General features: G+C 45.9%; 48 protein-coding genes (2 of these 48 running past the window's edge). 26 read left to right on the top strand and 22 right to left on the bottom strand.

Annotated features, from left to right (window positions below):
* The 10 genes from wecB to nagB form a co-directional block, all read right to left on the bottom strand.
* Positions 1–354 carry the start of a non-hydrolyzing UDP-N-acetylglucosamine 2-epimerase gene (wecB, locus tag LRP50_RS07475; RefSeq protein WP_274163836.1) on the bottom strand. 783 nt of this gene lie to the left of the window's left edge, so the window shows 354 of its 1,137 coding nt (coding positions 1–354); the start codon lies at positions 352–354; the stop codon falls past the left edge of the window.
* 9 nt (positions 355–363) lie between these two features.
* A complete protein-coding gene (locus LRP50_RS07470; RefSeq protein ID WP_274163835.1) occupies positions 364–2,592 on the bottom strand; it encodes a GumC family protein in 2,229 nt (742 codons plus the stop codon).
* A gap of 156 nt (positions 2,593–2,748) precedes the next feature.
* Positions 2,749–3,282: a polysaccharide biosynthesis/export family protein gene (locus LRP50_RS07465; protein ID WP_274163834.1), complete on the bottom strand. Its 534-nt coding sequence runs from the start codon at positions 3,280–3,282 to the stop codon at positions 2,749–2,751.
* Positions 3,283–3,305: 23 nt separating this feature from the next.
* Positions 3,306–4,538: an outer membrane beta-barrel protein gene (locus LRP50_RS07460; RefSeq protein WP_274163833.1), complete on the bottom strand. Its 1,233-nt coding sequence runs from the start codon at positions 4,536–4,538 to the stop codon at positions 3,306–3,308.
* A 10-nt stretch (positions 4,539–4,548) separates the two neighbouring features.
* Positions 4,549–5,952: an undecaprenyl-phosphate glucose phosphotransferase gene (locus LRP50_RS07455; RefSeq protein WP_274163832.1), complete on the bottom strand. Its 1,404-nt coding sequence runs from the start codon at positions 5,950–5,952 to the stop codon at positions 4,549–4,551.
* Between the two features lie 691 nt (positions 5,953–6,643).
* Positions 6,644–8,320, bottom strand: coding sequence for an asparagine synthase B (gene asnB, locus LRP50_RS07450; RefSeq protein WP_274163831.1), 1,677 nt, complete (start codon positions 8,318–8,320; stop codon positions 6,644–6,646).
* A gap of 230 nt (positions 8,321–8,550) precedes the next feature.
* Entirely contained in the window at positions 8,551–10,119 is a 1,569-nt protein-coding gene (locus LRP50_RS07445) for a cation:proton antiporter family protein (protein ID WP_274163830.1), read from the bottom strand.
* A gap of 178 nt (positions 10,120–10,297) precedes the next feature.
* Positions 10,298–11,512 carry a DNA-binding transcriptional regulator NagC gene (nagC, locus tag LRP50_RS07440; protein WP_274163829.1) on the bottom strand — a complete coding sequence of 405 codons (1,215 nt, stop codon included), beginning with the start codon at positions 11,510–11,512 and terminating at the stop codon, positions 10,298–10,300.
* 7 nt (positions 11,513–11,519) lie between these two features.
* Complete coding sequence (gene nagA, locus LRP50_RS07435) at positions 11,520–12,656, bottom strand: N-acetylglucosamine-6-phosphate deacetylase (RefSeq protein ID WP_274163828.1); 1,137 nt, start codon at positions 12,654–12,656, stop codon at positions 11,520–11,522.
* Positions 12,657–12,671: 15 nt separating this feature from the next.
* A complete protein-coding gene (gene nagB, locus LRP50_RS07430; RefSeq protein WP_274163827.1) occupies positions 12,672–13,472 on the bottom strand; it encodes a glucosamine-6-phosphate deaminase in 801 nt (266 codons plus the stop codon).
* A 265-nt stretch (positions 13,473–13,737) separates the two neighbouring features.
* Between nagB and nagE the strand changes: the two genes are divergently transcribed.
* The 3 genes from nagE (at position 13,738) to glnS (ending at position 19,806) form a co-directional block, all read left to right on the top strand.
* A complete protein-coding gene (gene nagE / locus LRP50_RS07425) occupies positions 13,738–15,234 on the top strand; it encodes an N-acetylglucosamine-specific PTS transporter subunit IIBC (RefSeq protein WP_274163826.1) in 1,497 nt (498 codons plus the stop codon).
* Between the two features lie 95 nt (positions 15,235–15,329).
* Positions 15,330–18,005 carry a beta-N-acetylhexosaminidase gene (locus LRP50_RS07420; protein ID WP_274163825.1) on the top strand — a complete coding sequence of 892 codons (2,676 nt, stop codon included), beginning with the start codon at positions 15,330–15,332 and terminating at the stop codon, positions 18,003–18,005.
* A gap of 136 nt (positions 18,006–18,141) precedes the next feature.
* Complete coding sequence (glnS, locus tag LRP50_RS07415) at positions 18,142–19,806, top strand: glutamine--tRNA ligase (RefSeq protein WP_274163824.1); 1,665 nt, start codon at positions 18,142–18,144, stop codon at positions 19,804–19,806.
* Between the two features lie 90 nt (positions 19,807–19,896).
* On the opposite strand, the gene fur is transcribed toward glnS, so the two are convergent.
* Positions 19,897–20,343 carry a ferric iron uptake transcriptional regulator gene (gene fur, locus LRP50_RS07410; RefSeq protein ID WP_274163823.1) on the bottom strand — a complete coding sequence of 149 codons (447 nt, stop codon included), beginning with the start codon at positions 20,341–20,343 and terminating at the stop codon, positions 19,897–19,899.
* A gap of 194 nt (positions 20,344–20,537) precedes the next feature.
* On the opposite strand from fur, the gene LRP50_RS07405 reads away from it, so the two are divergent.
* Entirely contained in the window at positions 20,538–21,023 is a 486-nt protein-coding gene (locus LRP50_RS07405; protein WP_274163822.1) for a DUF4442 domain-containing protein, read from the top strand.
* Positions 21,024–21,065: 42 nt separating this feature from the next.
* On the opposite strand, the gene fldA is transcribed toward LRP50_RS07405, so the two are convergent.
* The 3 genes from fldA to LRP50_RS07390 all read right to left on the bottom strand — a co-directional run bounded on the left by fldA (position 21,066) and on the right by LRP50_RS07390 (position 22,757).
* The gene (gene fldA, locus LRP50_RS07400; protein WP_274163821.1) at positions 21,066–21,593 is read right to left on the bottom strand and encodes a flavodoxin FldA; all 528 of its coding nucleotides are present in this window, start codon (positions 21,591–21,593) and stop codon (positions 21,066–21,068) included.
* A gap of 109 nt (positions 21,594–21,702) precedes the next feature.
* Positions 21,703–21,924, bottom strand: a complete 222-nt coding sequence (locus LRP50_RS07395; RefSeq protein ID WP_274163820.1) for a DUF2788 domain-containing protein — start codon at positions 21,922–21,924, stop codon at positions 21,703–21,705.
* Positions 21,925–21,983: 59 nt separating this feature from the next.
* Positions 21,984–22,757 carry an alpha/beta fold hydrolase gene (locus LRP50_RS07390; protein WP_274163819.1) on the bottom strand — a complete coding sequence of 258 codons (774 nt, stop codon included), beginning with the start codon at positions 22,755–22,757 and terminating at the stop codon, positions 21,984–21,986.
* A 100-nt stretch (positions 22,758–22,857) separates the two neighbouring features.
* On the opposite strand from LRP50_RS07390, the gene seqA reads away from it, so the two are divergent.
* Positions 22,858–23,403 carry a replication initiation negative regulator SeqA gene (gene seqA, locus LRP50_RS07385; protein ID WP_274163818.1) on the top strand — a complete coding sequence of 182 codons (546 nt, stop codon included), beginning with the start codon at positions 22,858–22,860 and terminating at the stop codon, positions 23,401–23,403.
* Positions 23,404–23,523: 120 nt separating this feature from the next.
* The gene (gene pgm, locus LRP50_RS07380; protein WP_274163817.1) at positions 23,524–25,170 is read left to right on the top strand and encodes a phosphoglucomutase (alpha-D-glucose-1,6-bisphosphate-dependent); all 1,647 of its coding nucleotides are present in this window, start codon (positions 23,524–23,526) and stop codon (positions 25,168–25,170) included.
* Between the two features lie 60 nt (positions 25,171–25,230).
* On the opposite strand, the gene LRP50_RS07375 is transcribed toward pgm, so the two are convergent.
* Positions 25,231–25,992: a DUF1853 family protein gene (locus LRP50_RS07375; protein ID WP_274163816.1), complete on the bottom strand. Its 762-nt coding sequence runs from the start codon at positions 25,990–25,992 to the stop codon at positions 25,231–25,233.
* 119 nt (positions 25,993–26,111) lie between these two features.
* On the opposite strand from LRP50_RS07375, the gene LRP50_RS07370 reads away from it, so the two are divergent.
* Positions 26,112–26,870: a Nif3-like dinuclear metal center hexameric protein gene (locus LRP50_RS07370; protein WP_274163815.1), complete on the top strand. Its 759-nt coding sequence runs from the start codon at positions 26,112–26,114 to the stop codon at positions 26,868–26,870.
* A gap of 100 nt (positions 26,871–26,970) precedes the next feature.
* Here the strand turns inward: LRP50_RS07370 and LRP50_RS07365 are convergent, their stop codons facing one another.
* The gene (locus LRP50_RS07365) at positions 26,971–28,260 is read right to left on the bottom strand and encodes a citrate synthase (protein WP_274163814.1); all 1,290 of its coding nucleotides are present in this window, start codon (positions 28,258–28,260) and stop codon (positions 26,971–26,973) included.
* 405 nt (positions 28,261–28,665) lie between these two features.
* Here LRP50_RS07365 and sdhC point away from each other — a divergent pair, with 405 nt between their 5' ends.
* The 8 genes from sdhC (at position 28,666) to sucD (ending at position 38,202) form a co-directional block, all read left to right on the top strand.
* Positions 28,666–29,058 (top strand): succinate dehydrogenase cytochrome b556 subunit, encoded by a 393-nt coding sequence (gene sdhC, locus LRP50_RS07360; protein ID WP_274163813.1) that lies wholly within the window; start codon positions 28,666–28,668, stop codon positions 29,056–29,058.
* Positions 29,052–29,399 carry a succinate dehydrogenase, hydrophobic membrane anchor protein gene (gene sdhD / locus LRP50_RS07355; protein ID WP_274163812.1) on the top strand — a complete coding sequence of 116 codons (348 nt, stop codon included), beginning with the start codon at positions 29,052–29,054 and terminating at the stop codon, positions 29,397–29,399. Before sdhC ends, sdhD begins: the two co-directional genes overlap by 7 nt.
* Complete coding sequence (sdhA, locus tag LRP50_RS07350) at positions 29,400–31,166, top strand: succinate dehydrogenase flavoprotein subunit (protein ID WP_274163811.1); 1,767 nt, start codon at positions 29,400–29,402, stop codon at positions 31,164–31,166. It begins immediately after the preceding gene.
* Positions 31,167–31,181: 15 nt separating this feature from the next.
* The gene (locus tag LRP50_RS07345; RefSeq protein WP_274163810.1) at positions 31,182–31,892 is read left to right on the top strand and encodes a succinate dehydrogenase iron-sulfur subunit; all 711 of its coding nucleotides are present in this window, start codon (positions 31,182–31,184) and stop codon (positions 31,890–31,892) included.
* 118 nt (positions 31,893–32,010) lie between these two features.
* Positions 32,011–34,821, top strand: a complete 2,811-nt coding sequence (gene sucA, locus LRP50_RS07340) for a 2-oxoglutarate dehydrogenase E1 component (RefSeq protein ID WP_274163809.1) — start codon at positions 32,011–32,013, stop codon at positions 34,819–34,821.
* A 28-nt stretch (positions 34,822–34,849) separates the two neighbouring features.
* Positions 34,850–36,067: a 2-oxoglutarate dehydrogenase complex dihydrolipoyllysine-residue succinyltransferase gene (gene odhB, locus LRP50_RS07335; protein ID WP_274163808.1), complete on the top strand. Its 1,218-nt coding sequence runs from the start codon at positions 34,850–34,852 to the stop codon at positions 36,065–36,067.
* A 96-nt stretch (positions 36,068–36,163) separates the two neighbouring features.
* The gene (gene sucC / locus LRP50_RS07330) at positions 36,164–37,330 is read left to right on the top strand and encodes an ADP-forming succinate--CoA ligase subunit beta (protein ID WP_274163807.1); all 1,167 of its coding nucleotides are present in this window, start codon (positions 36,164–36,166) and stop codon (positions 37,328–37,330) included.
* The gene (gene sucD, locus LRP50_RS07325) at positions 37,330–38,202 is read left to right on the top strand and encodes a succinate--CoA ligase subunit alpha (RefSeq protein WP_274163806.1); all 873 of its coding nucleotides are present in this window, start codon (positions 37,330–37,332) and stop codon (positions 38,200–38,202) included. The genes sucC and sucD overlap by 1 nt, the downstream gene beginning before the upstream one ends.
* 122 nt (positions 38,203–38,324) lie before the next feature.
* Here the strand turns inward: sucD and znuB are convergent, their stop codons facing one another.
* Together znuB and znuC are read right to left on the bottom strand one after the other, a co-directional pair.
* Complete coding sequence (gene znuB / locus LRP50_RS07320) at positions 38,325–39,110, bottom strand: zinc ABC transporter permease subunit ZnuB (RefSeq protein ID WP_274163805.1); 786 nt, start codon at positions 39,108–39,110, stop codon at positions 38,325–38,327.
* A gap of 1 nt (position 39,111) precedes the next feature.
* On the bottom strand, positions 39,112–39,870 hold the full coding sequence (znuC, locus tag LRP50_RS07315; RefSeq protein WP_274163804.1) for a zinc ABC transporter ATP-binding protein ZnuC: 759 nt from the start codon (positions 39,868–39,870) through the stop codon (positions 39,112–39,114).
* Positions 39,871–39,979: 109 nt separating this feature from the next.
* On the opposite strand from znuC, the gene znuA reads away from it, so the two are divergent.
* The 5 genes from znuA (at position 39,980) to LRP50_RS07290 (ending at position 47,099) form a co-directional block, all read left to right on the top strand.
* Complete coding sequence (gene znuA, locus LRP50_RS07310) at positions 39,980–40,849, top strand: zinc ABC transporter substrate-binding protein ZnuA (protein WP_274163803.1); 870 nt, start codon at positions 39,980–39,982, stop codon at positions 40,847–40,849.
* A gap of 193 nt (positions 40,850–41,042) precedes the next feature.
* Entirely contained in the window at positions 41,043–43,853 is a 2,811-nt protein-coding gene (locus tag LRP50_RS07305; RefSeq protein WP_274163802.1) for a helix-turn-helix domain-containing protein, read from the top strand.
* 519 nt (positions 43,854–44,372) lie between these two features.
* Positions 44,373–44,606 carry a FeoA family protein gene (locus LRP50_RS07300; protein WP_274163801.1) on the top strand — a complete coding sequence of 78 codons (234 nt, stop codon included), beginning with the start codon at positions 44,373–44,375 and terminating at the stop codon, positions 44,604–44,606.
* Entirely contained in the window at positions 44,596–46,878 is a 2,283-nt protein-coding gene (gene feoB / locus LRP50_RS07295) for a Fe(2+) transporter permease subunit FeoB (RefSeq protein ID WP_274163800.1), read from the top strand. The genes LRP50_RS07300 and feoB overlap by 11 nt, the downstream gene beginning before the upstream one ends.
* Positions 46,875–47,099, top strand: coding sequence for a FeoC-like transcriptional regulator (locus LRP50_RS07290; protein ID WP_274163799.1), 225 nt, complete (start codon positions 46,875–46,877; stop codon positions 47,097–47,099). The genes feoB and LRP50_RS07290 overlap by 4 nt, the downstream gene beginning before the upstream one ends.
* Positions 47,100–47,269: 170 nt before the next feature.
* Here the strand turns inward: LRP50_RS07290 and LRP50_RS07285 are convergent, their stop codons facing one another.
* The gene (locus LRP50_RS07285) at positions 47,270–47,704 is read right to left on the bottom strand and encodes an HIT domain-containing protein (protein ID WP_274163798.1); all 435 of its coding nucleotides are present in this window, start codon (positions 47,702–47,704) and stop codon (positions 47,270–47,272) included.
* Between the two features lie 242 nt (positions 47,705–47,946).
* Here LRP50_RS07285 and LRP50_RS07280 point away from each other — a divergent pair, with 242 nt between their 5' ends.
* Positions 47,947–48,546 carry a DUF924 family protein gene (locus LRP50_RS07280; RefSeq protein WP_274163797.1) on the top strand — a complete coding sequence of 200 codons (600 nt, stop codon included), beginning with the start codon at positions 47,947–47,949 and terminating at the stop codon, positions 48,544–48,546.
* A 128-nt stretch (positions 48,547–48,674) separates the two neighbouring features.
* On the opposite strand, the gene LRP50_RS07275 is transcribed toward LRP50_RS07280, so the two are convergent.
* Together LRP50_RS07275 and argS are read right to left on the bottom strand one after the other, a co-directional pair.
* Complete coding sequence (locus LRP50_RS07275; RefSeq protein ID WP_274163796.1) at positions 48,675–49,697, bottom strand: GGDEF domain-containing protein; 1,023 nt, start codon at positions 49,695–49,697, stop codon at positions 48,675–48,677.
* 135 nt (positions 49,698–49,832) lie between these two features.
* Positions 49,833–51,563: an arginine--tRNA ligase gene (argS, locus tag LRP50_RS07270; RefSeq protein ID WP_274163795.1), complete on the bottom strand. Its 1,731-nt coding sequence runs from the start codon at positions 51,561–51,563 to the stop codon at positions 49,833–49,835.
* Between the two features lie 380 nt (positions 51,564–51,943).
* Between argS and LRP50_RS07265 the strand changes: the two genes are divergently transcribed.
* Complete coding sequence (locus tag LRP50_RS07265) at positions 51,944–52,516, top strand: VOC family protein (protein WP_274163794.1); 573 nt, start codon at positions 51,944–51,946, stop codon at positions 52,514–52,516.
* A gap of 74 nt (positions 52,517–52,590) precedes the next feature.
* Here the strand turns inward: LRP50_RS07265 and purU are convergent, their stop codons facing one another.
* The gene (gene purU, locus LRP50_RS07260; protein WP_274163793.1) at positions 52,591–53,427 is read right to left on the bottom strand and encodes a formyltetrahydrofolate deformylase; all 837 of its coding nucleotides are present in this window, start codon (positions 53,425–53,427) and stop codon (positions 52,591–52,593) included.
* A 239-nt stretch (positions 53,428–53,666) separates the two neighbouring features.
* Here purU and LRP50_RS07255 point away from each other — a divergent pair, with 239 nt between their 5' ends.
* The 4 genes from LRP50_RS07255 to LRP50_RS07240 all read left to right on the top strand — a co-directional run.
* The gene (locus LRP50_RS07255; RefSeq protein WP_274163792.1) at positions 53,667–55,619 is read left to right on the top strand and encodes a DNA repair helicase YoaA; all 1,953 of its coding nucleotides are present in this window, start codon (positions 53,667–53,669) and stop codon (positions 55,617–55,619) included.
* 91 nt (positions 55,620–55,710) lie between these two features.
* A complete protein-coding gene (gene tsaB / locus LRP50_RS07250; protein ID WP_274163791.1) occupies positions 55,711–56,406 on the top strand; it encodes a tRNA (adenosine(37)-N6)-threonylcarbamoyltransferase complex dimerization subunit type 1 TsaB in 696 nt (231 codons plus the stop codon).
* Between the two features lie 50 nt (positions 56,407–56,456).
* Positions 56,457–56,747, top strand: coding sequence for a chromosome segregation ATPase (locus LRP50_RS07245; protein ID WP_274163790.1), 291 nt, complete (start codon positions 56,457–56,459; stop codon positions 56,745–56,747).
* Positions 56,748–56,854: 107 nt separating this feature from the next.
* Positions 56,855–57,671, top strand: the 5' portion of a protein-coding gene (locus tag LRP50_RS07240; RefSeq protein WP_274163789.1) for an alpha/beta fold hydrolase. It continues 62 nt past the right edge of the window; 817 of the gene's 879 nt are visible here — the first part of the coding sequence; its start codon is at positions 56,855–56,857; the stop codon falls past the right edge of the window.

Here is a 57,671-nt window from a genome sequence, read left to right as displayed (position 1 = left end):
CCCTACGGCAATTTGTTGGAAGTAAGCAGCTAAGCTCGCCGACAGTGTTGTCGCCGTATCACCATGCACTAGGACAATATTGGGCTGGAAGGACTCCAGCACAGGTTTTAGGCCGGAAAGAATATTGCCAGTCACCTCATATAGTGACTGTCCTGGCTTCATTACATTCAAGTCAAAGTCAGGTGTGATTTCAAATAAATCAAGAACCTGATCGAGCATCTCGCGATGTTGTGCCGTCACACACACTTTTGCCTCAATACCCTCTGCTTCACTGAGTTTGTGAACCAGTGGTGCCATTTTTATCGCCTCAGGGCGTGTGCCAAAGACAGTGAGTACCTTGATTTTAGCCGTCATATGCTTTCCTTAGCTTTCCATATTTCCGTACGCATAGCGAGAATACTCAGAGTAAGTATGCGTACCTTTCTTTGTCTGAGGAACTTGGTTTATTACGACGCCATCAATAGATATTTGGTGCCTAGTGAACAGTGACATGGTGTGCTTATATACTGATTTGCTTGTGCTATTGGCTTTTAGAATGAGCACAATACCCTTGGTAAACCTACCGACGATAAATGCATCTTTAACCGGCAGAATCGGCGGCGTATCGAATATGACGCGATCGTACTTTTCGGCAAGTTCTTCGATGAGCTTTTGAAATGAAACGCTGCTTAGAAGTTCTTGTGGATTGGCAACAATTAACCCAGCTGACAGAACGTCTAGATTGGTTCCCTCAATGTTCGTAATGCAATCATTGGGTGATGCATTCATAACTAAAATATTGGTCAGACCCGGATGGCTATTTGAGAGTCCAAAGCGCATTCCCACTGAAGGTTTCCTTAGATCACAATCAACTATTAAAACCTTTTCGATACTTGCAAAAGATTGTGCGAGATTGACAGCTGTTGTTGTTTTACCTTCACCAGGTACGGAAGAAGATAGTGCGATAAATTTCCTTTCAGTCTTCGGCATACTCAGGTAAAGCGATGTTCGGATTGAGTCAATGGATTCTTGAAATGCAGCAAACTTAGAGTTGTTAAAAACGGAAGCATCGATATGATTACGTTTATATTCCCTTGCTTTAACCAAAGGGAGTGTACCAGTGGGTAATAATCCAAGTTTGTTCTCAAAATCTCTTGCAGAAGAGATTGTGTTGTTGAATGCATCCAAACAAATAATCAGTACGCAAGCAAAACCCATACTAGCGACTAATGCGATTACTACGATGAGCTTTCGATTCGGTTTAAATGGGTTTTGTGGGATAAGTGCGTGGTCGCTGAAACGTGCGTTTGCCGAACTGAAATCACTGGTTGCAGAGGTCTCTTTTTGGCGAGTCAAGAATAAGTCATATAATTTGGCGTTGCTCTCGACTTCTCGTTTAAGTGCATCGTATTCACTTTTAACAACACTCAAGGATTGAAACTCTTCTTTTTTACTTAACAGCTCTCGTTTAAGGAGTGTTTCTAGCTCCAGCGCACTGGTAAGATCTTTTTCAACACCGTTGATGAGTTTATAGACGAGGTTTTCCGCTCGGCGTTGAACCGACTTTAGCCTGGCGTTGGCTTGAATCAGTTTGTCGTGTTTTGGGCCATAGCGCTTTGATAATTGACTGACTTCTTTTTCAGCTTCTGACTCTGACTTCCTGATGTCACGAACTTGTGGATGATTCGATATCAGAGCGTTAGCGCTTAGAGTTGCGATATCTGCGTTCGGATTGTTTTTTAGTGCGTTATATAGTGCTTGGGTTTTTGTTCTTCGGTCGGTAGCCTCTGAGATTCTATCAGTCAGATTTTCAAGCTCGTTACTTGCTAAGGCTGCAATACCGCTATCATCAATAAGCTCTTGACGCTGGAGAAATTGAACCAATGCTTGTTCAGATGAATTTAGATTTCGTTTGAGCTCTGCCAGACGCTCGTTCAGCCATCCATTTGCTTTATCGGTGGCAAGAAGCTTGGATTCCAAGTTATTTTCAATAAACGCATATCCCACAGCATTCGCGATTTCGGCGGCAAGTTTTGGATCTTTCGAATCAAAAGAGATATTAACCAGCTGTGTTTTTCGAATCGGTGATATTGTTAGTCTAGATTTAAATGTTTTCAATACTTTTAGGGTTGTTGTTTCTTTCTCAATGTTAGGGTCAATTGCCTTATCGGTATTAGATGTAAAGAAAGAGTCAATGACTGGGTGAGTGCGCAACCAGTCTTTGATTTGTTCTCTGAAGCCAGGCTCATTGTTTATAGCGATTGATGGGTTAAACTCCTCAATCTGATTCAGGTGCAACTTGTCGATAACGCGCTGCGCGACTTGATTCGACTTTAGTATCTCAAATTGTGTGAGATAGTATTCATTTGCTCGGCTATCAATTCCCACTACTTCTTCAATAGAAATAGCTTTAGCTTGATGTGACTCAATAAGTAGCGTCGCAGTTGCACGATATGTAGGAGTGATCGATAAAGCAATAAGAGCTGCAATCGCTGTACAAAGAAATGTAAATAATGATATGGACAGCCAGCGTTTTCTGACCAAGTGAATATAATATCCAATATCAATCAATTGTTCTGGTTTTGTTGAGTTTTCATTGGAGTGGGATGACATTATTTAATCCATTATAAATGCACTACATATACTCTCTCAATGGTGAGATTTCTAAATCTGTGTTTTACGTGTTTGGGTGAGATTTTCGTGATTTACTTTTTAAAATTACATTTCTTATATGTGAATAATTAATCATTTTAATAAAGATTCTTACTTCTAGAAGAAGCTTTGTTCTATCACAATAATGTCTCCTGGAGAGATCATGTGAGAAAGGCTCACCTTATTTTTAGGAATGTTTTTATCTTCTCGTGTAATATAGATGCTTTTTCTGGCGGCTCTCTCCGTAAAACCTCCGGCAAGAGCAATCGCCTTATCTACGGTGAGACCAGGTTGGTACTCATAGCCACCAGGTTTTTTAATTTCACCGTTTACAAAGATACTCCTGAATCCAACGATACCGACACGAATTTTGGGAGAGACTAAATAATCTCCTTTAAGGCCTTTGATGATTTCTGCCTTGAGTTGCTCAGTCGTTTTTCCAATTGCTATTAATTGGCCGAGATAGGGGTAGTCAAATTCTCCACTGCTATCGATATATAACTCATCAATGGTTAATTCCTCTTCGCCATATACTACGATTTGTATCTTGTCACCTGCGCCAATGGTGTAGTCGTTACTACTTGCGAAGGCACTGAAAGGAAAAGTGAGGATAAATATGAACGTGATAAGTAAGCGATAGATATGTGTCATATGAACAGTAGCCCTTTCAATAATCAGAAGATCAAGTTAGTACCGAGATACCAAACATTTTGGCTGTATCGGTTTGTTTCAATCGACGAGTCGTTGTCTTCATAACGCCAACCTACTCTTATTTCAGTGTCTTCTCTGAACTCATAACCGAGGTTGAAAGAGGCCGCAATCAGGTCGTCTTCTCTCGTGCTTTGTGAATAATCATCGTCGACGCTGTTCAACGCCAAATCGCTGTATACGTTTGTTAGCCAGAAGTGCTTCCAACTCGCGCCAAAACTCGTCTGATTAATAAAGTTGTTGCCTTGATCGGGGTCGATAGCACTTTGTGCAGCGGAAATGGAGATCATTGAATAGGTTAGTGGTTCCCAGGTTAAATCTAAGTCCCAACTGAAACCGTTAAAGTCTTCTCTGGTTTCATCTTCGTAGTTCTTGTCTTGTATACCTAATCTGAGCTTTCCGGTTGTCTTTCCGGTAATGTCCCATTTCGCACCGACTAAATAGTAGGCATCCAGATTATTCTGTGATTGACCATTGTTAGGGTCGCCGAGTTTATATTGACGGTCAGCCAAGTCCACTTCGACCAGTAGGTCGGTGGCCGGAAATACTTTGTAGTAGAAGGCAAGTGAGCCCGCCACTTCATCGTAATCTTTGAATCTTGTGCTGAGTGCGACAAATCCAGGAGCCGTGAGGTCTCGGTAGTTCTCGTAAACCTTGTTTTCGTATCTAAGGTTTGATTCAATGCGACCCGTTGAATCTTCGGCACCATATACGTGGGTTACGTTTGCATTGTGTAGGGCGTATCTTACTGGCTCTGTTGCGATTGTGGTTAGCTCATCACCAGCCAAGATCCCTGTCCCTCTGGCTTCGTGAGATTTTTCATAGGTGTAATTTATGCCAAACCCACTTCGTTGGCTTACTTGTATGAAGTTATTAGTGGTTAGTGTGTGGTCAAGGAAATCATCTTCGTCGCTGTCAAAATAAGTCCCGGAAGCCAATAGGTAGGCAATTTGATACTCGTTGCCATTTCGGTCTGATTCAAACATGATTCCAGGACTGACAATCAAAGCGTTAGACGATTCTGGGCTTTCCGAAGATGAATATCGACCAACGTTGTCGTTGTGCTCTAGATAGGCATTAAAAAGAGGAGTGACCTTGATACCCGATTCAGTCGAAAATCCATTATCTTCGTTTGCAATTGCTAAACTGCTGTAACTCAGCAACGCCACAGTGATCAGTGTTTTCTTAGGGCAATTCATTACTATTCCTTTAGTAGGCAGTCTTTCCGGTAAAGCCTTTAAATATGGTTTTAAATATAATTTTTAGGTCGAGCCATGTTGACCATGACTGAATGTATTTGAGGTCAAACTCGACACGCTTCTGCATTTTTTCTAGCGTATCCGTTTCACCTCGATAGCCGTTGACTTGGGCAAGCCCTGTAATACCGGGCTTTACTTTGTGTCTGAGCATGTAGCGGTCGACAATGGTGCGATATTCTTCGTTGTGTGCGACTGCATGAGGGCGGGGCCCAACGATAGACATACGACCCTGTAGTACATTGAAAAACTGAGGAAGCTCATCCAAAGATGTTTTACGGATAAATGCACCAAAAGGGGTAATTCTCGGGTCTCCTTTCGTTGCTTGTTTAACGACGCTTCCATTATCCATGGTGCTCATTGAGCGAAACTTCCAAACTTTGATAGGGCGTCCATCCAGCCCGTATCTTAGTTGCTTAAAAATAACTGGACCAGGTGATGAAAGTTTCACGCCAAGCGCAACAGTTAAAAGTACAGGGCTGATTAGTAAAATAATCAAAAACGCTAATACAATATCTTGTGTTCTTTTAAACCAACCGTCAGTTCCATAGAAAGGGGTGTCATGAATACTGATAGTCGGTATGTTTCCGATCGCACTTATACGAGACTGAATTAAGTTATAAACAAAGAAATCGGGGATCAGGTAGGTGTTTGCTGTCGTGTCTGAAAAAGCATTAAGATATTTTGTAATTCGCTCATTTGCTTTTAATGGCATTGAAATGTAGATGTGTTGAATGACACCTTTTTTTGCCATTTCGAGTGCAGAGACCACACTTCCTTTAAAAGGGGCTGGTAAGTCGTCGATGTCTAACCGGCTCAATTCTCTATCATCATAAAACCCGACAACTTTAATGCCTATCTCTGGATGGTTTCGTATTTCGTTAGCAAGCTTAATCCCATTATCAGTCACTCCCACTATTATTGCTTCTTTTCGGTTGTAACCGTAATCACGAAGCTTTCTAAGAGTCTGTTTTGCAATGTATCGCCAGGTTATCAATAGTACTGGCGTAACAATTAGCCATGACCCTATTACTACCCTTGAATAACTCGTGCTAGTTTTGGTGAAAAATGTGATTGCAGTAAGTAAGGTGATTGTGAGTAACCAAGCTTTGCCAATGCTTAGTGCTTCATCTTTGAAATTATAAACACGCCAAGAACGATAAAGGTCATTTTTTTCTGCTATTAGTAAATAGGCCAATATTGAGTAGATTGTTAATAGTAGGCTGTTTTTTTCGAAGTGACCAATATATCCATATGAGATTATATAAAGAGAGATGGAAATAATGATGCAGTCAATGGCTCTGTAGAAAACGTGTAATCCACCATAGTTACTGTGCAACTTTAGAGCTGTATCCATTTTCTTCTATCCTTAGATAAAGTAACGATGGTAATTTGCACGATTATCTACGCTACCGCCCTTGAGTGTCGTCCCCAAAATACGATTCATGCAACAGTTTATATTGATAGTTTTGATATTAATGCGGAGTTGCAGTTTATAAATTCTCTGCAATTCACGAGCGTCAGGATATTAGCACTTGGAGGCGTGGGCTTTGTATTGGAATTAACTTTCAGAATCAACAATAGATAAATCCTACGTGACACCACACATTGGGATGTAAATAAGATGTCTGTTAATAAGTAATGTGCGGTGTGGGTTTACTTAGGGGGTGATTATTTGGAATGTAAAACTTAAGCGTGTGAACAAGCCCTCATTGAGAATTGAGAATATCGCAACTTACATCTTTTATTGCGTTATGCCAAAACAGCCTGATGATTTTAGATTTCAGAGCCCCTCATAACGTCCCTTTAGCTGACTTTACGACAATATGCATAGTCTTGTTCTACGTTGATGAACTGAACGAGTTAGGTAAAGGGAAGCTTTAATCAATGCGTCTTTTAAGTTCCCGCATCCTGTATCTTGAAGCACTTGAGGTTTTACAAAGTAGTTGATGTGTAAAAGATGGGGGGCGGAAGGGTAGGATGTGATAGATAACAAAAAAAGAGCCGTCTGAGTTGTCTCAGCGGCTCTATTTCAATGAAAGCAAATTCTACTTACTTTGGGCATAAGCTTCGTTGTGTACTGCCGCTACTGCGCGACCTGAAGGGTCTGCTGCATTTTTGAAGCTCTCATCCCACTCGATGGCTTTCGCGCTTGAACAAGCGATTGACGGGCCACCAGGTACACATTCCGCAGCACTTGGAAGTGGGAACAACTCTTCAAAGATTTCACGGTATGCGTAACCTTCTTTCGTAGTTGGTGTGTTGTAAGGGAAACGGAACTGTGCAGTTTCCATCTGTTGATCAGTCACTTTTTCTTCTGCGACGGCTTTCAACGTATCAATCCAGTTGTAGCCAACGCCGTCTGAGAACTGCTCTTTTTGGCGCCATGCGATAGAAGCAGGCAGGTAGTGTTCGAAACACTCGCGCAAAATGTGTTTTTCCATTTTGCCGTTACCACACATCTTATCTTCTGGGTTCAAGCGCATTGCAACATCGATAAACTCTTTATCGAGGAAAGGTACGCGACCTTCTACACCCCATGCCGCCAGCGATTTGTTTGCACGTGCACAGTCAAACATGTTCAATGCGAGTAGTTTACGAACGGTTTCTTCGTGGAACTCCTTCGCGTTTGGCGCTTTGTGGAAGTACAAGTAGCCGCCAAAGATTTCATCAGCACCTTCGCCAGACAGTACCATCTTGATGCCCATCGCTTTGATCTTACGGCCCATCAAGTACATTGGCGTTGATGCGCGAATGGTGGTGACGTCGTAAGTTTCGATGTGGTAAATCACATCACGAATAGCATCCAAACCTTCTTGGATGGTGTAGGTCATCTCGTGGTGAACTGTGCCAATTTGGTCTGCCACTTCACGCGCAGCTTTCAAATCAGGCGCACCTTCAAGGCCAACGGCAAATGAGTGCAGTTGAGGCCACCAAGCTTCTGACTGACCATCGTCTTCGACGCGCATTGCAGCATAACGTTTTGCAACTGCTGAAGTGATTGATGAGTCCAAACCACCCGATAGCAAAACACCATAAGGCACGTCAGTCATTAACTGGCGCTTCACCGCGTCTTCTAATGCTTTCGTGAGATCTTCTTTACTGGTGGAGTTGCCTTGAACTGCCGCGTATTCGTTCCAGTCGCGAACGTAGTAACGGTATGGTTCAGCATCGCCAGAGCATAGGTAAGAACCTGGAGGAAACTCACTGATGGTTTTGCACACTGGCACGAGTGCTTTCATTTCTGATGCTACATAAAAGTTTCCGTGCTCATCGTGACCTTGGTACAGCGGAATAATACCAATGTGGTCGCGACCAACGAGGTAGGTGTCTTTCTCTTCATCGTAAAGAACGAAAGCGAAAATACCGTTTAGTTCTTCTAGAAGGTCTGCACCCATATCTTGGTATAGCGCGAGAATAACTTCACAATCGGAATCGGTTTGAAAGTCGTACTTGCCTTCGTAGCGAGCACGAATTTCTTTGTGGTTGTAGATTTCGCCGTTAACCGCGAGGATGTGTTTTTTATCTGGGCTGTAAAGCGGTTGAGCACCACTGTTCAAGCCAACAATCGCAAGACGCTCATGCGCAAGAATTGCGTTGTCTGAAGAGTAAATACCTGACCAGTCAGGGCCACGATGGCGCAGTTTTTTAGACATTTCTAGCGCTGACTGACGAAGCGCGGTTGCATCTGACTTAATATCCAGAATGCCAAATACAGAACACATAAATCCCTCTCTTACTTCCCTTTACGACGGTGTGTGCGTCATTAAAATTTCTGTTGCCTCCAATTTGCCAATTTGAAGGAAAAAAGCAACCAGTTATGGAGAAAAAAATAACAAACTCGACATGTGTTTTAATCTCATTCACCAAATTGGAGGTTTTGGTGAATGAAATGTAGTTGCTGGTTGTTTATTGACCAGCTTTCGAGGGCGAATTATTAAAACCCTTTGGATAACTAAAGCAATTGATCTTTCACGTGACGAGCAAAACCGGACCCTGCTTCGTTATAGATGTTGTAGGCTTCATTTACGCCTAGTGCCTTAAGCTGTTCGAGTTCATCGACATACTTGGCAATGGCGGCCACTTTACCTTCAAAGCCCATTTGGTTGATTTGTTCCATTGCAATCGTATTCGCTTGGCTGTTTGGCATCGCAAGTAAGATGAGCTCAATGTGGCGTGAAGATGTCACACGAGACCAAAAATCAGGATCCGTTGCATCGCCGTGAATGACATTCCGATTGTTGGCACAATGACTTGCAACAGACTCTTCACGCGTTTCTATCCCAAGCACTTTCGATGGGATGTCCTTGGCGATCTCGTCATACGCGCCGCTTCCGATCCGTCCCATGCCGAGAATCAGCACCGACGCGTCACCTAGGTCGATTAACTGATCGTTACGGTGGATTCGTTCAGGTGAAGGGTCGCTAAAACGTGAAGACATTGTCGAATAAATTTTGTGGCTGAACGTATTTAGTGGCGCAGAAAGCACAAAAGAAAGGGATACGGCAATGGCGATCGCCACCAAAATGTTCCCAGGCATGATGCCCATTTGATAAGCAATGCCCCCGACAATTAAACCAAATTCACTGTAATTAAAAAGGGTTAAGGACGCGAATAGCGAGGTGCGAACACGAAACTTGAAGCCATTGAAGATAACGTAGTAGAGCAGACCTTTCAGGGGCAACAATACTAGCAGTAATAGGGCTATCATTAATCCTTGCAACGTTGGCTGCTCAGATAAACCGATATTGAGGAAGAAACAAACCAGAAAGAGTTCTTTTAAGTTAAACAGCGATTTGGCCATTTCAGATGCACGGGAGTGTCCCGCCATCATCATCCCAAGAATCAAGGCGCCGAGATCTGCTTTCATTCCTACTGCATCAAAGAAACCTGCCCCTACTACCAGTGCGAGGAATATGGCGTAGAGCACCAACACTTCTCCGTGGTCGACGCGATCTAGCAGTTTGAAAAGGAGAGGGCGTAGTAATGGAAGCGCAAACAAAAGAAGGGCTTCGATGCCCGGTATTTTACCGGATGCTACCGTCATAAAGATAACAGCGAAGATATCTTGCATGATGAGAATGCCGATAGCGAGTGTGCCGTAGGTAGCATTCATTTCACCTTTTTCTTGCAGTGCTTTAATCGCAAAAACCGTACTGGAGAAAGAGAGTGCAAAGGCGATAAGTACGATGTCATTGGTGGCAAGATCGGAAAATGCGGAAAGACCAAGCGCCTTAAAGCCTAATAAGCAGACAGAAAATAGGGCGGTTGTCAGCACATTATGCAGTGAAGCGCCAAGCCAGATCTCTTTATTAAGCAGAGATTTAACATCAAGTTTTAAGCCAATACAAAAGAGAAGCAGTGTGACGCCCAAATCGGCCAGTGATTGGATTAATGGTGTGGATGTGAATCCCACAGCATGCAAGACAAAGCCCGCAATCAAAAAACCGACGAGCGGAGGCATATGACAGCGAAGCATGAGTAAACCGCTGACAAATGCGACGGCTATGATGACGAGATCCATAAGTTTGGTAGTTTCCTTGCGTATAAATGCCGCTTTAAAGCAGTTGCTGAGTGAGAGCAACGGTTTTATTAAAAGAAATAGAGGAAATTCTTAAGATTATGATAAAACAAAGGCAACACAGTTAACCAGTGTTGCCTTTGCAATTAGACACTAAGCGGACACAAATTGTGTAACAGGCTTAGTCTTCTAGAAGTTTTTGAAGCAAAAGACCATTTAGCATTGCGCGTTTAACAAGGGCAAAAGCGCCGAGCGTTGGCGTCGATGATAAACCAGCAGCGACTATTGGAAGCTGTTGATGGAATGCACGCAATGACTGGTTCTCTACGCAGCGCTGAATCGCGGGGAATACCACGCTCTTCGCTTCAGTTATCTCACCTGAAATGACCACTTGTTGTGGATTGAACAGGTTGATGGTCATCGCAATGGCTTTACCTAGGTGATTGCCTACCTTGACCAAGACTTGGCGTGCTAGTTCATCACCAGCGACTGCAGCACGACAGATATCAGACACATCAAGGTCTTTTTTGCCTTGCAGCATACTTTCGTGGCCCTGAGCCAGTAGTTGCTGTGCGTGTTCAATGATAGCGGGGTTGGAGGCCACGGTTTCTAAGCAGCCAAAGTTACCGCATTGGCATTTTTTACCGAGTGGATCAATCTGAATGTGACCGATTTCGCCCACGTTGCGGTTATAACCGAGAAACACCTGACCATTGACGATAATACCAGCGCCAGCACCGTTATGAACGCTCACGAGTAGCGTGTCATAGTAATTTTTACTAACCCCGAAATAATGTTCAGCTAATGCTTGGCCTCGGGTGTCATTCCCGATGTAACACTGCACACCAAACTCATCGCGAATTAAGTCGCTGAGAGGCAATTTGTCGATAGCAATATGTGGCATGTATTCAACAATGCCGCTTTCTGCATCGACAAGGCCAGGAAGGGAAATAGCGACAGCAATCAGTTCTTTGACAAAGTCTTGCTGTGTTGCGAGGAAGGTGTGAAGGTGGTAGAGAAGACCTTCAATCAGCGTTTCTTGATTTGGGTACAGGAATGGTTCTTCATGTTCGGCAAGCACTTTTCCTGACAAGTCGAACAGCGTGATCTCGATGCGTTCACGTCCAAGACGGACTGCTAAAGAGTGGAAAGGGGCGCATTCGGTGGTCAACGAAATAGCTCGTCGACCTCCGGTGGACGCTTGTTGCGCGACCTCTTTGATTAAGCCGCGCTCAAGCAACTGGCGGGTGATTTTGGTAACACTTGCTGGGGCAAGACTACTTACGTCAGCAATTTGGATTCGAGAAATCGGACCTTGTTGGTCGATGAGTCGATAAACGGCGGCACCGTTTAACTGTTTAACCAGATCTACGTTACCAATTTGTCCGCCTGTCATAAATGTCCTAATTCAATGTGTATTCGCCGTTAACTACAGTCGCTTTGACATTGAAATCGCGATCAAACACGGTCAGATTAGCGACATATCCATTCTTGATAGCCCCTAGCTTGTCATCCATACCGATTGCACGTGCTGGATACAAGGTTGCCATGCGGACCACTTCATCCAAAGCGATGCCTACATGTTCGACAGAGTTCTGTACTGCTTCAATCATGGTCAATGCCGAACCGCCAAGTGTGCCATTCTCATCAACACACTTACCATCACGGTAATATACTTTCTTGCCTACAAAAATAAAGTGATCCATGTCTGCTCCTGCTGGCGCTGCTGCGTCAGTTACAAGAATCAGTTTCTCACCTTTCAATTTTTGAGCAATTCGCACGTTTGCATAGTCAACATGAAAACCGTCAACAATAACGCCTGTGTATACTTCAGGGGTGTCGTAAATCGCACCAACCATACCTGGCTCGCGACCTGCAATGGGTGTCATTGCGTTAAACAGATGTGTTGCGAACGTAATACCGGCCTTGAAGCCTGCACGTGCTTCAACATAGCTCGCGTTCGTGTGACCAGCGGAAACAACGATACCTGCATCTGCCAATTGGCGAATGTGTGCAGCCGGCGTTAGCTCGGGCGCTAGGGTCACTTTGGTCACAACATCAGCATTTTCGGTGATGAAATCGATCATCGCATCGTCTGAACGACGGATGAAATCAACACTGTGAATGCCTTTCTTAGCGACGTTGAGGTATGGACCTTCTAGGTGCAGACCCAACGCTTGATGTTGGTATTGTTCTTGATAATCGCGAATTGCACTGACAGATGCCTTCATGTCTTCATCAGAAGACGTGATCAATGTAGGCAGAAAACTGGTGCAGCCAGATTTTAGATTCGCTAAATGCATAGTGCGGATCGTATCTGCAGTCACTTCATCGTTGAACATAACACCGCCACAACCATTAAGCTGTAGGTCGATGAAGCCAGGGCTTAGGTAAGCGCCGTCTAAAGAACGGGTTTCAATGCCTTCTGGCAATTCCTTTTCTGGACAAACGTTCTGGATCAAGCCGTCATTCACGATGACAGCATGATTATCCAGCACTTCGCTACCAGTAAAAATTCGGCAGTTAGTCAGTGCGTACATGAATGTTTCCTTACCTTAAAGGTTTTTGATGTTTTCAGCTTCTAGCTCTTGGAAGTACTTAACCGTCTTCACTTTCAGCTCAGCAGTCGAAGGTTCGTCACAAACCATCAGTGCTTTAGGGTGCAATTGAAGCGCAGACACTGTCCATAGGTGATTCACCGAACCTTCAACCGCAGCTTGCAGAGCCAAAGCTTTGTTGTGGCCAGTGATCAGAATCATCACTTCTTGAGCGTCAAGCAATGTACCAACACCAATCGTCAATGCATGTTTTGGCACTTGATTGATATCGTTATCAAAGAAACGAGAGTTAGCAATTCGAGTGTCTTCAGTCAAGGTTTTGATACGAGTACGTGAAGAAAGTGACGATGCTGGTTCATTGAATGCAATGTGACCATCGTTGCCAATACCACCCATGAACAGGTTGATCTTGCCGTACGATTTAATTTTATCTTCGTAACGCTGGCATTCAGCTTCGTGATTATCAGTGTTGCCGTTCAGCAAGTTGATATTTTCTTCTTTAATATCAATGTGATTGAAGAAGTTGTTGTACATGAAGCTACGGTAAGATTCTGGGTGGTCAGCAGGGATGCCACAGTACTCATCCATGTTGAACGTCACAACGTTTTTGAAGCTTACTTCGCCTTGCTTATGAAGGTTAATCAGTTGTTTATACGTGTTCAGTGGGGTGCCACCAGTCGGCAAACCCAGAACAAACGGACGATCTTCGGTTGGAGCGAATTTGTTAATAGTATCAACAATATGGCGTGCTGACCAAAAGCCTACTTCATGTGCGGTTTGTAATGGGATAAGTCTCACGGTACACCTCTTAATTAATTCAAATTCAGACTATACAGCATAGTGGTTCTGTATCTTAGTTTTCATCATAAAATAAGTTTTATGAGGGCGCTAGCAAAAAACAGGATTACGTATCGTTTTGAGTGACAAAAATCACAATTGCACCTGTTTTAATTTGCGGGGCGAAATTAATGGAATAAACTCCACCTGACTCACATTGGATAGTAAAAAAAGTCCCATGTTGTCATTACAACTCTGAGAAAGAACCACTATAGGGGGAACACAGGTGAATATTCTCGGTTATTTCCAAAAAGTAGGTAAGGCGTTGATGGTACCAGTTGCCACTCTTCCTGCCGCTGCAATTCTAATGGGTGTTGGTTACTTCATTGACCCGAATGGTTGGGGCGCAAACAGCGTTCTAGCTGCATTCTTGATCAAAGCGGGTGCCGCAATCATTGATAACATGTCTTGGCTGTTTGCTGTAGGTGTTGCCTACGGTATGTCTAAAGACAAAGATGGCGCTGCTGCTCTTGCAGGTCTAGTGGGTATGTACGTTGTTACAACGCTACTGTCTCCAGGTGCTGTTGCTCAAATCCAAAACATTGATCCAAGTGCTGTTCCAGCGGCTTTCGGTAAGATCCAGAACCAATTCGTTGGTATCTTGGTCGGTATCATGTCTGCAGAACTGTACAACCGTTTCTCTCACGTAGAACTGCACAAAGCATTGGCGTTCTTCTCGGGTAAACGTCTGGTTCCAATCGTTACCTCATTTGCTGCAATCATTGTATCTTTCATCCTGATGTACGTATGGCCAACTGTTTACGGTGGTCTAGTTAACTTCGGTGAAGGCATCCAAGGTATGGGCGAATTGGGTGCAGGTATCTACGCATTCTTTAACCGTCTTCTTATCCCTGTTGGTCTGCACCACGCTCTGAACTCAGTATTCTGGTTCGACGTTGCAGGCATTAACGATATTCCTAACTTCCTGGGTGGCGCTAAGTCTCTAGCTGAAGGTACTGCAACTGTTGGTGTAACAGGTATGTACCAAGCGGGCTTCTTCCCAATCATGATGTTCGGTCTACCAGGTGCAGCGCTAGCTATCTACCACACTGCTAAGCCTGAGAACAAAGAGAAAGTAGCATCTATTATGATCGCTGCTGGTTTCGCATCGTTCTTCACTGGTGTAACTGAACCACTAGAATTCTCGTTCATGTTCCTAGCACCAGGTCTGTACGTATTGCACGCATTGTTGACGGGTATCTCTGTATACATCGCAGCATCTATGCAGTGGATTGCAGGCTTCGGCTTCTCAGCAGGTCTTGTTGACATGTTCTTGTCAACGCGTAACCCACTTGCTGTTAACTGGTACATGCTTATTGTTCAAGGTTTCGTGTTTGCAGGTATCTACTACGCTGTGTTCCGTACCGCGATCGTTAAGTTCAACCTGAAAACTCCTGGCCGTGAAGATCTTGATGAAGACGCACCGTCAAACGGCGTTGAAGGTTCTAAAGAGACCGGTATTCTGGCTCGCCAATACTTGAAAGCGCTAGGTGGTCATGACAACCTAACGACTATCGATGCATGTATTACTCGTCTTCGCTTGACTGTTAAAGACGGCGCTCAGATTGATGAGAAAACACTGAAAGCACTAGGTGCGATGGGTGTTGTTAAATTGGGTACAAATAACCTGCAGGTTATTCTGGGTCCATTGGCAGAAATCGTAGCTGGCGAAATGAAAAAAGTTGGCACGACTGAAGATTTGTCTGAAATCAAACTGCCATAATTAAGAAATACTGACTAAATAGTCAATATAGCCGGCCCTTAGCGGGGTCGGCTTTTTTTGGGCCAAATTTGGCCAAATTCGTAGGGTAAATAGAAATGAAAAAGACATTTAAGATGGGAATCTTATCTGTAGCGGTTGCTGCAGGTCTTGCAGGTTGTGGTGCTTTGCCTTCAGGTGCAGCACAACAGGCTACTGTGGATGCATTAGCGGCTCAATTGGACATCAGCTACGCAGTTGAAACCAATCATGGTGCTCAAGAAGGCTTAACCTGTCAGGATATGGGTGCAGAGTGGGCATCTTGTAACAAGGTTACAATGACCATTGTTAACGACGGCGACGCTGTTACTGCTAATGATTGGAAAATCTATCTGCACAGCATCCGTGTGTTTTTGGATGTAGCAAACGAAGACTTCACCATCGAACATTTGACCGGTGATCTTTATGTTCTAACTCCAACGCAATCTTTTGATGGTTTCGCAGCAGGCGAGACGGTTGAAATTCCCCTGATTGCAGAATACTGGCAGTTGTTTGAAACTGACTTTATGCCGCGTGCTTATGTAGTTGCTGGTGACGCAACACCAAAGACGATTGCATCGCTAGATACTGAAAACGTTGATGCATTTGTGGCTGAAATTGATGGCAACAAATGGAAGCGTACCCCTGAAGACAATAACATCCTAGCGACAGCAGCCTCCCGCTTTGCGAAAAACAGCGACGTTGCTCAGCTGTCTGATGGCGCTATTGAAGCTTCTATCATTCCAACGCCTCTAAAAACTAAACAAATGCGTGGCGCTTTACATGTTGCTGCGGGTTTTGCATTGAACAACACGGCATTGAATGATGAGCAGTTAGCAGCATTTGAAGATCGTGCAGCGCTGCTGGGTGTGAACGTGGAAGGCGACATCGACCTTAACGTGAACCTAGATGCGAATGCATTTAGCGGCGAAGAAGCAGTGTCTGGCGCTTACAAGCTTGTTGTAAATGCTGCTGGCGTTGAGATTGTTGGTTATGACAGCGTGGGTGCGTTCTACGGCCTGCAATCTTTGCTTGCACTGATGGATAAAGACGACAGCGGTATGCTGCCGTGGGTTGCTATTGAAGATGCCCCTCGTTTTGAATACCGCGGTGTGATGGTTGATGTGGCGCGTAACTTCCATTCGAAAGAAGCCATGCTGCGCACTATCGATCAAATGGCGGCATACAAGCTGAATAAACTTCACCTTCACCTTACCGATGATGAGGGTTGGCGCTTAGAGATCCCTGGTCTTCCGGAACTGACTGACGTGGGTGCAAACCGTTGTCACGATCTGTCTGAAACCTCTTGTTTGTTGCCGCAACTGGGTTCTGGCCCGACAACAGATAATTTTGGTTCGGGTTTCTTCTCGAAAGCGGATTACTTAGAAATTCTGCATCATGCAAAAGCGCGTGGTATCGAAGTGATCCCTGAAATCGATATGCCAGCCCACTCACGAGCTGCTGTTGTTTCGATGGAAGCGCGTTACACCAAATATGCCGCTCAAGGCGATCTGACGAAAGCAGAAGAGTTCCGTTTGATGGATCCATTGGATACATCGAACGTGACGACTGTTCAGTTCTACGATAAGCGCAGCTTCATCAACCCATGCATGGATTCGTCTCTGAACTTTGTGGACAAAGTGATTACAGAAGTGAAAGCCATGCACGCGGAAGCAGGTATGCCGCTATCAACGTGGCACTTTGGCGGTGATGAAGCGAAAAACATTAAGCTGAATGCCGGCTTCCAAGATCTTAATGCAGCAGAGCCTGTTTCATGGAAAGGTAACATTGACCTTAGCCAGCAACATAAGCCATTTGCGAAATCACCTGTTTGTCAAAAAGCGATTGCTGACGGTGTAGCTGCTGATTTCGGTCATCTACCAAGCTACTTTGCAGAGCAAGTGAGTGAAGTAGTCGCTAAGCATGGCATTGAAAACTTCCAAGCTTGGCAAGATGGTCTGAAATACTCTAAAGATGCATCAGCATTTGAAACAGACAACGTGCGTGTGAATTTCTGGGACGTTCTTTACTGGGGCGGTGACGCATCAGCGTATGAGTGGGCAAATAAAGGGTATGACGTGATTGTGTCTAACCCAGACTACGTCTACATGGACATGCCATATGAAGTGGATCCAAAAGAGCGCGGCTACTACTGGGCAACGCGTGCAACGGATACACGCAAGATGTTTGGCTTTGCACCTGAGAACTTGCCTCAGAACGCGGAAACCTCTGTAGACCGTGATGGTAACGGCTTCAATGGTAAAGGCACTGTTGAGTCTAAAGGTATCCACGGTCTGTCAGCACAGCTTTGGAGTGAAACCGTTCGTACCGATGAACAGTATGAGTTCATGGTATTCCCTCGTGTGATTGCCGCAGCAGAGCGAGCATGGCACAAGGCGGATTGGGAACTTGATTATCAAGTCGGTAAAGCGTTTAACCTTGAAACTAGCTACGTGAACAAAGACGCTCAGCTACAAGACTGGACGCGTTTTGCGAATGTGATGGGTCAACGTGAGATGGTGAAACTGGACGCAGCGGGTATTCAATACCGTATTCCTGTTCCTGGTGCGGTGATTGAAGCAGGTAAACTGCACATGAACATCAGCATGCCAGGTCTGCCACTTCAGTACTCTGTTGATGGCGGTCAATCATGGACTGACTACTCTTCGCCGGTGGAACTGTCTGACTCGAAGAATGTGAAAGTACGTGCATTGAGTGCTGACAAGCAACGTGAAGGTCGTTCAGTGTCTCTATAACGACACTCAAAGACTCAGAAGCCCGCTATATGCGGGCTTTTTTTTCGTCTCGACGTTCTGTTGTGGTTGAGTAAATAGCCGTGATCGTGGATCATTGGCGTAATTTCAGGTAGTTCTTCCTACGAGGTATTTTTTGATGAGTGAGTCTGAGGCTCGTCCAACCAACTTTATCCGTCAAATCATTGATAAAGATTTGGCTGGTGGTGTTCACACAACAGTTCATACGCGTTTCCCACCGGAGCCGAATGGTTACCTTCACATTGGTCACGCAAAGTCGATCTGTTTGAATTTTGGTATTGCTAAAGACTACCAGGGTCAATGTAACCTGCGTTTCGACGATACTAACCCAGAAAAAGAAGACATCGAATTTGTTGAATCTATCAAAAGCGATGTGAACTGGTTGGGTTTTGATTGGAGCGGCGAAGTTTGTTATTCGTCTGGTTACTTCGATCGTCTGCACGGTTACGCGGTTGAATTGATCGAGAAAGGTTTGGCTTATGTTGAAGAGCTAAGCCCAGATGAGATCCGTGAATACCGCGGTACGCTAACAGCGCCAGGTAAGCATAGCCCTTACCGTGACCGTACTGTGGAAGAGAACTTAGCACTGTTCGACAAGATGAAGAACGGTGAGTTCGCAGAAGGTAAAGCGTGTCTGCGTGCGAAAATTGATATGGCTTCGCCATTCATGGTGATGCGTGATCCGGTATTGTATCGTGTACGTTTCGCACACCATCACCAAACGGGTGATAAATGGTGTATTTACCCAATGTACGACTTCACGCACTGTATCTCTGATGCGATAGAAGGCATTACACATAGCCTGTGTACGTTGGAGTTCCAAGATAACCGTCGTCTTTACGATTGGGTATTGGATAACATCACCATTGAGTGCCAACCACGTCAGTACGAGTTCAGTCGCCTGAATCTTGAATACACAGTGATGTCTAAGCGTAAGTTGAGTCAGCTTGTGAGCGAGAACTTGGTAAACGGTTGGGATGACCCACGTATGCCTACGATTTCTGGCTTGCGTCGCCGCGGTTATACGCCTGCTGCGATTCGTGAATTCTGTAAGCGCATTGGTGTGACTAAGCAAGAAAACACGATTGAAATGAGCTCACTAGAGTCATGTATTCGTGATGACTTGAATGAAAATGCCCCGCGCGCGATGGCAGTTCTAGATCCAATCAAATTGGTGATTGAGAACTTTGACGGTGACATTGAGCATTTGTCTGCACCGAATCATCCAAACAAACCAGAGATGGGTGAGCGTAGTATTCCGTTTAGCCGTGAGATCTGGATTGAAGCGGAAGATTTCCGTGAAGAAGCAAACAAGAAGTACAAGCGCCTAGTGCTAGGTAAAGAAGTACGCCTGCGTAATGCTTACTTCGTGAAAGCTGAGCGTTGTGACAAAGATGCCGATGGTAAAGTAACAACGGTTTACTGCACTTACGATCCTGAAACCTTGGGTAAAGACCCAGCAGACGGCCGTAAAGCGAAAGGCGTTATTCACTGGGTATCTGCGGATGCGGGTGTACCTGCTGAGATTCGTTTGTACGATCGTTTGTTCACATTGCCGAACCCTGGCGCTGCAGATGATTTCGCGGCAACTATTAACCCTGAATCACTGACAGTAGTTCAAGGTTATGTTGAGCCAAGCCTAAAAGCAGCAGTTGCCGAGCAAGGTTACCAGTTTGAGCGTATGGGGTATTTCTGTGTTGATCGTAAAGATAGCACTGACGATGCGCTGGTATTTAACCGTACCGTAGGTCTTCGTGACACGTGGGCAAAAATTGACGGGTAATTAAGTCCCGTAAACAAAAACCGGAGCAGATGCTCCGGTTTTTTTATGTTTATCGTTCAGTGACAAACGACTGAAACGGTATTGTTGAGACTATCTAGCGTCATGAAGGCTATCGTCTGTCTTGCAATCACCTTCGATACAGTGTCCGTAGAGATACAAACTGTGGTTGGTGAGGCGAACGTTATATCGAGTCGCGATTTCTTTCTGACGTGTTTCAATCACATCATCAGTAAATTCAATTACTTTGCCACAATCTAGACAAACCAAGTGGTCGTGGTGATGCTGTGTCGCAAGTTCAAAGACTGACTTACCACCTTCAAAGTGGTGGCGCGTGACAATGCCTGCATCATCGAATTGGTTTAAGACACGGTAAACGGTCGCAAGGCCAATTTCCTCACCAATATCGATGAGTTTCTTATACAAGTCTTCGGCGCTGATGTGCTGACAGTCCGGTTGTTGCAGGACTTCTAGGATTTTTAGTCGAGGCAACGTGACTTTCAGTCCTGCGTCTTTCAGTGCCTTGTTATTATCTGACATCCGGTTCTTCCTACGTAATTGCTTTTCCCTGTGTATTTATGAGAACGGGAAAAATTGTTTGTTAGCGTAACAAATGTGGTACGGCCTCGCTAGTGCATGTCGATAAATAACTGACCTAATTGGTTGGTTTTGCGGCTTGTTGTTCGGAAACAAAAATGGCACGATAAACTGGTTAGACCAGAAAGGGAATTACTGTGTACAAATACTATAAACCAGGGATCGTTAAATTTGCTCTCAACTGCTGGCCGCCGTTTTGGGGCGCAGGGATTAAGATTATCGAAATCAGTGATGACTTTCGTTTTGTTCGTATCCGATTGAAACTACGCTGGTGGAATAAGAACGCAAACCGTACCCAGTATGGCGGCAGCATTTTTTCCATGACAGATCCTACTTATGCTTTGATGTTGATGGGGATACTCGGTGAGAGGTACTTTGTTTGGGACAAAGAAGCCGATATCAATTTCATTAAGCCTGGCGCTTCTGATTTGTTTGCTGAGTTTGTGATCCCAGAAGAAACGATCACGTCGATCCAGCGTGCAACGGCAAATGGCGACAAGGTGTTCCCCGAATTTGTCGTCAATGTGTTAGATGCAAATGGGGAAGTGGTGAGCCGAGTAAGGCGAGTTCTATACGTGCGTAAGAAGCCCAAATATCGTGATAAGCCAGAGGTACAGTCATAAAAAAACGCGCCATCGGGCGCGTTTTTCTGCTGATTGGAAAGATTAACCTTCCAATTCTGCCAAACACATTTCTTCATGGATTTGTTTAACCCATGTTTCAACACGTTGCGCAGTCAGCTCTGGTTGGCGGTCTTCATCGACACACAAACCGACGAAGTGGTTGTCATCAACCAAGGCTTTTGAAGCTTCAAATTCATAGCCTTCAGTTGGCCAATGACCAATGATAGTGCCACCCTTCGTTTCAACGATGTCACGAATGGTGCCCATCGCATCACAGAAATACTCTGCGTAGTCTTCCTGATCACCACAACCAAAGACGGCAACGAGTTTGGTTGAGAAATCAACTTGCTCAAGCTCTGGGAAGAAATCATCCCAGTCACACTGTGCTTCACCGTAATACCAAGTTGGGATACCGAGTAATAGCAGATCGAAGTTGTCGATGTCTTCTTTGCTGCTTTTTGCAATATCCTGAACATGGACCAGTTGTTTGCCCAGTTGTTTTTGAATCATCTTGGCGATAGCTTCAGTGTTACCTGTATCGCTGCCAAAGAAGAGACCTACGCTCGCCATAATAGAGAATACCTGTTTTCTGTTAGTCGAGATGCAATATACACATCTCACATTCTAAAGTGTAGAAGAAGGGGAAGCCTTCTTGCTGCTAACGGTAAAGCCCAAGCAATCAGCCTATGCCTGCACCTTCCCAGAACAACTGGATCACGCCTTTGGTAATAAAACCAGCGCATCCTAAGAAAAGTACCAGCCAAACTATACGTCGGCCAAATGGTGGTACGTTTCCTTCGTTTAATACATCCTTGATTGCCATGCCGATGAAAAAGAAGATAGCTGCAAAAAGCAGATCAAGCCCTATCTTTTCGAGCAATTCAAAGTGCTCGTACAGCATTTCCCTCTCCTTTCGGAAACTATTTCGTGGCGCACTATATCACAACTCAGATGCGTCTGTTAACGCTCTGACTTTGTTAAAAAGCGAGTGATCACACGCGCTACTGCGTCAGGTTTTTCTGCATGTAACCAGTGGCCAGTATTGGCAATAACGTGCGCTTTTGCCTGCGGAAATTGGCGTTCTATTTCTTCACGGTGTGCTGCTGAAATATAGTCAGAGTCTGCACCTTTCAAAAAGAGAGTGTCACCATGGTAGTGACCACTGGCTGGCCACCCAGTGATATCGTCATAGTTTCTTTCCAAAGCATCGACATTAAAGCGCCATTCAAATTCGCCATTGTCTTGCTTAGCTAGTGATTTCAGCAAGAACTGTCTCACGCCTGGCTCTAGGATATGATCCGAAAGGATCGCTTCCGCTGCTTTTCTGCTGGTGATTGGCGAGCGCATAGATGCATTCAAACCCGCGAGTACGGCATCATGTCGGCGTTCTTGATAGGCCACTGGCGCGATATCCATGACAACTAATTGATCTATCATCTCAGGGTGAGAGATCGCGAGCATCATGGCGACTTTCCCGCCCATTGAATGACCGACGACAGAAGCGCGGTCAAGCCCTTGTTGCGTCATAAAGTCTTTGACTGCATTTGCTTGCGAAATATAGTCGACGCTCTGTGAGCGAGGGGATTGGCCATGGTTCGGCAAGTCAACTTGATAGACTGTGTAATGCTCGGCCAAAACGCGAGCAAGACCGCCCAGATTGTCCAAGCTACCAAAAAGTCCATGGATCAAGAGCAAAGGTCTTCCTTCCCCTTGGATCTTGTAGTTTAAAAACACCGTTGTTTTCTCTCAATATGAATCGTTTGCCGTAGAGTATACCTTTCTAACTCTGTATAATCGCCCTGTTGAATTGTAATTAGGACACGATGATCAAACGATGAAGACAATTGAGGTTGATGAAGAGCTATACCGGTACATTGCCAGCCAAACACATCACATTGGTGAAAGTGCATCGGATATCCTGCGCCGCTTATTGATGGCACCGCAGATGGATCAACAACCCGTTGCGACTTTGACTCCCGCGAATAAGCCTAAGGGAATTGTTGTCAGCAAAGATGCGGGAAAACAAGACTCTGTGGATCGCGTGAAAGAAATGCGTTCATTGTTGATCTCTGACGAGTTTGCCGCGCAAGAAAGAGCGATTGGCCGCTTTATGTTGGTTCTATCAGCACTTTATCGTATTGACGGACAAGGATTTGCAGAAGCAACTGCATTGAAAGGCCGCACGCGAGTTTACTTTGCTGATAATGAGCAAACGCTTCTTGAAAGTGGTAAAACCACCAAGCCTAAGCATATTCCGACCACGCCTTTTTGGGTGATCACCAATACGAATACCGGTCGTAAGCGCCAGATGGTTGAGCAGCTGATGACTAAAATGGGTTTTGCGAGCGACATTACAGAAAAAGTCGTTGGTGAGATCTAAATATCGCACTTAGTACCAGTAACATACTGATTGTGAATAGTTAAGATTAAATAGAGGCTCTGTCATTGACGAGCCTTTTTGTATTTTTAGAATTTAGATTTCCGGAAAGGATGCGAACACATGGCGAGCTTCGAACGTGCAGGGCAACGTGCCCAGCAACAAGATCTGCATAATATTCCTCTACTGGTGTCGAACTATTTCCAGTTGACGCCAGATCCAACTAACTCAGCGCACAACGTTGAGTTTGGTACGTCTGGTCATCGCGGAAGCGCAGACAAATCTACGTTTAACCAACATCATATTCTTGCTATCGCCCAAGCGATTGCCGATGTGCGTTCAGAGCAAGGGTTCACTGGCCCACTGTTTGTTGGTAAAGACACGCATGCCTTGTCTGAGCCTGCGTTTTGCTCTGTGGTAGAAGTACTGATTGCCAATGGCGTGAGTGTTGTCGCTCAAGAGCACGGTGGCTATACGCCTACTCCGGGTATTTCGTACGCCATTTTGGAACACAACAAAGCCAATGCGCATCAAGCGGATGGTATTGTTATCACGCCGTCGCACAACCCTCCTCAGGACGGTGGTATTAAGTACAACCCTCCGCATGGTGGACCTGCTGAAGGTGAGTTGACGAAAGCTATCGAGCAACGCGCAAACGCATATATTGCAGCAGGTCTTGAGGGCATTCGCCGAGTTAGCTATCACGATGCTACCTCAAGTGCATTGTTTGTTGAGGCCGATCTCGTTATGCCTTATGTGCGCGAATTGGGTCAGGTTGTTGATATTGAAGCGATCAAAAAAGCAAACCTTCATATTGGTGTGGATCCGCTAGGTGGTTCAGGTATTGATTACTGGAAAGCGATCGCTGCTTACTATGATCTAGATATCACCCTTGTTAACGATGATATCGATCCCTCGTTTCGTTTTATGTCGCTAGATAAAGACGGTGTGATCCGCATGGACTGTTCATCGCCATCTGCGATGGCGGGTCTATTGGCCTACAAAGATCAGTATGATCTAGCATTTGGCAACGACCCAGATTTCGACCGCCACGGTATTGTGACGCCATCAGGCCTGATGAACCCAAACCATTACCTTGCTGTTTGCATCGACTATCTCTATCAGCATCGTCCTCAGTGGAACGAAGGTGTTGGTGTGGGCAAAACCTTGGTATCGAGTGCCATCATCGACAAAGTGGTTGAGAGCCTAGGTCGCAAACTGTGTGAAGTACCCGTTGGCTTCAAATGGTTTGTTGATGGCTTGTACAGTGGCGAGTTGGGCTTCGGCGGTGAAGAAAGCGCAGGTGCTTCTTTCCTTCGTATGGATGGTACGCCATGGTCAACTGACAAAGATGGTATTCTTCTTTGTCTGCTTGCTGCGGAAATTACGGCAGTAACGGGTAAAAACCCTCAGCAGTACTACGACGAGTTGGCTGCGAAATTTGGTGCGTCTTGCTATGCACGTATTCAAGCACCGGCAAACACTCAGCAAAAAGCGGTGTTGAGCAAACTGTCTTCAGAGATGGTGACTGCAGAAACATTAGCGGGTGATGTGATCACTGCGAAACTTACTCACGCTTCTGGAAATGGTCAAGCGATCGGTGGGCTGAAAGTGGTGACTGCATACGGTTGGTTTGCGGCACGTCCATCCGGTACTGAAGACATCTATAAGATTTACTGCGAGAGCTTTAAAGGTGAAGAGCATCTTTGCCAGATACAAAATGAAGCACAGAAAATCGTGAGTGATGTGTTTAAAGCTGCTGGACTATAAGTTTAAGCCATTAAACCGTTAGGACTCATTGATAAGGGCCACCGATAGCCGGTGGCTTTTTTAATGGCAGTTTGGCCAAGATTCGGGAACCACAAACCAGCGTTTACCATTTTCATCGATGATGTGCTGAGCGCGAACGAGAGGAAGCTCGAGTGCAAACGGTTCGAGTTCATCGAATCGAGGGGCTTCCAGCCATTGGTGACGTTGTAAGTGGTAAAAACGTAAGTCTTCAGGGAGTTGGCTAGGCCAGCACCAATATCCAGAGACCGATTCAGCAGTGACTGAAGGAAATGGGATTTCAGGCTCTAGGATGAACGGATTGGTGTATAGACGTCCTTGCATCAATAATTTTCTATGCTTGATCGGTAGCTCAGGGTACTGAGTTTGATAGGCTTCAGATTCCGAAAGTTGCAGTTGCTGGTGCGCCATTTTTTCATATTTCTTTGCTAGCGTGTCTTTTGCATTGGGCCCGTGCCAATCAGTGCCAAATGCTAAGTAGAACTTGATAGCGACCTCCCAATGCTCTAGCTCTCCAGCTGGATTTTTCACTACAAAGTCAATGGCTCCCAGTGTTCGACCATCTTTGGTGACTTGGATTTCTTCTGTGACGAGTTGGTACTTAGGGTGAGATTCAATACATTGACATACCAGCCATTGATAATAAAAGCCAATGCGATGCCCACCTGTATAGCCAGGCCAGATTGCGGGTACTAAACCAGACCAAAAATCGTCATCAAATGAATGGGAAGACATTTGCACTATTGGCGGTGCGCTGGATATCCATTCTATGTCTCGGGTGACTTGTGCTTCATCGGCAAACATCACGAGTTTCCATAAGGTATTGACTGTGTGTGAATAAACAGCTTATCGGAATGTCGGTTCACCTGCACGTCAATGGTAGGTAGAATGGCCAAAAGTTATCGCTCGATTAAGGATTAAACATGAACAACCTAGCACTTGAAGCCATTCTTAATGAGTTTTTGAAACCCAATTTGATTAAAGATTACTGCCCTAATGGGTTACAAGTTGAAGGGAAGCCTGAGATCAAAAAAATCGTTACTGGCGTGACGGCTTCACAAGCATTAGTTGATGCTGCTATTGAACAGGGTGCTGATGCAGTATTGGTTCATCATGGCTATTTTTGGCGTGGAGAGCCTGAACCCATTCGGGGCATGAAGTATCGTCGTATCAAGGCGCTGGTGGAGAATGGAATTAACCTCTATGCATATCATTTGCCGTTGGATGTACATCCGGACGTCGGTAATAACGCGCAGTTAGCCCGATTATTGGGTATTGATGAATGTGGGGGGTTAGAAGATGGTAATCCACGTTCAGTGGCTGTTTGGGGTGAGCTTCCTGAGCCGTTGTCTGCGAGTGAGTTTGCATCTCTTCTTGAGAAAAAATTGGGCAGAAGACCATTGTTTATTGATGGTGGGCAAAAAGGTCAGATCAAACGCGTTGGCTGGTGCACCGGTGGTGGACAAGATTATATTGATTTAGCGGCGAGCAAAGGAATGGATGCGTTTGTGTCCGGTGAGGTGTCAGAAAGAACGACTTTTTCTGCAAGAGAGCAGGGATTACATTATTTTGGTGCGGGTCATCACGCTACAGAGCGTTATGGTATTAAGGCATTGGGAGAGTGGTTGTCGGAACATCACCAGATGGATGTCACCTTTATTGACATCTATAATCCCGTATAGTGCTCTAAAGAATAGAGGCGCTTGAATCACAACTCTCTGTGATTCAAGCGCAAAAAAAACGCCGCATCAAGCGGCGTTTTTTGTTAGCAATGACGACTAATCAATCACGATCTTTCATTGGTTGAAAATCGCGTTGGTCATAGCCCGTGTACAGCTGACGCGGACGACCGATACGGTTTTGAGGGTCGCTATGCATTTCATTCCAATGTGCAATCCAACCGATGGTACGAGACATCGCAAAAATCACGGTGAACATCGAAACTGGAATACCGATAGCCTTCAGGATAATGCCTGAGTAGAAATCGACATTCGGGTACAGCTTCCTCTCGATAAAGTACGGGTCAGAAAGCGCAATGCGTTCTAGTTCCATCGCAACGTCCAACAATGGGTCGTTGATATTCAGCTCATCAAGAACGTCATGACATGCTTGGTTCATTACCGTTGCACGTGGGTCGTGGTTTTTGTATACGCGGTGACCGAAGCCCATCAAACGGAACGGGTCTTCTTTGTCTTTCGCACGCTCAATGAACTCTGGAATATTTTCGACCGTGCCGATTTCTTCCAGCATCTTCAGACATGCTTCGTTTGCACCGCCATGAGCAGGGCCCCAAAGTGATGCAATACCTGCCGCGATACATGCGAATGGGTTAGCACCAGAAGAACCTGCGAGACGAACCGTCGATGTTGATGCATTTTGTTCGTGGTCAGCATGTAGTGTGAAGATCTTATCCATTGCACGAGCAACAACCGGATTGACTTCATACTCTTCACAAGGCGTTGCGAACATCATGTGTAGGAAGTTCTCGGCGTAATCCAAATCATTTCTTGGGTAAATGAAAGGTTGGCCTAAAGAGTACTTGTAACACATGGCTGCTAGCGTCGGCATTTTTGATAGCAGACGATATGCAGTGATTTCACGGTGCTCATCGTTATTAATGTCGAGTGAGTCGTGATAGAACGCAGCGAGGGCACCGACCACACCAACCATAACAGCCATAGGGTGTGCGTCACGACGGAAGCCATGGAAGAAGCTCGCAATTTGCTCGTGCACCATAGTGTGACGAGTAACAATCTTACGAAACTCTTCGTATTGCTTGCGGGTTGGGACTTCCCCATACAGAAGGATATAACAGACTTCTAAATAATCAGCGTTATTGGCTAGTTGATCAATTGGGAAGCCTCGGTGCAATAGAACGCCAGCGTCACCATCAATATACGTAATTTGTGACTCACACGACGCTGTTGCAACAAAACCTGGGTCAAACGTGAAATAACCATTTGCGCCCAAAGCACGTACGTCGACAACTTCTGGGCCGACTGTGCCCCCTTTGATCGGCAGTTCGATAGGTGCTTTCCCTTCAATATTGAGGGTAGCTTTCTTATCTGCCATAACATTCTCCTTTGTTATTATATAATCCTATCCCGGATACGGACCCCGTTGTTGTACCGATCGCTGCATTAGATGTCAATTTACAGAAGTGATCTTTGTCGGGTGTGCGGAAGTATCAAAAATATGTGCGTATTAAGTTAATGCTCTGTTTCGGGATTTCCGTCAATTTTATTGGTTTGTGTTTAAATGTTACGGGGCATATACTCTGCGGCAGGTCTCTGGATATTACATAATGCCGGGGCGTTTCGGGGCTCAAATCGATATTTTCTCTGCGTAAAACGGAGCTTGATCTGCAGTTAATAGCAGAAGCCTTCGTAAAACGTAATTAAAGATGTTGCAGGTCTGGCGCGATCGCGAAATGTAAATTCAGAGAGTGTTATAACAATAATTGCTCAATGGAGCTGAGTGGGCCATATCGTGAAAGTAACAAAGCCAAGACCGGTAAACCTCGACCTTCAGACCATACGCTTCCCCATCACAGCGATAGCGTCTATCGTGCACCGTGTATCAGGTGTTATCACCTTCGTTTCGGTCGCCATCCTTCTTTGGTTATTAAGCCTGTCACTATCTTCTCCTAGCGGCTTCGACGCTGCAGCAGACATTGTCGATAGTTTTTTTGCCAAGTTCATCCTGTGGGGCATCTTGACTGCACTCGCATATCACATTGTCGGTGGCATTCGTCACTTGCTGATGGATATGAAGTACTTTGAAGAACTCGAATCAGGAAACATGAGCGCGAAAGTCGCATTCGGCATCACTGCAGTGCTGTCTGTTTTAGCGTGGGGGTTAGTATGGTAGGACATGTATCTTCTTTCGGCAAAAACGGTGTTCACGATTTTATCTTGATCCGTGCTACTGCCATTATCATGACGCTTTACACCTTTTACATGGTGGGATTTTTTGCGTTCGGCCCTGAGCTAACTTATTTGAGTTGGGTGGAATTCTGGGGTCAGACAAGCAATAAAGTCTTTACTATGCTAGCGCTGGTTTGCGTGCTTATCCATGCGTGGATTGGCATGTGGCAAGTGTTGACAGATTACATTAAGCCGACACTGCTTCGTGCACTGATGCAGTTTGGCATCGTCGCCTTGCTTTTTGTCTACCTGTTGACTGGCTTTTTCGTTTTGTGGGGTGTGTAAGTGAGTATTCCAGTAAGAGAATTTGACGCAATCGTCATCGGTGCGGGTGGCGCAGGTATGCGTGCCGCACTTCAAATTTCTGAGCAAGGCCTTTCCTGTGCTTTGCTTTCAAAGGTTTTTCCAACACGTTCGCATACAGTGTCTGCGCAAGGTGGTATCACCGTTGCTTTGGGTAACTCCCACGAAGATAACTGGGAATGGCACATGTATGACACCGTTAAAGGGTCTGATTACATTGGCGACCAAAATGCGATCGAGTACATGTGTAAAACAGGTCCTCAGTCAGTTATCGAGCTCGAGAAAATGGGCCTACCGTTTTCACGTTTCGAAGACGGCAGCATCTACCAACGCCCATTTGGTGGTCAGTCAAAAGCATTCGGTGGTGAGCAAGCTGCTCGTACCGCTGCTGCTGCCGACCGTACGGGTCACGCCTTGCTTCACACGCTGTACCAACAGAACATCAAAAACAAAACAACGATTTTTTCTGAGTGGTATGCATTAGATCTTGTGAAAAACCAAGACGGTGCCGTGGTTGGCGCTACAGCGATGGACATGGAAAGTGGCGAAATTTGTTACTTCAAGGCCAAAGCAACAGTTCTAGCCACTGGTGGTGCGGGTCGAATCTATCAATCGACAACGAATGCTCACATCAATACTGGCGATGGTGTTGGTATGGCGCTACGTGCTGGCGTACCAATGCAAGACATGGAAATGTGGCAATTCCACCCAACAGGCATTGCTGGCGCGGGTGTTCTCGTTACCGAAGGTTGTCGTGGTGAAGGTGGTTACCTCTTGAACAAAGACGGCGAGCGCTTCATGGAGCGTTATGCACCAAACGCCAAAGACCTTGCAGGTCGTGACGTTGTTGCACGTTCAATGATGGTAGAGATTCGCGAAGGTCGAGGCTGTGATGGTCCTTGGGGTCCTCACCTTAAGCTTAAACTCGATCACTTGGGTAAAGACGTACTTGAAGCGCGTCTGCCGGGTATTCTTGAGTTGTCTCGTACCTTTGCTCACGTTGACCCAATCAAAGAACCGATTCCTGTTATCCCAACGTGTCACTACATGATGGGCGGCATTCCTACTCAGATTTCAGGACAAGCGATTAAACAAGACCCGAATGGCAACGACGTTGAAATTCAAGGTTTGTTTGCATGTGGTGAGATTGCGAGCGTCTCTGTTCACGGTGCAAACCGTTTGGGTGGTAACTCGTTGCTTGATTTGGTGGTATTTGGTCGTGCAACAGGTCTACACCTTGGCGAAACGCTGGCTGCACAAGCTGAAGCACGCGATGCGTCTGAGTCTGATATTGAAGCCTCTTTGGCTCGCGTAAATCGTTGGAACTCAACGCAGAAAGGCGAAGACCCAGTTCAAATTCGTAAAGACCTTCAGTCATGCATGCAAAATAACTTCTCGGTATTCCGTGAAGGTGATGCGATGGCGAAAGGTTTAGAAGAACTTAAAGTTATCCGTGAGCGTCTTAAAGAAGCACGCTTGGATGACACATCAAGCGAATTCAACACCCAACGTGTTGAGTGTCTAGAGCTTGATAACTTGATGGAAACTGCGTTCTCAACCGCTGTTGCGGCGAACTACCGTACAGAGAGCCGTGGTGCACATGCTCGTTTTGATTTCCAAGAGCGTGATGATGATAACTGGCTATGCCACACCATCTACAACCCTGAAACCGAAGCGATGACTAAGCGTGATGTCAACATGGAACCGATCCATCGTGATACGTTCCCGCCTAAAGCGCGTACTTACTAAGGGAGGTAGATAATCATGAAGCTGAATTTTTCTGTATACCGTTACAACCCAGACGTAGATGACGTGCCGCACATGAAAGGGTACACCCTTGAAGTGCCTGAAGGCTCGGACATGATGGTGCTTGACGCGCTAATTTTGCTCAAAGAGCAAGACCCGTCGCTTTCATTCCGTCGCTCATGCCGTGAAGGTGTTTGTGGCTCGGATGGTATAAACATGAATGGCAAGAATGGCCTCGCATGTATTACGCCATTGTCAGCGTTGACTGACAAATCTAGCATTGTGATCCGTCCTTTGCCGGGTTTGCCTGTGGTTCGTGACTTGGTTGTTGATATGGCGCAGTTCTATCAAAACTATGAACGTGTTAAGCCGTATTTGATTAACGAGAGCGTTCCTCCGGCTCGCGAGAACTTACAATCGCCGGAAGATCGCGCCCACCTTGATGGACTCTACGAATGTATTATGTGTGCATGTTGTAGTACGTCATGTCCGTCATTTTGGTGGAACCCAGACAAGTTTGTTGGACCTGCAGGACTACTTGCTGCATATCGCTGGTTGATTGACAGCCGTGATACGGCGACTGATGATCGTTTATCCGATCTGGACGACGCTTTTAGCGTTTTCCGTTGCCATAGCATAATGAACTGTGTAAATGTTTGTCCTAAAGGATTAAACCCAACAAAAGCAATAGGCCACATTCGCTCAATGCTACTTAAACGCGCAGTGTGATACTGGCTTCTGTACCTACACAAATCAAAAATTTAGGCTCCTCGAAAGAGGAGCTTAAAAGGAACGCCGGCTAACCCCCGGTCGTAGCAATAGTTAACTAAGTGGTTAAGGGATAACAATGCAAAATGGCGTGATGAAGGCTTGGTTAGAGTCTTCTCATTTGGCTGGCGCCAATGCAACTTACGTAGAAGACCTCTACGAACTGTACCTCAGTGACCCCGAGTCTGTAGATAGCGAATGGCGCGCAGTGTTCCAACAACTGCCTGCTGTGAATGGCAACGCACCAGAGCAACCCCACTCACGAGTTCGTGAATACTTCCGAAGGCTAGCAACCGAGACAGCGCATTATAGTGCCTCAGTCAGTGATCCGGATGTCGACGCAAAACAAGTTAAAGTATTGCAGTTAATCAATGCTTATCGTTTTCGTGGACACCAACAAGCAACATTGGACCCATTAGGTATTTGGCAACGTGAACGCGTTCCAGATCTGGATCCTTCCTTTCACTCTCTCACCCAAGAAGATTTCGAAGAGACTTTCAATGTAGGTTCTTTTGCCATTGGGCAAGAGAGCATGAAACTTGCCGATCTTTATAATGCGTTGAACAAGACCTATTGTGGGTCGATTGGCGCAGAATACATGCACATTACTGACACCGATGAAAAACGTTGGCTTCAACAGCGCTTGGAATCTGTTGTCGGTCAGCCCGAGTTTTCAGACGACGAGAAAATGACGTTGCTTGAAGAATTAACGGCTGCGGAAGGTTTGGAGCGCTACTTAGGTGCCAAATTCCCGGGTGCGAAACGCTTCTCTCTAGAAGGCGGTGATGCGCTTATCCCTATGGTGAAAGAAATTATTCGCCAAGCGGGAGCGAACGGCGCTCGTGAAGTTGTCGTCGGTATGGCTCACCGTGGTCGTCTGAATATGCTGGTTAACGTTCTCGGTAAAAAACCGTCAGAACTGTTTGACGAGTTTGCAGGCAAGCATGGCGAATCATGGGGTACGGGTGATGTGAAATATCACCAAGGTTTCTCTTGTGACTTTGCAACCCCTGGTGGTGATGTTCACTTGGTGATGGCGTTTAACCCATCGCATCTTGAGATCGTTAACCCAGTTGTTATTGGTTCAGTTCGAGCTCGTCAAGATCGTTTAGGCGATAAAGACGGTTCGACTGTATTACCAATTACAATCCATGGTGACTCAGCGATTGCAGGTCAGGGCGTTGTTCAAGAAACGTTCAACATGTCACAAGCTCGCGGTTTCCGCGTGGGTGGCACGATTCGCATCGTCGTGAATAACCAGATTGGTTTTACAACGTCCAACCCGAACGATACGCGCTCGACGCAGTATTGTACGGACATCGCAAAAATGGTTCAGGCTCCGATCCTGCACGTGAATGCTGATGATCCAGAGGCTGTCGCGTTTGTTTCTCGCCTCGCGTTAGATTATCGGAATACCTTTAAACGTGATGTTGTAATTGATTTGGTCTGCTACCGCCGCCATGGTCACAATGAAGCTGATGAGCCGAATGCAACTCAGCCTCTGATGTACCAAAAAATCAAAAAGCACCCAACGCCACGTAAAATTTATGCAGATGTGCTGGTTGATCAAAATGTTGCTGACCTAGAAAAAGCGACTTATCTCATCAATGAATATCGCGATGCACTTGATCGTGGTGAGCATGTTACAAAAGAGTATCGCCCTATGGCGTTGCACTCTGTGGATTGGTCTCCTTACCTAGGGCATGACTGGACTGTTGAATGGCCGAATACGTTCGACATGAAACGCCTAGTTGAGCTTGGTCATCGTGTTACCCAATACCCAGAAAGTCATAAGCTTCATAGCCGAGTTAGCAAACTTAATAACGATCGTATTTCGATGGTTAACGGTGAAAAAGCCTTGGATTGGGGTATGGCAGAAACTCTTGCTTATGCAACGATTGTCGATGAAGGCAAACGCATTCGTATCAGTGGTCAAGACGCAGGCCGTGGCACATTCTTCCACCGTCACGCTGTGCTGCACAATCAAACTGACGCAAGCACCTATATCCCGCTTTCCAATGTTCATGACAAACAAGGCCCATTCCAAGTGTTTGACTCTGTTTTGTCTGAAGAAGCGGTATTGGCGTTTGAATATGGCTATACCACCGCAGAGCCAGGCGGCTTGACGGTTTGGGAAGCACAGTTTGGTGACTTCGCAAACGGTGCTCAAGTTGTTATCGACCAATTTATTAGTTCTGGTGAGCAGAAATGGGGCCGCATGTGTGGTTTAACCATGTTGCTACCGCACGGATATGAAGGTCAGGGCCCAGAGCATTCATCTGCTCGCTTAGAGCGTTACTTGCAGCTTTGTGCAGAGCAAAATATGCAAGTGTGTGTGCCGTCTACGCCTGCACAGATTTACCACATGATTCGTCGCCAAGTGCTTCGCCCTATGCGTCGTCCACTTGTTGTGATGTCTCCAAAATCATTGTTGCGTCATCCATTGTGTACTTCGTCACTAGAAGATCTTGCTGAGGGGAATTTCCAAAGTGCGATTGGTGAAGTAGATGATCTGGATGCAGCTGCAGTGAAACGTGTGGTTCTGTGTTCAGGTAAGGTTTACTACGACCTGCTAGAAACCAGACGCAAAGAAGAAATTAAAGATGTCGCCATTGTGCGTATTGAGCAGCTATACCCGTTCCCGAAAGAGGACTTGCAAGCTGTGATTAGCCAATTTGTGAATGCAAAAGACTTTGTGTGGTGCCAAGAAGAGCCTCAAAACCAAGGCGCTTGGTATAGTAGCCAGCACAATTTCCGATTGGCCATTCCGGCGGATGCCACGTTGAGTTATGCGGGACGCGCAGCGTCTGCATCGCCTGCTGTTGGTTACATGTCTGTGCATTTAAAACAACAAAAAGCGTTGATAGAAGACGCGCTTACCTTGAATTAAGAACTAGAAAATTAAGGAAAAAAACGATATGACAATCGAAATTCTGGTTCCCGACCTACCTGAGTCTGTTGCAGATGCGACAGTTGCAACTTGGCACAAAAAACCAGGCGACGCCGTTTCACGCGACGAAGTTTTGGTCGACATCGAGACCGATAAAGTGGTTCTTGAAGTGCCTGCACCTGAAGATGGCGTGTTGGAAGCTATTATTGAAGAAGAAGGCGCCACGGTGCTTTCAAAGCAGCTTATCGCTAAGTTAAAGGCGGGCGCTGTTGCTGGTGAGCCTACACAGGATGTTCCAGCATCTTCTGAATCATCGCCAGACAAACGCCACACGGCCGCGCTGACTGACGAGCAAAATGACGCACTTAGCCCAGCTGTACGTCGCCTACTTGCAGAGAACAATCTGAACCCTGACCAAGTTAAAGGCACAGGTGTTGGCGGTCGTATCACCCGTGAAGATATTGATGCGTTCTTGAAAAATGGTTCTGCTGCTCCGGCGGCGGCTGCCCCTGCTCAAGTGAAAGACGAAACGCCATCATTGGGTCACCGCAGCGAAAAACGTGTCCCTATGACACGTCTTCGCAAGCGTGTTGCTGAGCGTTTGCTTGAAGCGAAGAACAGCACTGCGATGCTAACAACGTTTAACGAAGTGAACATGAAGCCAATCATGGACATTCGTAAGCAGTACAAAGATGTGTTTGAAGAGCGTCATGGTATCCGTCTTGGTTTCATGTCTTTCTACGTGAAAGCCGTGGTTGAAGCGTTAAAACGCTACCCAGAAGTCAACGCATCTATCGATGGTGAAGAAATCGTTTACCATAACTTCTTTGATGTCAGCATGGCTGTTTCAACGCCACGTGGTCTGGTAACCCCAGTTCTTCGTGACTGTGATCGTCTTGGCTTGGCAGACATCGAAAAGGGCATCAAAGAGTTAGCTATTAAAGGTCGTGACGGAAAATTAACTGTCGAAGATCTGACTGGCGGTAATTTCACGATTACTAACGGTGGCGTATTTGGTTCGCTGATGTCTACCCCGATCATCAACCCACCACAAGCTGCTATTCTTGGTATGCACAAGATCCAAGACCGTCCTATGGCGGTTGATGGTAAGGTTGAAATCCTTCCTATGATGTACCTTGCTCTTTCTTATGATCACCGCTTGATCGACGGACGCGAGTCCGTGGGTTTCTTGGTTACCATTAAAGAGCTTTTAGAAGACCCAACGCGTTTGCTGCTTGACGTATAAGTAGTCCGGCTTCTGTCGGTAACAGGGGACATGACGTCCCCTGTGTGGAAAGCAAATTAGACCTATAAAATGGAAAATAGACACGGATAGAACATCATGAATCTGCACGAATATCAGTCAAAACAGCTGTTTGCTGAATACGGGCTGCCTGTATCAGAAGGGTATGCTTGTGACACTCCTCAAGAAGCAGCCGAAGCTGCTGACAAGATTGGCGGCGACAAATGGGTCGTTAAATGCCAAGTACACGCTGGTGGCCGCGGTAAAGCGGGCGGCGTAAAGCTTGTTAGCGACAAAGAAGAAATTAAAGCGTTTGCACATGACTGGCTGGGTAAAAACCTAGTAACTTATCAAACAGATGCAAATGGCCAACCTGTAAGCAAGATTTTGGTTGAAGAGTGCACAGATATTGCTAAAGAGCTTTATTTGGGCGCGGTTGTAGACCGTGGCACACGTCGCGTTGTTTTCATGGCATCTACTGAAGGTGGTGTGGAAATCGAGAAAGTTGCGGAAGAAACGCCGGAGCTTATCCACAAAGCTGCCATCGATCCATTGGTTGGTCCTCAGCCATACCAAGGCCGTCAACTTGCATTCAAACTAGGTTTGCAAGGCGATCAGATCAAGCAGTTCACCAAAATTTTCATGGGTATCGCTCAGTTGTTCATCGAGCGTGACGTTGCGCTTGTTGAAGTTAACCCATTGGTTATCACTGACCAAGGAAACTTGCACTGCCTAGACGCAAAACTGACTATCGACAGCAACGCTGTATACCGTCAGCCAAAAGTACGTGAAATGCACGATCCTAGCCAAGATGATGCTCGTGAAGCGCACGCAGCTCAGTGGGAACTGAACTACGTGGCACTAGACGGCAGCATTGGCTGTATGGTTAACGGTGCTGGCCTTGCAATGGGTACGATGGATATCGTAAACCTGCACGGCGGTAGCCCTGCAAACTTCTTGGATGTTGGTGGCGGCGCGACGAAAGAGCGTGTAACAGAAGCATTCAAAATCATCCTATCTGACGATAATGTAAAAGCCGTTTTGGTGAACATCTTCGGCGGTATTGTACGTTGTGACCTGATTGCAGACGGCATCATTGGTGCGGTTGAAGAGGTAGGCGTTAAGGTACCTGTTGTTGTTCGCCTTGAAGGTAACAACGCAGAACTTGGAACTCAAAAATTGGCCGATAGCGGCCTGAACATTATTGCTGCGACCTCACTGACTGAAGCAGCTGATAAAGTTGTTGCTGCAGCGGAGGGCAAATAATGTCTGTTTTGATCAATAAAGATACCAAAGTTATTTGCCAAGGTTTTACCGGTGGTCAAGGTACGTTCCACTCTGAGCAAGCGCTTGAGTACGGTACGCAAATGGTAGGTGGTGTTTCTCCTGGTAAAGGCGGCACAACACACCTAGGTCTTCCTGTGTTCAACACAGTGGCTGAAGCAGTAGAAGCGACGGGTGCGACTGCATCTGTTATCTACGTTCCAGCACCATTCTGTAAAGATGCAATCCTAGAAGCTATCGATGCAGGCGTTGAGCTTATTGTGACTATCACTGAAGGTATTCCTACTTTGGACATGCTAGAAGTGAAAGTGAAGCTAGATCAAGCTGGCGTTCGTATGATTGGTCCTAACTGCCCAGGCGTTATCACACCAGGCGAATGTAAAATCGGTATCATGCCGGGTCACATTCATAAGCCGGGCAAAGTGGGCATCGTATCGCGCTCAGGTACGTTGACTTATGAAGCTGTTAAGCAAACGACTGATGAAGGTTTCGGCCAATCTACTTGTGTAGGTATTGGTGGTGACCCAATCCCAGGTTCTAACTTCATCGACATTTTAGAAATGTTCGAAAAGGATCCTGCGACTGAAGCGATCGTTATGATCGGTGAAATCGGTGGTACTGCAGAAGAAGAAGCTGCTGCTTACATCAAAGACAACGTCACTAAGCCTGTTGTTTCTTACATTGCTGGCGTTACCGCACCTCCAGGTAAGCGCATGGGTCACGCTGGTGCGATCATCTCTGGTGGTAAAGGTACTGCGGAAGACAAATTCGCAGCACTTGAAGCGGCTGGTGTGAAAACAGTTAAGAGCCTTGCTGACATCGGCAAAGCACTGCGCGAGAGCACTGGCTGGTAATATTACGAGCACGCTATCTTCGGATAAGCTGAAAGTTCGGATACGCTGAAAGATAAAAACCGCTCTTTAGAGCGGTTTTTTTGTGTTTTGAGCCTAGTAGTTAGGTTGATGAGTGATGAAATTTATTCAACCTGTTTGCGAAACTGACTGAGAAAGAAAAGAAGCCCTGCAACAACGACAACAGAAGGACCTGCGGGCGTGTCTTTGAACCACGAAAGGGCAATGCCTCCGACGACAGATATCATGCCTATACCACTGGCTAGCATCGCCATTTGCTCGGGGCTGACAGCAAAGCGTCGTGCGGTGGCGGCAGGGATGATCATGAGCGAGGTAATAATCAACGCACCAACGAACTTCATGGCAATGGCAATGACGAGTCCAACCATTAACATTAAGATAAGCTTCAAACGGTCAACGTTGTACCCATCGACACGTGCCATGTCTTCATTCACTGTAATCGCAAGTAAAGGTCGCCATAGCAGATAAAGCGCGATGGATACAAAAGCGCAACCTGCAGCAATTAGGCTAAGGTCAGCAAAGGTCACTGATAGCAAATCACCGAACAGGTACGACATAAGGTCGACGCGTAAATCATCAACGAAACTGATAGAAACCAATCCGAGTGAAAGGGAGGTATGCGCAATGATCCCGAGTAATGTGTCGGTCGATACGCTACTTTTCCGTTGAAGGGCAACAAGCAAAATGGCGATTGTTAAACAACTCGCGATCAACGCTAGATTGAGGCTGACTTGCAGCATGAATCCGAGGGCCAGCCCAAATAAAGAAGCATGTGCGAGGGTGTCACCAAAGTACGCCATTTTTCGCCAAACCACGAAAGAACCCAAAGGGCCAACAGCGGCGGCTATCAAAATGCCTGCAAACAGGGGCACGGCAAGAAATTCAAACACCTTAATGATCTCCGTGCTGACAAGGACCTACAGGATTACCAGATAAATCGTGGTCGTGATTATGATGGTGGTGGTATAGAGCTAATTGTTCACTCTCTTTTCGACCAAAAAGTGCCACATATTCTGGGTGTGTTGAGATGGCGTCTGGCGCACCAGAGCAGCAGATGTGATGTTGCAGACAGATAACCTCATCGGTTTTGGCCATGACCAAATGCAAATCGTGAGAAACCATCAATATTCCGCAACGAAGTGTTTCTTTGAGTTTGGCGATCAGGCTATATAACTCTAGCTGACCCGCGACATCTACACCTTGTACGGGCTCATCAAGCACCAATAGATCAGGCTTCTTCAATACGGCACTCGCAAGCAAAATGCGTTGCATCTCACCGCCAGAAAGAGTGTGCATGTTGGCATGCAGTAACTTAGTCGCGCCTACCAAACTCAATGCGTCTTGAATGCTCGAAGCTGTCGCTTTTGGGCTCAACTTAAGAAAACGATCAACGCGCAATGGCAGGCTCTCATTAAGTTGCAACTTTTGGGGAACATAGCCGATGGTGATATTTCCTTGCCGTACAATGGTCCCCTCGCTTGGCGAATTTAGCCCAATAACGGTTTTTACTAGCGTAGATTTACCTGCACCATTAGGGCCGATCAAGGTGGTGATTTTATCTCTATGAAGAGAGAACGTGACGCGATCGAGTACACTTCTGCCATCAAAGATGACCGAGACGTTATTTAGCGTTATCAAGGATGCGGACATAAATTGAGCATGATGTTTAAATTGAAATGTTATAATATTACATTTCTTTCAGTTTTTAAATGTTGGCCCTAAAACCATGAACGCCGTACGTTATATGCAATTCTTAACGATGATTCTGTTTCTTTTTTCTGTTGGGGTCAAAGCTTCGCCTCTCAACATTGTCACCACGATCAAGCCGATTGGGTTAATCGCGCATGATATCGCCGGCGAGTATGCTGACGTGGATGTTTTACTTCCTGATAATGCGTCACCTCATGACTACGCACTCAAGCCTTCAGATGTGAAGAAACTACATCAGGCAGACCTGATTGTTTGGGTCGGTCCAGAGTTGGAACTCTTCCTTGAAAAAATGCTGAATGGCCATACGAATGCACTTCGACTCTCGACGTTTGAAGGCATGCCTGTGCGCTATTTTGATGAGGGAGGCCATGATCAACACGATGGGCACGACCACAGTCATGACGGTATTGATGGTCACCTTTGGCTTGGCCCAGAGCAGAGTAAAGTTATCGGTAAGGCAATACAAATCGCTCTCTCTGACAGTGATCCTGAGCACGCTGCTCAATACCAACAAAACTACGACAGATTTTTGGCCGAGATTGAAAGTGTGCAGTTAAGCATTGCTGAAAAACTTAATAGCAACCCCTCAAAAGGCTACTACCTATTTCATGACGGGTATGGCTATTTTGAAACCGCATTTGGTTTGAAACCAACAGGGCATTTGACTATCAACCCCGATAGAAAGCCTGGAGCGAGGACATTAGTCTCAATCAGAAGTGCCTTAATGGATCATCAAGCCCAATGCGTATTTACTGAGCCTCAGTTCAATCCGGGTCTGGTCGAGAGTGTCACCAAAGGGACAAGTGCAAAAATCGCAGTGCTTGATCCAATGGCGCAAGACTTATCATTGAAAGAAAATCGCTATGTGGACTTTCTTGCTGCTTTAGGTAACAGCTATATTGATTGCTTTGCTCGGTAAGTCTAATAGAGCCGAACGATCCCTGCGGCGATCCCTGCGGCGATGCCTGTAATGAATGAGTCGTGGGGTTATTTGGGTCGCTTGCGGCTCAAACATGCCCTTGTGATATGCATCGCATAGGTGTTTTTGATCAACTAAACTTTCACGGAAAACTGCGAAGATATTGAAACATCACAATAATATTTAGTTAAAGATGTTTTCTCGAATTCACTATCGTATCGCTGGCTCAATATGGACGTTTTTTCTCTTGTTGGTGTTGTCTATTACACCATCAAAGGTTATTGCGTCTCCTATCTTCTACGCTTTTCCTTTTTCCAGCCCAGATGATGTCGACAAGGTTGTCGATATTGAATATGTGCCCAATCATGGTGTTTGGTTGCTCGATAGTGATGGTGCGGTGAGCTTTTATGATGGCGTTCACTACCATCAGCTTTCCGATTTCATTTCGCTTCCCGAAAACAGTATTTCTCGTATTGAGATGTTTGATAACTCCTTGTGGTTTATCGCCAGTCGCACACTTTTTCGTTTTGATGTTGCTGCGAATACACTGGTCGAAGTTCCACTCGGAGATGGCGTTTTAGCCTCTGATATACAGGTTTTTCAGCACACCTTGTGGGTATCAACATCCTCAAATTTGTATCAATTTGTTGAGGGAATAAATGCCCCTAAAGACCTTGGTCATTTGCCGTTGAAGCAATTCTTCGTCAGTGAGGATAACTTAATGGGTTTAAGTGATTCAGCACTGATTGATATGGTTTCAGAGCGGTTATTGTATCGGTTAGAAGAAAATGAAGTAATTTCAGCTCATTACAGTAGGCGTACGTTATGGATAGGTTTTGACACTGGCCTGGTGCAAGTTGTCGATGGGAACATAGTTTCACGGCATTTAGACGGCTTGACGATATCCGCAATCACTGAAAATAGCGACGGCTTATGGGTTGGAACGAATCAGGGGCTTTACCTTAGTGAGGGTAGGGACAGTGATGCGGTCAATTTGTTCATGATTGAAAGCAACACCGATGATCAATTCAGCCTTTCGGGAGACAAAATCACGGATATTGATACTGGGAGGGCTGGAGAAATGTGGATCTCTACAGATTCTGGATTGAACTACCACTCTCCCCGTTCGAAAGATATTCGTCGATTCGCGCTGTCACAGCATTTCCCAGACTGGGGATATACTTCTATTTCTTCTCTGGTGACCTTGCATGGCAAGCATTACATAGGCGCTAAAAGTAAGGTGATTGTGCTTGATGAGAACCTTGACCTTCTTGATTCAACCAAGCTTGATTTTACTATCGAAGAAATGGTTGCCTTGTCTGATTCCCTCTGGGTTGCTTCCGCGTCTGGCTTGTATTCTTTGAATCCGCGTACATTGAAAACCAGTATGGATAATGTACCTGAAAGCCTCAAAGGGATTGCCTTTGATAACATTGTTGCAGATAGCCACTCGCTTTGGTTGGTGACTGAACAACAAGTCTTCCGTTTTTGGCCGGATAGCCAAACTGTTATCAATTTTGGCGCTGATTGGTCGGCACAAAGAAACGCGCAGTTAAATGCCGTGCTCGATCTTGATGAAAAAGGATCGTGGCTGGGTGCAAGCGATGGCCTTCATTTTTATTTTGATGGGCGATTTCAGCAAAGGTTGTCTCGAGAGAGCATTGGCAGTGTTCTTTCTGTTAGTTTGGGCAAGAAAGATGACCTTTGGTTACTGACGACAAAAGGGGTCTATCAATATCCGATTGACGGAGCCAGAGAGCCTGAAAGGGTGTTTGGCAGTCAGCCAGACACGGATGAACAGTGTTTAGCGATGTCCGAAAACTTTGCATATGCCATCACGACGAAAGGCATAGAGCGCTTCGGTTTGATCTCGGGACAACTGCACCATATAGAAGCTGGGCATCGGTCATCATTAGCTGCTAATAATCGGGAGCTATGCGCTTTGGTCAATGAGTCGCTATTGGTTGCAAGTGATTATGGTGTCTTCTTATTACCTGCTAACAAACTAACAGAATTGTTTGATGCCCCCTTACGCACATCAACCATAGGGTCAGTTTCTGTTAATGGGAAGCCGTGGCGATTGGGTGCCATCACGTTAGATCAGGTTTCTATACCAAGTAAGTCATCGGTGATGTTCGATATTGGGAAGATGCCTTTTCGACAATATGAGGGGTTGATTTATCGCTTAGAGGGGGCGAGTGCAGAGTACTGGAATGAAACTAAAGATCAGCATTTGCAATTCAGCGCTTTGGAGTCAGGCGCATATAGATTGATGATAAGAGAGCGTTCACAGGGCGGGCAAACAATTGAACGTGCATTGATTACCTTGGATGTTGTTTCTCCCTGGTATCTACGCTTAGGGGCTGTATTACTCGTCATTATGGCATTATCGCTGTTTGTTATTTGGTACTACCGTCGTAAAACGGAATTGGTGAAATTACACAACCTCCAACTTCGCCATACCGTGCATCAAAAAGTCATTGAGATTGATAGACGTGAATCGTTGATTAAAAAGACAAGCCAGGATCACGCAGAAAAGACAGCAATAGCTAATACGTCTGAATTTGACGTGCTACACGATGGGCACTTTTGGCAATTTCTACAATATGCTGATGCGAAAGATAGAATGGGAATAGAAACGTTAGAAAAGAAAGAGGGAAAATGCCTAGAACAGACGCAATGGCAAAAGGATGTTCTAGAAACGATTTCCACCCACTTTCATGATCCAGATTTCTCACTTGCTGTATTGGCGAAAGCGTTTTTCACATCGGAGAGAAGCTTGCAGCGACGTTTTAAATCAGAGTTTGGTTATACGTTTAAAGAAGCGCTCATTTCTGCACGTTTAGCGAATGCGCAACGCATGCTGTATCAAGGTGATAAAATAGTTAATGTCGCCATAGCTTGTGGTTTTAATGAGCCGTCTTACTTCACGAAGTCATTTAAAGCAAAGTATGGCTATACGCCATCGCAATTTCGAGAGAGATGTGAAAGTCGAGAAGTTTGATGATTTTGATTTATACAACAAGAAGGGATGCATGAAAAAAAGAGCGTGGTATAGCCGACTGACTATACCACGGGCGTCAAAGACACCTTCGCTTGCTGCCGGAGGTGTGTGGGAGTCCCTCACACCGTCTGGAATTAACTTGAGTTCATTAAAACGGTTCATCCCTTTCTCGGCATAGTAATTTCCCGCCATTATTTCATTCCGATTAAAAACCTCGATATTTTTTGGACTCAGTCCAATATTTATCGTCAACAAAAACACACTAATGCCAATTAATTGACGAAATTAACGATATTGGTAGGGGGGTGTTACTTCATTTTTGCTTTCACCTGAGTCTTGAAATTGGTCAATCTCGTTGAGATTTTCACGAGATTGACAATGGATTTGACGTATTTGACGAGTTGCGTTTTCTTCATTGTGCAACAGCCAAGGTTTTATTGATCAAAAACAACTTTCCTATTGCAACATTTTGCAATACTTTGCTCGTAAATGTTTATGATTCTCATTTGGGTTGTGATTATGAAGCTTTCGGAGCTAAAACCGGGTTTGAGCGGGCAGGTAGTGTCACTGTCGAGTGTGCCTTCTATACCACGCAAGAAGTTAATGGCTATGGGGTTGTTGCCAGATACGGATGTTCAGGTTATTCGCCTTGCGCCGATGGGGGATCCAATACAAATCCGTGTCCTTGGTTGCGATATTGCGCTTCGAAAGAGTTTAGCCAATCAAATTGAGGTAACGATGCATGCAAAGTAAGCAGTTACTAACCGTTGGTAACCCTAACTCGGGTAAAACCACGCTGTTTAACCGCTTGACTGGGAGCCGACAAGAGATTGGCAACTGGGCAGGTGTCACGGTTGATAAAAAAACCGGCACTGCACTCCTTGGTGAAGACGCATGTGCATTGACGGACTTACCGGGCATATACACATTAGACAATGCCGATGGTGAGAACAGCCTTGATGAGTCAATCGCTATTTCTGCGCTATTTTCATTGCCTAGTGATTTGATCATTAACGTGCTTGATGCGAGTTGTCTCGAAAGAAGCTTGTACCTTACGCTGCAGTTACGTGAGTTAGGACGACCAATGGTTGTCGTTTTGAACAAGATGGATATCGTTAGCCAACAAGGTTTTCATCTCGATACAGAACGACTGGCTCAAGCATTGGGTTGTCCTGTTATGAGTGTCACAGCGACAGACCCTTTGTCAGTTAGTGCGCTTAAAGTCGCCCTGTCTGAAACAATTAATAGTAGTGAACCTCTTTCTGCGATCTCGCTGGATTACGGTATTGATGTGGAATCTTCCATTTCTACGCTGTCTGTCGGTTTGCAGCAGCAAGGTGCAACGTATGAAAGGGCTAAATCGATTCGCCTTTTGACTGGCGATCGTGCGTTACTCAATCAAATGGCGGTCGAAACGCACACCTTGCTAAATAATGTGCGTGAGAAACAACTTGAGAAGGTCGACGTCGACCTTGTTATCGCGAATGTGCGCTATTCGAAAGTCGCTGAAATCTGTCATCAGTGTAAAAAGCAGATCATCCCGCTTAAAGCGCGTATTACCGATGCGATAGACAACGTCATTTTGAGCCGCTATTTTGGCTTACCCATCTTTTTCCTCATTATGTATTTGATGTTTATGTTTTCGATAAACATAGGCAGCGCTTTTATTGATTTCTTTGATATCAGCACCGGCGCATTGCTGGTCGATGGTGCGCATTTCTTATTGGATAGTCACTTGCCAGTATGGTTGGTCACCTTGTTGGCTGATGGCGTAGGGGGTGGTATTCAAACCGTCGCAACCTTTATCCCCGTTATTGCCTGTCTCTATCTGTTTATGTCTTTGCTCGAAAGCTCTGGTTACATGGCTCGTGCTGCCTTTGTGTTGGACAAAGCGATGCAAAAAATCGGCTTGCCGGGCAAAGCATTCGTTCCATTAGTTTTGGGTTTTGGGTGCAATGTTCCGGCGATCATGGCAACGCGAACGCTTGACCAAGAGCGGGAGCGCCGACTGGCAGCGGCAATGGCACCTTTTATGTCATGTGGCGCTCGTTTGCCAGTCTATGCGCTGTTTGCAGCGGCTTTCTTCCCTGAAAATGGCCAGAACGTGGTGTTCTTACTTTACCTTTTGGGTATTGCGATGGCGGTATTTACCGGCATGGTGCTTAGACGCACAATCTATCCAGGTGATAGTGATGCATTTATGATGGAAATGCCGCGCTATGAATGGCCTCGTTTGAAAGATGTTGGACTTAAAACTTGGCACAAGCTAAAACGTTTCGTGTTGGGCGCAGGGAAGACCATCGTGGTCGTGGTGACCGTGCTGAGCTTCATGAACTCTCTGGGTACTGATGGATCTTTTGGAAACCAAGATTCAGAGAACTCAGTGCTGTCTAAAGTTGCTCAGACTGTGACCCCGATATTTGCGCCAATCGGTATTCAAGAAGATAACTGGCCTGCCACCGTCGGTATCATTACCGGGATCTTTGCAAAAGAAGCTGTCGTAGGGACGCTAAACAATCTCTATGCATCGCCAAGTGATGCCGGTGTGTCTGACTATGATCTTATTGCGAGTTTACAAACGGCACTGCAGACAATTCCCGAAAACCTGTTAGGACTTAACTTTTCTGATCCTTTGGGGCTTGATGTTGGTGATTTACCCGATCAACAAGCTGTGGCAGAAGAGCAAGATGTTGATTTGAGCATCTTTGCTAACCTAAGCGTGAATTTCACAGCGGCAAGTGCCTTTGCATATTTGGTGTTTATATTGCTTTATACACCGTGTGTGGCAGCAATGGGTGCATACGTGCGTGAGTTTGGTCGTCCATTTGCCGCGTTTATTGGCAGTTGGACCATGTTGCTCGCTATTGTCTGTTCAACATTGGTTTATCAAGTGGGCATGATTTTGGAAACGCCAATGCAAAGTGGCGTTGCCATTGCGGGCAGCCTGATGGTGATGTGGGCAGCGATACATTTGCTTAAACGCCAAGCCAAGCGAGAGTTGGTGGGGAATGCACTGGCATTATGATTCTTGATGATCTTCGTGACTATATCAGCGCAAACCCTCAATGTTCGCTGTCAGAGTTGGCAAAACATTTTTCACTGTCAGAAGATGGCATTGATGCAATGCTAAATGTTTGGGTCAAAAAAGGTCTGCTAAAAACAACGATATCTCAATCTAGCCGAGGTGTTGAACGTCGATATCAATGGGTGATAAACCAAGAACTAGGTATCACTGTGATTCAGTGAAATCTGAAATACACTGGTGACGGGCTAAGTGATTGGCTTCGTGATCATGATAAAATCGACGATAGAAAAAGCGCAGTGAGATAATGACTGCGCTTTTTTTTGTCCAGCAAGAGGGCAGCAATATGTTGGCACGCTATGGCTGGTTTTTTAGAGATTTCCCAGAAGCAATTTTACGATGTTGCCGGTGAAAACCCGTCGATTTCATTAAGGTGTGCTTTCCACATTTCAACAACCGCGGCTTGGCTTTCATCGTTTCGTGTTATTCCTTGAGTGTTACCCCAAACGGGAGCAGGCCAAGCAGCGTCATCTTGAAAGCGAGCAATATGATGTACATGCAGTTGAGGCACCATGTTTCCTAACGCCCCCATATTTAACTTGTCAGCGTTTGTGTGAAATTCTAGCTTCGCTGCCAATAGTGAGGATTCACGCATGAATTGCTGTTGGTCTGTATCGCTAAGATGGTGTAGTTCAGTGACTCCATCGACTTTGGGTACCAAAATAATCCAAGGCCCTATGTTTTCTTTGCTGAGCAAAATACGGCAAAGTGGAAAATCACCCAGCCAAGTCGTATCTGCCTCTAAACGCGGATGAAGCTCAAACGTCATTTTGTTTTCTCTTCTTTTTCAAACTCACTCAAAATTACTGTCAATTTTCATAAATGTAAACCAATGACAGAGATAAAACTCTGTGATGATGGAATGAAATGGAATTGCGCAATTGTCATAGAAAAATCACAAAAACCGACACCTATCGGCGATTAAGACATCGTTTTTCTGATTTCGGATTAGGCTAAAGAGAATGAAGGTGACGTTGAAAAGGCTGCCAAGCCTGCATCGTGGGAGCAAGCATGGATTACATAGAAGTGCTGGACTTTTGGTTTGAAGACGCAGAAGCGCCACAAACCAATGACACTATCAAAGCGATGTGGCTTTATGGGGACGAAAGTTCGGATAACTTCATTCGTGAACGTTTTTTGCCTTACGTGAGCATGGCGGGTGAGGGTAAGCTCTCTCAATGGCTTGAATCACCACTTGGTGCACTTGCTCATATCATTTTGTTGGATCAGTTCAGTCGACGAGTCTATCGAGGGCTGAGCGCCGCTTTTCGCTATGACGAATTTGCGCTTGCGTTGTGTAAGCGAGGGCTAGCGATGGGGCAGGACCAGAGTCTGCTGCCAATTCAAAGGGTGTTTTTCTACACTCCGTTACAGCACTCCGAATACGCGGAAGACCAAGAAGAGGCGCTGTTTAGATTCAGTCAATTGTGCCAATCAGCGGAGCCGTCTGAAGCGGGCTTATTTGAGAATTTCTACAGGCAGGCACGGAATCACTACGAAATTATACAGCGCTTTGGACGCTTTCCTCAGCGCAACGCATCGTTAGGTCGCTTGTCGACTGAGAATGAAATGGTGTGGCTTGCGAATGGTGGCGCGAAATTGGGACCTTAGCTTCATATTGCGCAATGGTAGATAAGTCCACATCGCGGTTAGAGCCAAACAATCAATGTGAACTAACAAACAACCTCAACGCTCAGAGAGATCTGACATCAGGTAAAGGTTGCTTGTGTTCGTCTCGTTTAGCGAACCATCGGCATCACTCGGTTTCTACCCCGATGTTTGGCGTCATACAATGCTTCATCAGCCCTTGCTAAAAACTGGAAGCCTTGCTCTCCCATCGCGCGTTCAGCAATGCCAAAAGAGGCGGTAATTGAGTTGATTTTTTTCCCTGTGCGTTTGTCTGTGACAGAAAGACGCTCCAAGGCTTTCCGCGTTTTCTCAGCAATTAACCAAGCCCCTTTTATAGAGACATCGGTAACCAGCACTGAAAACTCTTCGCCGCCAAATCGATATACCGTTGCCACTTCTTGCATATTTTGTTCAAGCTTGTTCGCTACGATCTTGAGGACACCGTCGCCCATTTGGTGACCAAATTCGTCATTGAACAGTTTGAAGTGATCGATGTCGACCATGATAAGACAAACGTTATTGTTATTATGAACATGTTCGGCAAGTGCCAAATCAAAGGCGCGTCTATTGAGGCAGCCTGTTAGTGCATCATGGGTAGCTTGCTTACGGTAGTCTTCCAACTGTTGCTTGAGTTGTTCGATTTCTGTTCTTTGTGCTTTTACATGCAGTTGGTACTGCTCGGTTGCCGCGAGGAGATCTTGCGAGCCTTGTAAAAGATCGTGGGTGATTTTTTTACTTTCATTTCCTTGAAGATTGCGATTCTTTACGCCTTCCAATTTGGTAACGGAAGAGTTCAGAATGTCTTGGAATTCTTCAGTATTGGATACGGTTGTATCCATGCTACTACCAAGGTCTGCGGCTAAATCCTGTACTTTTTGGCGGAACGTATCGAGTTCTTTCGTTGCGTCATCAAGTAAATACGTTTCGATGAAATCGTCACATTGTTCGACGGTGCAAAGCCCGTCCTTTTTTACGATGGCATCAACCGCGCGATTTAGGGCGGGATGGGTACCAGCACAATAGGCATACCACAATGAAAAGTAGTGCGGTGTAGTTGGTACTTTATATTTCACCATCAAGGGTACTGCGCGTTTAAATACCCTTGTGGCTTCAATCAAAGCATATTCATTCATTCCAGATTCTCACTTCCATGTCAAAGCTATCAGTAATGATATGCACAAACCGTACGCCGTGTTAGTTGAGAACGAAAAAAGCCCCAATCTTTACGATTGAGGCTCTCATTTTGTGAACAGGGTTCAGATTTTTGTTTACATGCGTTCCAGCGTGTTGATACCTAGAAGGCTAAGTCCTTGCTTGATGGTTTTGGCTGTCAGCGCAGCAAGTTTCAAGCGGCTTTGCTTTGTTTCACCTTCGGCATTAAGTACTGGGCAAGCTTCATAGAAGCTAGAGAAAGTACCTGCAAGCTCAAAGAGGTAGCTACACATAATATGTGGCTGACCTTCGCGTGCAACGGATTGAACCGCTTCTTCAAATTGCAGCAATTTAGACACCAATGCTTTTTCTTTTTCATCAGCGATGATGATGTTGCCTTCAACCGCGTTTGCATCAATGCCCGCTTTAGCGAAGATAGAAGCCACACGTGTATAGGCATATTGCATGTAAGGCGCAGTATTACCTTCAAATGCCAGCATGTTATCCCAATCAAAGATGTAATCTGTAGTGCGGTGCTTAGAAAGATCAGAGTACTTAACTGCTGCCATGGCAACGGTTTCAGCGATGTTTGCTTTTTCTTCCGCAGACATGTCTGGGTTTTTCTCTTCGATCAGTTTCTTTGCACGCACCTCAGCTTCATCTAACAGATCAGCCAAACGCACTGTGCCGCCAGCACGGGTCTTAAATGGACGACCATCTTTACCCAACATCATGCCAAATGCATGGTGCTCTAAGCTCATTGATTCTGGGATATAGCCAGCTTTGCGAACAATAGTCCAAGCTTGCATCAAATGCTGGTGCTGACGGGAGTCAATGAAGTACAGCACACGGTCGGCATTGAAGGTTTCGTGACGGTATTTGGCGCACGCGATATCGGTGGTAGTGTACAAGAAACCACCATCACGTTTTTGGATGATTACACCCATAGGCTCACCGTCTTTATTCTTGTATTCATTAAGGAATACAACGGTTGCACCATCGCTTTCTTCAGCCAAGCCTTTTTCTTTTAGGTCAGCCACAATACCTGCAAGCATGCTGTTGTACATGCTTTCACCCATCACGTCTTTGTCAGTCAAAGAAACATTAAGACGGTCGTAATTGCGTTGGTTTTGCTCAAGGGTGATTTTAACCAGTGTCTGCCATTTCTCTTTGCAGTACTCATCACCACTTTGAAGGCGAACCACATAATTACGTGCCGTTTTGGCGAATTCTTCATCTTCGTCGTACAGTTTCTTCGACTCACGGTAGAAACCTTCGATATCGCTAAGATCCATCGAAATATTGCCACCTGCCGCTTCATGGCGCTCAAGGTTGGCAATCAACATACCAAACTGTGTGCCCCAATCACCAAGGTGGTTTGCGCGAATAACGTTATGACCCAAGAACTCAAGGGTGCGAACGACGGCATCACCAATAATGGTTGAACGAAGGTGTCCAACGTGCATTTCTTTCGCTACGTTAGGCGCAGAGTAATCAACGACAATGTTTTGTTTTTGATCTTCAGCAACACCTAAACGGCTGTCAGCCAACGCGATCTCGGCTTGCTGGCCTAACCACTCAGGGCTCAGGAAGATATTGATAAAACCTGGGCCTGCAATTTCAGTTTTCGACGCAATGCCTTCAAGGTCCAATACATCCAGTACTTTTTGCGCGAAATCACGAGGATTACCACCAAGCTTCTTTGCTACGCCCATGATGCCATTGGCTTGGTAATCACCAAATTGTGCTTTTGCCGATTGACGTACTGCAGCTGGGCTGCCTTCTGGTGCACCGGCTGCGACCATAGCTGCCGATACTTTTTCATTGAGAAGGGCTTGAATATTCACGTGTTTACCTTAATTTTGATACCCGATTGACTCTAGCATGACCTTCGGCCATGACGGTGAGCTTACTGGCAATGGTACTAAAGCAAAAATCCGTCAACGATACCCAATGAAAAGCGCTCATTGCAGGGCATGGTTGACGGCTTTAATACCGTGCGTTCAGCACCGAAAACGGGTGCAGATTGATAGGCGTAATAATACCCACAAATAGATGTAGTTTGAAACCCATATACGGTGAAATACCGTGATTTCATTGTCGCTGAGTCTTGTTCATTTTCTTGCAGTGTGTTTCTGGAGAAATTTCACTCATTCGATACGCAATGGTAATACGTTTCTCGCAGTGGGATACTTGGCGTGATTTTTTGACTAACTAAGAGATTTCCATGTCAGCACTAACCGTTGATCGCCTTCTTTCTTCACTTGAACCTTTTAGTCATCGTTTAACGGCGTTGTTAGAAACGCTGGGCATCGATCTTACACCGTATGAAGCCGACCATATAGCGCTTCGCGTTAACGACATTGGCCTTGCCAAAGAGCTGCATCAAGCGTGGTTAATTCACGGTGAGGAAATATCCGTGAATAACATTAATGGTCGTCCCATCGTAGTCATTAAGACGCGTGATGCTTTATCGTTTGGAGAGTGGGAAACACGCTGTGTTGAGCTACCGTATCCGAGTGAAAAAATGTATCCAGAAGAAGGATGGGAACATGCGGAGTGGGTTATCCCGTCTAACGCCACTACTCCTGAAGCGTTATTGGAGGATATCTTCTCGCTGTTTCCGTCACTTCAATCACATTGGGATGAACTGAAAGATAAAGGCGTAAAGGTGAAACTGAGTTCGCCTTCAGGCGAGGGAGAGCGCTTGGCTAACCCTACCGTGGCATTCAAGGCAAATGGCGTGTGCGTCAAGCTGCATCCGGTAACGCTAGAACAAGTGATTGAGAGTGAACAGTAGAAAAAACGGATTTTCAATTAAGTAGAGGGGCAAATAGCCCCTCTAACTATATGTATACAAGTGCGATGCGGTGTTTACAAAATTACGGTCTTGTTGCCGTACACGAAGACTTTGTCTTCCAGTACCAAACTTAATGCGTTGCTCAATACCGTTTTTTCGACGTCACGTCCTGCTTTTACCATGTCTTCAGCGCTAAATGTGTGGTCAACGTGCTTAATGTTTTGGTCGATGATAGGACCTTCATCGAGATCATTGGTAACGAAGTGCGCCGTCGCGCCAGTAATTTTCACGCCGCGCTGGTATGCCTGATGATAAGGGCGAGCACCAATAAACGCAGGTAAGAAGCTGTGGTGAATGTTGATGATTTGACGCGGGAAGCGTGCAACAAAGTTTGGTGTCAATACACGCATAAACTTCGCCAACACGATGTAATCAGGTGAATATGAATCGATAATGTCGATTACATGATTCTCATGCTCTTCGCGCTCCACGTTTTCATGACTCACAAAGTGGAACGGAATATCGAACTTCTCAGTTAATGCCGCAAGGGTATTGTGGTTACCAATGACAGCAGCGATATCAACTTCCAGAGAGCCATCATAGGCTTTCATCAAAATGTCGCCCAAGCAGTGAGATTCTTTGGTGACAAGAATGACAACACGCTTGCGACGTTTAGCGTCAACAAGGCTACGATGGCTGCCTGCTGGTAATGCCTGATCGATATCCATTAAGAAGGTTTCATCTTTAAAGATGCCTTCAAGCTCTGTGCGCATAAAAAACTGCCCAGTGCTGTGATCAACGTATTCGTTGTTATGGATAATGTTGAGTTGATGTTTGTAACAAATGTTGGTGATTTTGGCGATGAGGCCTTGCGCGTCCGGACAATCCGTCAGCAGAGTCTTTCTTTCCATAGAAGCGTGAATCTCGCGAAGTCAAAGTGGTGCTGTAAAGCAAATACGGTTTCCATTTGTTTTACGCTGAATTTTCCATTAGGTCAAAAAATCTGGGTTGATGGTTTGGGTAGACGGAGAGATTGCCCTCGTTTTTTCATCTTTATGCTCTCACTCTTAAACCTTTCCCGCTTGATGAATGGCAGCGTGATGGGTTTGTTGGCATAATGCAGTCCTTTCCAATACTGTACATATGACCAATGATTTCGAAGGTTTTCTCCACAACAGGTGCGCTCGCGAAAGCGATTAAAGGCTTTCAGCCCCGCCAACCGCAAACAGATATGGCGATGGCTGTCGAGCGAGCGATCAAAGATAGCTCACAGCTGGTGGTAGAAGCGGGAACAGGTACAGGCAAAACCTACGCCTATCTCGCGCCTGCACTGCTTAGTGGCAAGAAAACCATCGTCAGTACGGGGTCGAAGAACCTCCAAGAGCAACTTTTTCATCGTGATTTACCCTTGATGATGAATACCTTAGGCTTTACGGGACGTGTGGCGTTGCTAAAAGGGCGTTCCAACTACCTTTGTCCTGAGCGATTAGGGCATCAAGTGGTCGAAAGCCATGATGGACAGGCGGATCCCACGTTACTCACTCAGCTGATTAAAGTGCGTAGCTGGTCGTCTGAGACAAAAACAGGGGATTTAGGGGAGTGTGATGATTTGGCGGAAGATAGCCCAATCATTCCTACCATTACATCAACGAACGACAATTGCCTTGGCAAAGAATGCCCAAGCTACAAAGAGTGTTTTGTTGTCAAAGCCCGTAAAAAGGCGATGGATGCTGACCTTGTCGTGGTGAACCACCATCTCTTCTTAGCCGATTTAGCCATCAAAGAGACTGGGTTCGGCGAATTGATCCCAGAGGCGGAAGTGTTCATTTTCGATGAAGCCCATCAGATCCCAGACATTGCCAGCCAATACTTCGGTCAAAGCCTGTCTAGCCGCCAGATCCAAGAACTCGCCAAAGATATTCATATCGCTTATCGCACTGAATTACGAGATACCAAACAGCTCGACAAAGTCGCCGATCGCTTGTCCCATTCGGCATCGGATTTGCGCATTGTGCTCGGCGAGCCCGGCTTTCGTGGTAACTGGCGTGAAATTAGCACCTCTCCAGCAGTCGCTCGTGAGTTGGTGAGATTGGCTGATGCACTCACGCTTGCGTACGATGTGATCAAGCTGTCGCTTGGACGCAGCCAGTTGCTCGATGCGGCATTTGAGCGCACAACATTACTAAAAGCGCGATTGGAGCGACTCAGCGATACCACGATTCCTGGGTATTCCTATTGGTATGAGTGCAGCCGTCACCATTTTAGTTTGAACATTACGCCGTTGTCTGTGGCGGAAAAGTTCCGCGAACAAATTCAGATGCAGCAGGGCGCGTGGATATTTACGTCAGCGACGTTAGCGGTAAACGATGATTTTAGTCATTTCAGCCATCGCTTAGGGTTAGAGCCCGCTGAGCAATTCACACTACCAAGTCCATTTGACTATGAAACTCAGGCTATCTTGTGTGTGCCTCGGTTCTTGCCCGAGCCAAACAGTTACGGGCTGGCGGATAAGCTGGTGGACATGTTGGCGCCGCTGATAGAACAAAATAACGGTCGCTGTTTTTTCCTTTGCACGTCTCACCAAATGGTACGCGATTTGTCGGAAGGATTTCGCGAACGTTTTGATTTGCCTGTGTTGGTGCAGGGTGAAATGTCGAAACAGAAGCTATTGGCTGAGTTTATCGAACTTGGGAATGCGTTACTGGTGGCGACAGGCGCGTTCTGGGAAGGGATCGACGTTAGAGGACAAGCGCTGAGCTGTGTTATTATTGACAAATTACCGTTTACATCGCCTGACGATCCTCTGTTGAAAGCGCGAATTGAAGACTGTCGCCTGCAAGGTGGAGACCCGTTCTCGCAGGTTCAAATCCCTGACGCGGTGATTACATTAAAGCAGGGCGTTGGTCGGTTGATCCGCGACAGAAGCGATCATGGCGCACTGATTATCTGTGACAATCGTTTAGTGAGCCGTCAATACGGCGAGACATTTTTGCGCAGCTTGCCGCCTATCCCAAGAACGCGAGATTTGGCAAAAGTCAGTGAGTTTCTCATGGCTATTGATGCTAGCGAGAATGACGCTAGCGATGAACGAGATGAGCAATAAGCGTTATTAAGGCGCATGTAAACAAAAGAAACAATTAACAGACATAAATAACTACGATGTTGCTCAAACTACAGCGACACCCGAGGCGTAAATGACTTCTAAAATTCTTGCCGTCGATACGGCAACTGAAAACTGTTCTGTGGCATTAAAAGTGGGTGACGAAACGATCGCTCGCTGTGAAATTGCGCCACGTGAACACACCACGAAAATCTTACCAATGGTTGATAGCGTATTGGCAGAAGCCGGCTTAACGCTGAATCAATTAGATGCGTTAGCATTTGGTCGTGGGCCAGGAAGTTTTACCGGTGTGCGCATTGGTATCGGTATTGCGCAAGGACTAGCGTTCGGTGCGAACTTGCCAATGGTGGGGGTTTCTACTCTGGCAGCCATGGCGCAGCAGGCGTATCGCCGTCACCAAGCTGACCACGTGCTTGCAACCATTGATGCACGCATGAATGAAATTTACGCAGGTGGCTTTCAACGTCTTGATAACGGTGACTGGACAACGGTTGTGGAAGAAGCGGTATTACCTCCGGCACTGTTCAATCCGCAACTGGCAAATGCCTCATGGTTTACGGCAGGAACAGGCTGGCAGGCCTACCCAGATTTGATAAGCCAGCTACACTTAGAAACAACAGATAGCGGCGTTTTGTATCCAGAAGCTGAAGACATGCTTATTCTTGCGTATCATGCGCTTGCGCGTGGTGAGGCTGTGGATGCAGAACATGCAAGCCCTGTTTATCTGCGTGACACCGTAGCGTGGAAAAAGCTACCTGGTCGCGAATAATTCTGCATTTTCGTTTGCAGCTAGGATAAAACGAGCCGAGAAGAGCAGCCATGGTTTCAATTCAAGGACTACCGCAACCGATTCAGCGTCCAGCGAGTGCAGGGCGTAAAAAATCACAGAAGGCGCAAGCAGGAGCTGAGGTTACTCAGCCAACGGTTGTTGCCAAAGCGGTGAGTCAAGGAATTCGCAACCCAGAGCTCGCACAAGACGCCCACCAACAGATCCATTATGATTTACCCGATGGTCGAAGCCGGCATGCGCTTCTCTCCTACATGGAGGTGAAGAATCAAGCGAGGCGTGAGGAAATTATGGCAATGTTTGGTGTGGACGTATTTGTATGAATGCGGGATAAATTCAACTCCTCGTACCACTTAATTAACCTCGTCTGTGATAGGCTTCGCGCCCTCTGAAAACAGAGCGAAGCCGATACAGCTTTCAGCAGTGCATCATGGTATTAGAACAAAAACAATTTGCAGTGAGGTTTGGGAATCTCGCCGCGCAGGTTTGTCTGTCTGAGACTCAAAAGCCTATTTTGCTAATGCTTCATGGCTGGCAAGACAATAGCGGAAGTTTTGAACCTCTTGTTCCCCTGCTAACCGAACATGTTGACCTAGTGATGCCTGACTGGCCTGGACACGGCTTGTCTGATCATAAAGGTGCCGACAGTTTTTACCCTTTCTTCGACTACGTGGATGATTTGCACCAACTGATTTTACAGTTGGGTGATAGAGAGATCTTCCTCGTTGGTCATTCATTGGGCGGATTGGTTGCTTCATGTTGGAGTGCCGCGTTTCCAGAACGTGCGAAGGGGTTGGTGATGATTGAGGCACTTGGCCCGATGTCTGAACGAGACGACAAAGTGGTTGATCGTCTTCGTCATGGCGTCGAAAGTCGCCAAAAAATTAAAGCACCGAGAAGTTTGCCGTCATTGGATGCGGCGTTAAAGTTGCGCCGTGGCATTAATAAAGTATCCATTGAAGATTTAACCCCTTTGGTGACCCGTGGCATTCAGCAAGTGGGTGAAGAGTGGCGTTGGAGACACGACGCCAAGCTAAAGACAGAATCGATTTATCGTATGTCGATGCACCACGCGGAACACCTCATCAAAGGCATACAATGTCCAGTTCTCGCGATTATTGGCGACGACGGATATCCAGAATTACGCAGCCCACTCGCTGAACAGCGCAAAGAGTGGTTTAAGGATTTGACCGTTGAAATGGTAAGAGGTACACACCACTGCCATCTTCAAAGTCAGGAGAAAACTG

The organism is Enterovibrio gelatinilyticus (assembly GCF_028683095.1).
GTDB lineage: Bacteria > Pseudomonadota > Gammaproteobacteria > Enterobacterales > Vibrionaceae > Enterovibrio > Enterovibrio gelatinilyticus.
The sequence above is the reverse complement of the archived record's forward strand: the minus strand, read 5'-3'. Positions and strand labels throughout refer to the sequence as shown.

Coding starts and splice junctions, on each gene's coding strand:
- LRP50_RS07395 (WP_274163820.1), bottom strand. CDS start 21,924: ATGCTGTACGAGCACTTTGAATTGCTCGAAAAGATAGGGCTTGATCTG.
- sdhD (WP_274163812.1), top strand. CDS start 29,052: ATGGTAGGACATGTATCTTCTTTCGGCAAAAACGGTGTTCACGATTTT.
- LRP50_RS07455 (WP_274163832.1), bottom strand. CDS start 5,952: ATGGATACAGCTCTAAAGTTGCACAGTAACTATGGTGGATTACACGTT.
- LRP50_RS07245 (WP_274163790.1), top strand. CDS start 56,457: ATGGTTTCAATTCAAGGACTACCGCAACCGATTCAGCGTCCAGCGAGT.
- LRP50_RS07345 (WP_274163810.1), top strand. CDS start 31,182: ATGAAGCTGAATTTTTCTGTATACCGTTACAACCCAGACGTAGATGAC.
- tsaB (WP_274163791.1), top strand. CDS start 55,711: ATGACTTCTAAAATTCTTGCCGTCGATACGGCAACTGAAAACTGTTCT.
- LRP50_RS07280 (WP_274163797.1), top strand. CDS start 47,947: ATGGATTACATAGAAGTGCTGGACTTTTGGTTTGAAGACGCAGAAGCG.
- LRP50_RS07300 (WP_274163801.1), top strand. CDS start 44,373: ATGAAGCTTTCGGAGCTAAAACCGGGTTTGAGCGGGCAGGTAGTGTCA.
- LRP50_RS07255 (WP_274163792.1), top strand. CDS start 53,667: ATGATTTCGAAGGTTTTCTCCACAACAGGTGCGCTCGCGAAAGCGATT.
- LRP50_RS07365 (WP_274163814.1), bottom strand. CDS start 28,260: ATGGCAGATAAGAAAGCTACCCTCAATATTGAAGGGAAAGCACCTATC.
- seqA (WP_274163818.1), top strand. CDS start 22,858: ATGAAGACAATTGAGGTTGATGAAGAGCTATACCGGTACATTGCCAGC.
- feoB (WP_274163800.1), top strand. CDS start 44,596: ATGCAAAGTAAGCAGTTACTAACCGTTGGTAACCCTAACTCGGGTAAA.
- odhB (WP_274163808.1), top strand. CDS start 34,850: ATGACAATCGAAATTCTGGTTCCCGACCTACCTGAGTCTGTTGCAGAT.
- glnS (WP_274163824.1), top strand. CDS start 18,142: ATGAGTGAGTCTGAGGCTCGTCCAACCAACTTTATCCGTCAAATCATT.
- asnB (WP_274163831.1), bottom strand. CDS start 8,320: ATGTGTTCTGTATTTGGCATTCTGGATATTAAGTCAGATGCAACCGCG.
- nagC (WP_274163829.1), bottom strand. CDS start 11,512: ATGACAGGCGGACAAATTGGTAACGTAGATCTGGTTAAACAGTTAAAC.
- LRP50_RS07445 (WP_274163830.1), bottom strand. CDS start 10,119: ATGGATCTCGTCATCATAGCCGTCGCATTTGTCAGCGGTTTACTCATG.
- sucC (WP_274163807.1), top strand. CDS start 36,164: ATGAATCTGCACGAATATCAGTCAAAACAGCTGTTTGCTGAATACGGG.
- LRP50_RS07285 (WP_274163798.1), bottom strand. CDS start 47,704: ATGACGTTTGAGCTTCATCCGCGTTTAGAGGCAGATACGACTTGGCTG.
- LRP50_RS07275 (WP_274163796.1), bottom strand. CDS start 49,697: ATGAATGAATATGCTTTGATTGAAGCCACAAGGGTATTTAAACGCGCA.
- LRP50_RS07370 (WP_274163815.1), top strand. CDS start 26,112: ATGAACAACCTAGCACTTGAAGCCATTCTTAATGAGTTTTTGAAACCC.
- sucD (WP_274163806.1), top strand. CDS start 37,330: ATGTCTGTTTTGATCAATAAAGATACCAAAGTTATTTGCCAAGGTTTT.
- LRP50_RS07460 (WP_274163833.1), bottom strand. CDS start 4,538: ATGAATTGCCCTAAGAAAACACTGATCACTGTGGCGTTGCTGAGTTAC.
- znuA (WP_274163803.1), top strand. CDS start 39,980: ATGATTCTGTTTCTTTTTTCTGTTGGGGTCAAAGCTTCGCCTCTCAAC.
- znuC (WP_274163804.1), bottom strand. CDS start 39,870: ATGTCCGCATCCTTGATAACGCTAAATAACGTCTCGGTCATCTTTGAT.
- LRP50_RS07375 (WP_274163816.1), bottom strand. CDS start 25,992: ATGTTTGCCGATGAAGCACAAGTCACCCGAGACATAGAATGGATATCC.
- LRP50_RS07465 (WP_274163834.1), bottom strand. CDS start 3,282: ATGACACATATCTATCGCTTACTTATCACGTTCATATTTATCCTCACT.
- fldA (WP_274163821.1), bottom strand. CDS start 21,593: ATGGCGAGCGTAGGTCTCTTCTTTGGCAGCGATACAGGTAACACTGAA.
- purU (WP_274163793.1), bottom strand. CDS start 53,427: ATGGAAAGAAAGACTCTGCTGACGGATTGTCCGGACGCGCAAGGCCTC.
- fur (WP_274163823.1), bottom strand. CDS start 20,343: ATGTCAGATAATAACAAGGCACTGAAAGACGCAGGACTGAAAGTCACG.
- LRP50_RS07305 (WP_274163802.1), top strand. CDS start 41,043: ATGTTTTCTCGAATTCACTATCGTATCGCTGGCTCAATATGGACGTTT.
- LRP50_RS07290 (WP_274163799.1), top strand. CDS start 46,875: ATGATTCTTGATGATCTTCGTGACTATATCAGCGCAAACCCTCAATGT.
- LRP50_RS07420 (WP_274163825.1), top strand. CDS start 15,330: ATGAAAAAGACATTTAAGATGGGAATCTTATCTGTAGCGGTTGCTGCA.
- nagA (WP_274163828.1), bottom strand. CDS start 12,656: ATGTACGCACTGACTAACTGCCGAATTTTTACTGGTAGCGAAGTGCTG.
- LRP50_RS07470 (WP_274163835.1), bottom strand. CDS start 2,592: ATGTCATCCCACTCCAATGAAAACTCAACAAAACCAGAACAATTGATT.
- sucA (WP_274163809.1), top strand. CDS start 32,011: ATGCAAAATGGCGTGATGAAGGCTTGGTTAGAGTCTTCTCATTTGGCT.
- pgm (WP_274163817.1), top strand. CDS start 23,524: ATGGCGAGCTTCGAACGTGCAGGGCAACGTGCCCAGCAACAAGATCTG.
- LRP50_RS07265 (WP_274163794.1), top strand. CDS start 51,944: ATGTCAGCACTAACCGTTGATCGCCTTCTTTCTTCACTTGAACCTTTT.